This is a genomic window from Rufibacter radiotolerans (assembly GCF_001078055.1).
Lineage (GTDB): Bacteria > Bacteroidota > Bacteroidia > Cytophagales > Hymenobacteraceae > Nibribacter > Nibribacter radiotolerans.
The window spans coordinates 4,712,604-4,770,031 of the sequence record NZ_CP010777.1; the positions used below are offsets into that span (position 1 = coordinate 4,712,604).

The following is a 57,428-nucleotide window of genomic DNA, read 5'->3' on the forward strand; positions in this document are numbered from 1 at the left end:
GGTTTCCTTGGTTCTGTTCAGAAGGCGTCACTATCTGGCGGCGTCTCGGTTGGGGAGTAGTTCCCTCTGGGTACGTCTGGCTGGAAGAGCTTCTGGAACGGTTCATGTCGCCGGGGCTGGTGACCGCATTTCTTGATCTGCTGGTTCCGGTCACCACGTTGCTGCGTCCGTCGCGGGAGATGTTGGGGTTGCGCCCAGCGGTGTTAGAGCTTCTATCATCACGGCGGCCATAAGATACCCTGTTCGCGATCACGCGCTCGCCGTAATAGTTGTTGCCGTAATACCGATAAGGGCTGTAGCCGTACCCGTGTCCGCCGTAGCCATAGGCGCCATAGCCATAACCCCAGGGGTTATAGAACCGGCCAAAGCCTAAACCAATGCTAAGAGAGATGCCGGTGCGGGGCCAGAAAGGGTCATACATAGCCATGCTTGGGCCGTAGAACGGGTCATACCATGGGTCATAGAACGGATCCATGTACATGGCGCGGGAGTAATAGCGGCCCGGGGAGTAGAAAGGGGTTTGGTACGCCCAGTACGGGTTCCCGAAAGGGGCATCATAGTAGGAGTATTGGTAGGGGGTGTTGTCTCTGCGCCTGTTTTCTCTGGCGTAGGTCTCTGGGTCGCTCACGCGCTCAGAAATATCCTGAGAATCATCACGGGTTACTTCTTCTCCGTTTCTTAGCCGCTCCTCTGCCTGCACCGGTTCTACATACGTAACCTTGTCAGAGGAGGAGAAATACACATCATCCGTTTCACTGGTCTGCAAGTTGGAAGACGTGCTGCACCCTGCCGCCAGGAAACCCAGGAGCGGTAACAGGAGCAGTTTATGGGTATAATATCTCATGGGTGTAAAGTAGTTGGTTAAGGATGCTTATTCAAATTCACGAGCCAAGAAACACGAGTATCCGGTTCGCCAACGTTTCTATTCAGATATATTAACGTATTTTTGACCCGAAAAGGTATGGGTTATTGCTTGAATGAGAGCAAAATCTATGCCGTTTATAAAGATTTAGATATATTTTTCTCCTCTACCAAAGATACAAAAAATGAGCAAAGGGTTGCCTAAACGCAGTGAGGATTATTCCCTCTGGTATAATGAGTTAGTAAAGCGCGCCGGCCTGGCAGAAAACTCCGCCGTACGCGGCTGTATGGTCATCAAGCCTTACGGGTACGCCATCTGGGAAAAGATGCAGCGCGTGCTGGATGACATGTTTAAAGCTACAGGACACTCCAACGCCTACTTTCCCCTATTTGTACCAAAAAGTTTGTTTGAGGCCGAAGAGCAGAACGCTGAGGGCTTTGCCAAGGAATGCGCCGTAGTGACCCACTACCGCCTGCAAACCGACCCAGACCGGCCCGGTAAACTGCGCGTAGACCCCAATGCCCGCCTGGAAGAGGAACTGATTGTACGCCCTACCTCAGAGGCCATTATCTGGAACACCTACAAAGGCTGGATCCAGAGCTACCGTGACCTGCCCCTGCTCATTAACCAGTGGGCCAACGTGGTGCGCTGGGAAATGCGCACCCGCCTGTTCCTGCGTACCGCTGAGTTCCTGTGGCAGGAAGGACACACCGCCCACGCTACCTCTCAGGAAGCCATAGAGGAAACCGAGCGTATGCTGCATGTGTACGCTGAGTTTGCCGAGAGCTACATGGCGCTACCGGTGGTACGCGGTAAGAAATCTGCCAATGAGCGTTTTGCGGGCGCCCTGGACACGTACTGTATTGAAGGTTTGATGCAAGACGGAAAAGCCCTGCAGGCCGGTACGTCCCACTTTCTGGGGCAGAACTTCGCCAAAGCCTTTGACGTGAAATTCGCGACCAAAGAAGGCGGCCTGGAACACGTTTGGGGAACCTCCTGGGGCGTGAGTACCCGCCTGATGGGAGCCCTGGTGATGGCCCACTCAGACGACGAAGGTCTGGTGTTGCCACCCAAGCTGGCGCCTATCCAAGTAGTGATTGTGCCTATCTACAAAGGCGAGGAGCAACTGGCCCAGATCTCTGAGAAAGTGTTGGGCCTGAAAAAGCAACTGGAGGCCAAAGGCATTTCCGTGAAGTTTGACGACCGTGACACCGAGCGCCCCGGCTTCAAGTTTGCCGAATGGGAACTGAAAGGCGTGCCGGTACGCATTGCCATTGGCGGAAGAGATTTGGAGAACGGCACCGCCGAAGTAGCCCGCCGCGACACCAAAGAGAAAAGCTCGCAACAGTTTGATGACCTGGTGAACCTGATCCCGGCCCTGCTGGACGAGATTCAGGAGAACATCTACAAGAAAGCCTTTGATTTCAGGGAGGCCAATACTACCCGGGTAGATTCCTACGAAGAGTTCAAACGTCTTTTGGATGAGAAACCAGGCTTCATCTTGGCCCACTGGGATGGTACCCCGGAAACCGAGGAACGCATCAAAGAGGAAACCAAAGCCACTATCCGCTGCATCGCGCTGGACTCTCCGGAGGAAGACGGCGTGGACATGGTGACTGGTCAGCCCTCTAAGCGCCGCGTGTACTTTGCAAGGGCGTACTAATACAACTACTACCAAAAGCTGTCTTGCTTAAAAGAAATCGGGGACTGCCTTAGGGCGGTCCCCGATTTCTGTTTTAGGGCCATTTTGGCTAAAACGTGCCCTAAACGATAAGTGGCTAAGAGTTTGGGTCAATGCTCCTGATCAGGCGGGTGTCGCCCACCAGCCAGACAATGTCACCCAGGGTGAAAACGGTGGAGGGGTCTGGGTTCAGCAGGCGCTTGCCTCTGCGCTCAATGCCCACTACTAACCCGTTGGTCTTTTCCCTGATGCCAGATTCCCGGATGCTGAGGTTCTGGAAGGGAAACTTGGCGTTCACAATCAGTTGCTTTAAGGAGATATCGGGCTGCACAGACAGGGGTGGGTGCTCCGGGGCGAAGGCCTCCACGAACGGCTTGAACTGTTCCAGCTGTTCATCTGTACCAATCACCGTGATTTTGTCTGCGGGGTAGAGTCGCTCGTGGCCGCGGGGCACCGGCAGGATCAGGTTGCCCCTTTCAATGCGCGCAATATTTATCCCGAACTTCTCCCGCAGGGCCAGCTCAAAGAGAGTCTTGCCCACTACCCCAGACTCGGGGCTTATCTTAAACTCCGCTAAATGTGCATCCCAGGGCAGTAGTTTCTTTACCGGCGATTCATTTTCCTGCTCCTTAGCGTGCAGGTTGCTCAGGAAGCGGCGCTCAATACGGCTGTAGGTTTTACGCAGGCGCTGCGTGAGAAGCGGGAAGATGATACCCAGCAGAATGGCGGCTATCACCAGCGCCACCTGTATGGAGAAGACCCGGTCCAGCAGCAGGCCTACAAACAGGAGGGCCAGCAGAATACGCCCTGTTTCCAGTGCTACCAAAGGACCGCGGGCGTATTTTTTGTAGCGCCACAGCCGGGAGTAGGCCCGCAAACTCACCCTTCTAATAGCCAGGGCCCAGATAAAGGGCGCCATGAGCACCAGCGCCAGCCCTACCGTCACCAGGTTACTCCAGAACTCCACTGAGAGGGCCTCTGAAAAGGTAGGCGCCAGGTACTGGGTGGCCAGTAGGATGATGCCAATGAGCACCACGGAGTTGGAGACCACAATCTGTGCAAACCGGCGCAACACAATCTGCCAGTCGCTCCTGTTTTTGATGGATTGGGTGCTTCGGCTGTAGGTGGCAAAGGCGGCTTTGTACCTGTCAGGCAGGCGGCGTTCTATGAAAGCGTTCAGGGGGTCGGCGAGCCGGATAAGGAAGGGCGTGGTAAAGGTGGTCACCGCCGAGAGCGCCACGGCAATGGGGTACAGAAAATCACTAGTGACCTTAAGCGACATACCCAGCGTGGCAATAATAAAGGAAAACTCCCCAATCTGGGCCAGACTCAGCCCTGCCTGGATAGACTGTTTCAAGGGCTGCCCCGAGGCCAGCGCGCCAAAGGTACTGGAGAGAAATTTGCCAAGAATGGTCACCACCGTAAGCAGAAAAACCGGGCCAATGTACAGGATCAAAAGCCGAAGGTCAATGAGCATGCCCACAGACACAAAGAACACCGCCCCAAACAGATCTTTCACAGACTTGGTCAGGTGCTCAATCTTTTCGCTGAACACGGTTTCCGCCAGAATAGAGCCCATAATAAACGCACCCAGGGCAGGCGAGAACCCGGCCTGGGTGGCAATAACCACCATGAGGAGGCAAAGCGCCACAGAGACAATGAGCAGCGTCTCTTCGTTCATGAGCTTGCGGGCCCGGCGCAAAAAAGAAGGAATAAGGTAAATGCCGCCCAGAAACCAGATAGACAGGAAAAAGGCCAGCCGAAGCATGGCCCGGAGCATGGCCTCGCCGCCAAACTGCTGGCTTACCGCCAGGGTAGACAAGAACACCAGCAGTAAAATGGCCACCAGGTCTTCCACCACCAGTATACCAAACACAAAGCCCGCAAACTTCTGGGTCTTGATGCCCAGCTCGTCAAAGGCCCTAATGATAATGGTGGTGGAGGAAATAGAGAGAATGCCGCCCAGAAAGATGCTGTCAATGGAAGACCACCCCAACAACTGACCGGTCACGTAGCCTAAAAAGATCATGGCCAGCACCTCGGTCATGGCCGTTACAGAGGCTGTGCCGCCCACCTTGGCCAGCTTCTTGAAACTGAATTCCAGCCCCAGGCTGAAGAGCAGGAAAATCACCCCTATTTCGCCCCACACGCTAATGGTTTCCCGGTCAGTGACCGAGGGCAGGAATTTGAAGTTAGGGCTAACAAGTACCCCGGCAATAATATACCCCAGTACCAGCGGCTGCCGGAGCTTCTTGAAAATAAGCGTGGTAACGCCAGCGGTAGCCAGAATGAATGCCAGGTCTGAGATTAAGGCGGGAAGGTGTATTTCAGTGGCGGCTGGCATGGGTCAGGTAAGAAACAACAGGCATTCAGAACGGTAAGGGTCAGTTTTTCTCTTCTTAGTAGGCCGGGGTTACAGGGGTAAGTACTTATACGTTTGTAATTTAAAATACCTGTTTTATGACGGAAGGTTTAGAAAGGCGTTTCAGGGCCGTTTTCAGGAAAACAGGCCTAAAACAAAACCGGCCCGCGCTTTCGTGTGCTCACAGGGCTTTTGTACTTTTATAGCTTCTAGCATTTAAATATTTTCTTGTATGAAAAGCATTGCCATTTTCTGTGGGGCCAGCACTGGCCATAACCCCGTTTACCGTGAAGCGGCCCAAGCCCTGGGCACCCTTTTTGCGCGGCGCGGCATACGGCTGGTCTTTGGCGGCGGCAAGGTAGGCCTGATGGGCGTGATAGCTGATGCGGTCTTGGCCGGCGGCGGCGAAGTGATTGGCGTGATTCCGCAGAGCCTGGTAGACATGGAGGTTGCGCACCAGGGCCTCACCGAACTGCACGTGGTAGAAACCATGCACGAACGCAAAGCCTTGATGGCCGCCGAGTCTGATGCCTTTGTGGCCATGCCGGGCGGCTTCGGGACGTTTGATGAGCTGTGTGAGATTGTGACCTGGAACCAATTGCGCATCATTCAGAAACCAGCGGCTCTTTTTAACGTGAACGGCTATTTCAATTCCTTCCTGTCCATGATTGACCATGCCGTAACCGAAGGATTCATCAAAGCTGATCAACGCGCGCAATTATTGGTGGAAGACCAGGCCGAAAAACTGCTGGACCAGCTCCAGCGCCAAGCCCAAGGCGGCTCTGACTGGGTAGATTTTGACCGCATCTAGAAGCAGGATTTTCTGGATTAACTTGATTTTCAGGATTAAGCAGGAGAAAGGATCTTCGTTCCACTCTAACGGCTGAAGCTGCGGTGCGGAAGTATAAATCAGAAATGGATGAATACGGATTCATGCGAGTCTGGAGGTTCTCGTTTCTTAGAGTCACGGGTTAGACACCTGGTGCCGGCTAAAACCAAGAAGGCGTTTTGAGGCTGTTTTTACATAAACAGCCTCAAAACGCCTTCTTGGTTTTCTGCACATCTAACCAATCCTGAAAATCAAATTAATCCAGGAAATCCTGCTCAGGCTTCCTGAACCATCTCGGCCACGGTGTCTACCCACATGGGGTGCGTGTTCAGGCTTTCCACCAGCTGCCAGTGCTTGCCGCCGGCTTCCTCAAACTCCTCTTTAAATTCCTTGCCTACCTCAATGGTGGTTTCCAGGCAGTCGGCGACAAAGGCGGGGCTGAAAGCCAGTACGCTTTTGATACCCGCGGCCGCCAGGTCTTTCAAGACAAAATCTGTATACGGTTTCAGCCACGGGTCTTTGCCCAGCCGTGACTGGAACGTGACTGAGTACTTGTCTTCTGGTATATTCAACGCCTTGGCCAGTTGTCTTGAGGTCTCAAAGCATTGGGCGCGGTAACAGTAGCGGTTGCGGCTGTGGTAGGTGTTGCAGCAGACGCCCAACTGGCAATAGCCCTTGGTGCTGGCTTTCAGGATCTGCCGCTCGGGCAAACCGTGGTAGCTGAACACAAAATGGTCATAGTCACGCTTGGACATGTGCTGGCGGGCAATCTCTGCAAACGTGCCAATAAAGCCCGGGTGGTTGCAGAACGTGCTAATGAACCTGATGTCTGGAATCACCTCCCATTTGCTCACCAACTCCATCACTTTCTCCTGCACAGAGCCTGTGCTAGCCGAGGCATACTGCGGGAACAGCGGCAACACCACAATGCGGTCCACTACCTTCTCCTGCAACTCGGCTAAGGCCGCCTCAATGCTGGGGCTCTGGTAGCGCATGCCAAAGGCCACGTGATAGTCTTTGCCCAGTTTCTCCTGCACCAGCTTCTGCAGATCCAGCCCGTGGAACAGCAGCGGCGAGCCGCGTTCGGTCCAGAGTTGGGCGTAGATCTTAGCAGATTTTGGGGCCCTGAAGGGCGCAATCACGCCATTCACTAACATATATCTACTAGGCGCGGCAATGTCCAGCACCCGTTTGTCTAGTAAAAACTCGCGCAGGTACTTGCGCACGTGCGGTACGCTGGGAGAGTCCGGCGTACCCAGATTCACTAGTAATACTCCTGTTTTGCCAGTGGCTCCACTTTTCATAGGCAGTCAATTGAGGTGCAAAGATACAGATTTGATAGGTACGGCTAGCATCTGGTAAAGATGATACGCATCATGGGCCTAACAGATAAAAGGTCATTCTGTTTCAGGGCTGTTTTTGATAAAACAGGCCTAAAACACAAGGAGCAGGTAGTGAAGGCGCATCTGTAGTAAATGGCAGGTTAACGTAAGGCGGTGTTAAAAAGTAGACATAAAAAGCTACAAGCTCAAGAAAGAAGAAGCAATGAGGTCAAAGATAAATCTAAGACCATTTCATTTAACTACTATAGTCTCAAGTAGCTTAATAATCAGGAACTAACAAGCAGCAATGGATAACTCCTGCCTCAGAACTCGTTTAAAAACGTTACCTTTGCAAATTGTTTTAAAAGGAGGAGAAAAATGGCAGAGAAGCCACACAAAGCAGGGTTTGTAAGCATCATTGGCAAGCCCAACGTGGGTAAGTCTACTTTGATGAATGTGATGGTGGGCGAGAAACTTTCCATTATCACCTCCAAAGCCCAGACTACCCGCCACCGCATTATGGGTATCCTCAACTCAGAGGATTTCCAGATTGTGTATTCAGACACCCCCGGCATCATCCAGCCCCAGTATGAACTGCATGAGTCTATGATGCGGTTCGTGCACGCCTCTTTAGAGGATGCAGACGTGATTCTGTTCGTGACAGATATCTATGAGAAGCATGATGAGAGCGAAGTGGTAGAGCGTCTGCGCAAAGCCAAGGCACCTATTCTGCTGCTCATCAACAAGATTGACCAGGCCACCCAGGAAGAAGTGGTAGCCAAAGTAGAGTACTGGAAAGAGCAGTTGCCGGCCCAGGAATACATGGCCATCTCGGCGCTGCACAGCCAGGGCACGCCCGGGGTTTTCCAGAAGATTCTGGACCTGCTGCCGGAGCACCCGCCCTATTATCCAAAAGATGAACTAACTGACAAGCCCGAGCGTTTCTTTGCGGCCGAGATGATACGGGAGAAGATTTTCCTGAACTACAAAAAAGAGATTCCTTACAGCTGTGAAGTGGTGGTGGAAGAGTTCAAGGAAGACGAGACCATCATTAGAATCCGCGCCGAGATAAGCGTGGAACGCAAAAGCCAGAAAGGCATTGTGATAGGAGACAAAGGCGCCGCCCTTAAGAAAGTAGGCACCCAGGCCCGTCTGGACATGGAGGAGTTCTTCCAGAAAAAAGTGTTCCTGGATCTCTACGTACGCGTGAACGAAAACTGGCGCACTGACAAGCGCCTGCTGGACCGGTTCGGATATAATAGCATTTAGAAAGAGACACAAGATATAAGACATAGGATACAAGACTGAGAGAAGAAAAAGTCTTATGTCATGCGTCTTACATCTTGTATCTGAAAGATAGTACCCTTTTAGCGGCGCCACGGAGGCGACACCGCAGGGCTTCACCCGCGTTTTGGGAGTGATTCTTAAAAAAGAGCCTCAAAACGCACATTTCAATTGATATGGCACAAAATACAATCGCCATTGTAGGACGCCCCAACGTGGGCAAATCAACCTTGTTCAACCGCTTGGTAGGGGAGCGCAAAGCCATCATGGACAATGAGAGCGGCGTGACCCGTGACCGGCACTACGGCCATGGCAACTGGACAGGTAAATACTTCACCGTTATTGACACCGGCGGCTACGTACGCGGGTCTGATGATATCTTTGAAGGCGAAATCAGGAAGCAGGTAGACCTGGCTATCAATGAGGCAGACGTGATTCTGTTCATGGTAGACGTAGATGCCGGCGTAACGGGCCTGGATCAGGAGTTTGCCGATGTGCTGCGCCGCAGCAAAAAGCCTATTTACATTGTTGCCAACAAGGCAGACACCCACGCCCGCGGTCACCTGGCCGGTGAGTTTTACGCGCTGGGTTTTGAAGGCGAAATCTTCCCGGTTTCCAGCCAGAACGGTTCTGGTACCGGTGAGTTGCTAGACGCGGTGGTTTCCCACTTTAAGGAAGAAGGCATTGAGAACCCAGAGGCCGGTATTCCGCGCATTGCCGTGATTGGCCGCCCTAACGTGGGCAAGTCCTCTTTCGTGAACCTGCTGTTGGGCGAGGATAGAAACATTGTGACCGATATTGCCGGTACCACCCGTGACTCTATCCACTCACACTACAAAGCCTTCGGGAAGGAGTTTATCATCATTGACACCGCCGGCCTTAGAAAGAAAAGCAAGGTGCATGAAGACATTGAGTTCTACTCGGTGCTACGCTCTATCAGAGCCCTGGAGGACAGTGATATCTGCGTGATGATGCTGGACGCCACCCGCGGCATTGAGGCCCAGGATATGAATATCATCGGCTTAGCCGATAAGAACCGGAAGGGCCTGGTGATTCTGGTGAATAAATGGGATCTGGTGGAGAAGGAAACCAACACCGTGCGTGACATGGAGAAGGCTATTCTGGAGCGCATTGCCCCCATTGCGTATCCGCCTATCGTCTTCATTTCCGTGGAGAACAAGCAGCGGGTGCACAAGGCCATTGAGACCATTATTCAGGTGCATGAGAACCGGTCTATGAAAATCCCTACCTCCAAGCTGAATGATGCCATGCTCAAGGAGATTGAGCGCTATCCGCCGCCGTCCATTAAAGGGAAATTCGTCAAAATTAAATACGTGACCCAATTACCTACCAACACGCCTACATTCGCCTTTTTCTGCAACTTACCGCAGTACATAAAAGAGTCGTACGCGCGCTTTTTGGAGAATAGGTTACGGGAACATTTTGGTTTTGAAGGAGTGCCTGTTAACTTAGTGTTCAGAAAAAAATAGGTTCGGCCTGGTTTTTTCTTTTCCAAGACCTTACACGCTCCACCCTTTACCCCTTTATTAACATCATGAGGACTATTTTAACGTTAATTGCAGCGGCGGGCTTTATGGCTTTTACTGCCTGTGATTCTAAGAAAGCAGATGAGGCGTCTGCTTCCACTACCACAGAGGAAGCTATTAACGCCACAGACATAGCTGAAACAACTGCTTCTCCCATTGATACCCAAGGGGTTTTGGTAGATACACTTGCTACAGATTCTATTAAGTAGTTACCAAGCCGGCAGAATGTGCCGGTGTTATTCTTAAAAGCGCGGAATAGGCTTGCCTAAGGTGAGTTTGTTCTGCGCTTTTGTGTGAATTAAAGGAACTTGTTGCATAATTTGTATATCTATGGAAGAAAATATATCCATTCTTCCATGCTTGCGTACAAGACTCCATAAACCTTAAAAAGCCATATTTACTCTGGGCCTTTTAGGGAAGTTGAATAAAATGCTTGAAAAAATAACCATGAAAAAGACGCTGTTTCTCTCTGCTTTGCTTGCCGGTGTTCTGGGCTTTACCGCCTGTGACTCCAAGACTGAAAACAAAATGGAAGAGCAAGCTGAGATTGTGGAAACCCACGCTGAAATGGCCGGTGACACTGCGTTAGCGCGGGAAGCCAGACAAGTCAAAGATAGCATTGACGAAGTGGACCCAAAATAAGTGCGGTGTTCTATATAATAGAATGCTATTTTTTGAGTATCTTAAATTGTTTTTAAATCCCTACAAAATAAAACTATGAAAAAGACATTGTTTGTAATGGCCTTAGCTGCCGGTATGATGAGTTTCGCTTCTTGTGATTCTGCCAAAGAAAACCAACAAGAAGAAAAAGCAGAGCAAATGGAAGATGTAGCTGATGATGCTGACAACCCTGCTGCTGAAGAAGCTGCTGAAGAACTGGAAGACAGCGTTGATGCTGTTGATCCTAAATAAGCCAACTACAAGTTTAAAAAAGAAGGGGCGTCCAATTGGGCGCCCCTTCTTTTTTTGCTTAACCGGGTAGCCTGGGAGCGCCTGCCGGGAATTGGGGTGATACGTTTTGAGGCTATTTTAAGGAAAACAGCCTCAAAACGCAGACTAAGCGCCTAGCCGCCGCTGTATGAGCCGGTCTACCAGCATGTAAAGCTGGGGCGGGGCAAGCGTGCGCCACGGGATCTTGTCCAGGTCACCCCCGAAGTTGATGTAATAATCCAGGTTGAACTGCTGCATCTCCTGCACCACAAAGTCCTGGAACCCAATGGCGGCAATCCAGCCTTCTTCCACGTCTTCAAACCATTCCTCATAGTAAGAATCATCTGAGCCGTGAAAGTTGAAGACATTCTCTCCTATGAGAATATAGTGGTTAATGCCCTCGCCCACCATCAGATCCAGGATATTGCGCTTCAGGCTCATGATGTCATTGTGGAGCGTGTCATTCCACTCGCCAATGAATTCAATGATGGCGTAGCCCTCGTTATAGTCTGCGTACAGAATCTTAAGGAACAGCGTCTCAGAGTCCATGTCATCCCACTGCGGATGGATGTAGTAGCCGTAAATGGTATTCATGTACTCCAATTCATTGTACTCCGCGCCGTACAGCGGCGAGCGCTCATCCTCAGAGGCAGAATAGGCTTCAATCCAGTTATAAAAGGGTTCTATGGTATGCATGGTAAAATAAAATAGCTGGAAAAGAAGTAACGGAGAAACTGGCCGGCGGGATGAGGGAACGGCATAAAAAAAGATCCGCCCGTTAGAGGCGAATCTTTTTTTATGCGCGTTTCGAGCCTGTTTTCCGGAAAACGGCCCCGAAACGGGAAATCTATTGATTGTAATACGAGGTGATGGCGGCGCGCACGCTGCCGTGCAGGTCCAGCAGTTCACGGGCTTTCTCTTCAGAGATGTTCAGCTCGTCCATGATCATGCGGGTACCGCGGTCCACCAGTTTGTAGTTGGTGAGCTGCATGTCTATCATCTTGTTGCCTTTCACCTTGCCCAGTTGAATCATAACCGAGGTGGTGAGCATATTCAACGCCAACTTCTGGCCGGTGCCGGCTTTCATGCGGGTGCTGCCGGTCAAGAACTCAGGGCCGGTAACTACCTCAACTGGGAACTTGGCCACGGCCGCTACTTTGCTGTCTGCGTTGCAGACTACGCAGCCGGTGGTGATGCCCCGGTCATTGCAGGCCTGCAGGCCGCCAATCACATAGGGTGTACGGCCCGAGGCGGCAATGCCTACCACCACGTCTTTCTCGTTTACGCCATAGGCATCCAGGTCTCTGATGGCTTGCTGGTCATCGTCTTCGGCAAACTCCACGGCCCTTCTAATGGCGGTATCGCCACCGGCCATAATGCCAATGACCATGTCAAAGGGCACGCCAAAGGTAGGGGGGCACTCAGAGGCATCTAACACGCCCAGCCTACCGCTGGTGCCGGCGCCAATGTAAAACAGGCGGCCGCCTTCGCGCATTTTGGCTACTACCGCGGCTACCAGCTTCTCTAACTGCGGAATGGCTTTTTCCACGGCCAGGGGCACCGTTTTGTCTTCTTTGTTGATGTTGGTAAGGAGTTCATGCACGCTCATCTTTTCCAGATGGTCATAGTGCGAGGCGGTTTCAGTTGTACTCATAGGGTAAGTTTTTGCTGATGATACTGGCTAAGCCCCTCAATGGGACTTTCTAAGATAGTGCATACGGTGACGCCGTATTGTTTGGCTACCGTACGCAGAATGTCTCTGAAATAATAGGCAATGGAGCCTACAAAGTGGGTTTCTTTCTTCTGATAGTCTGGGTATTTGATCACGGCCTTCTCAAAGAAATCGCCCAGACATTTGCAGATCATCTGGTAGATGAAGGGGTGGTCGCGGTGGTCTGAGAGGAAACGGGCAAAACCCGCCATGTACCGGTTGGGGTAAGGCTTGCGGTACACGTTGTCTACTATCTCATCACGGTTAGTATGGTAGCGCTCCTCAAAGGCCTGGTGCAGGTCTGGGGGTAACTCCTGGTTCAGGAACGCCTGCACAATGTGCTTGCCCATGTACCCGCCGCTGCCCTCATCACCCAAGATAAAGCCCAGATTGGGGAGGTTCTGCACAATCTTTTCGCCATCATACAGGCAGGAGTTGGAGCCGGTGCCCAGGATACAGGCAATGCCCTCTTTGTGGCCACAAAGCGCCCGGGCGGCGGCTTCCAGGTCATGGTGTACGTGTGCCTGGGCGGAAGGGAACACCTCCAGCAGCGCGGCCGCTACAATGTCCTGCTTGTCTTTGGCACTACAGCCCGCGCCGTAGAAGTAAACCTCCTGGGGAGTAGCACCGGGCAATTGCGGCAGCAGGCTGTCTTTGAGGGTTTGGGCAATCTCAGGGGTATTCTGGTAGTAGGGGTTGAACCCCACGGTGAGGGCCTGGGCCACTTCGCCCTGGGCGTTTAAGAGGCGCCAGGCGGTTTTCGTTGAGCCACTGTCGGCAATAAGGATCATAAGCGGGCGGGGAAAGAAACGGCCTCAAATCTCTGAAAATCTGCCCAAAGAAGCCCTATTTTTTTAAGATTCCTATTACGGTGAACTTGTCAAACACATATTCAGTGTGCGGTGCGTCCTTCAGTTCCTCCGTTAGGTCCTGGCCGGCCCAGTGCTCATAGTGGTTTCCCCGGCGCCACAACCGTGATTTGGTCACATCATAAATCTCCCCCTTGTAGGCGACCCAAATCTCATCACGGTCCTGTCCGTTACGGAGGGCTAGCTGGGAGCGGGTGTATTCTGGTAGCATTGAGTGAATGAGAGATTGAGTGATTGAGAGAATGAAGAACGGGAAAAATTATTTTGAAGTGTTTTTTCTGGCTTTGTCGTCTTATACCCCTCCTTTGACATCCTGGAAGGATCTCGGTGGCGAACGGTAGTTCAGTCGACTACCTTCAGGAACAGCATCCTAGGGTTCAAGCTTTTAATCAAGGCCACTTTCTCCTCCTTACTCATCAGCTTCAGCTCCTTTTCGGTGTCAATGGCGTGCTGTACGTAAGTGAAGCGTTCATAGTACAACAGTTTGTAACAGTAATACCTCCCGGCGAACGTCTCGGGCTTTCCGCGGTTCTCCCGGTGCTCAACCAACCTGCGTTGCAGGTCATTGGTGATTCCCACGTAGAAAACGGTCTTCGTCGGGTTCGACGTGATGTAGACGAAGTAGTTATGCTGTTTCACCGCTGCTGCCTGTCTAGTTCGCCACCGAGATCCTTCCAGGATGACAAAAGAGGAAGGATGCTTGACAGAAAAGCAGTGGGAGTTGGAAAGGCCTTAAAAGATGTTTTCCTAATAACAGCCCCATTGCCCTGTAGACCTTTTTACCCATATTTCATTAAGAATTCTTCTTAAAAATAGCACATCAGCACATTTCCAAATTAGCACATTCAATTACAACCGCGTCTGCATCAATATCCACCTATTAGGCACTTCGCCGTCGGCGGCGGTGAGGTAGTCCTGGTAGCTGCAGGGCACAATGAGGGGAGGGCGCTGGCCCGAAAGGTCGTCTACCTGCATCCACCATTTCTGGGTGTGGCGGTTTTTGTAGAAGAACATCTTGTTGGGGTTGTCATGGAAACCCACCGAGAACTTAAGGAAGTGGTTGCTGTGGAAATCAAGGGTGCCCTGGCGCTGGTAGAAACCTTCTATGGTATACCAGATCATGGTGGCCAGCGTGGTGGCCGTGAGGGCACGGTGGTCCAGTTCGGGGCGGTAGCCGTAGAAACCGATGGAACTGAGCTGGTCGTTCTGGCCAGCGTACCAGCACAGTTGGCAGGCCTCTTCGCCGGTAAGCCCGAAGGGGTTGGCCTGGAGCTGGCCGGGGGCGTCCTGGTGCCGGATAGCCGAGACGTCAAAACTGATCAGATCGGCTTGCCGTAACACAGGTTCCATTTCCTGCATCTGCTGCCGTACCTGGCCAATGCGGAAAAGCTCAAAGTGGAGCTTTTCCAGCACGCCCAGCATAGAGGCATCGGTGAGGTAAGCTTGGTGGGCCAGGTGCGTAAAGCCTAACAGGTAATTGGGCTCATGCAACAAAATGCGTTGCAGGTGGTTCGCTTCGGGGAGGGCGTCATCTTCAATGGCCACGTCCAGCTGGCTGTCAATGAGGGTGAGGTTTACGCTTTTGGATAAATGCTCATAGCCCAGAAACTGCCCGTACGTAAGGTCATGCGACCCGCCCAGCAGAATAGGGAATTTACCGGAGTCCACTACCATCTCCACCACTTCCTTCAGGCGCAGGTAGGTGTCTTCCAGATGAATGCCCGGCAGCAGGTTGCCCAGGTCCATGACCAACCATTGCCCCGTGCCTTTAATCAGGCGGTACAGCTCTTTGCGTATGCGGTTAGGGCCTTCATAGGTCAGGTTGCTGGCATCAACGGTGCCGCGGTATTCCGGCAAGCCAATCAAAACCACCTCGGCAGACCGCCAGTCCGGGAACGAATGGATGAACGGCGCCAGGTAGGCTCCCACCGTTTTGGGGTTGGTTACCTGCCCGAAAAGCTCTTCTGGAAGGGGCTCGAAAAAGATGGCTAAATTCATGTGGTGCGTAAGGCAAAAATCAAATTTAGGCAATTATTGGGCACCAGAAGATATGATTTTTAGCAATTATGAGGGGATAGGCCCCTTGGCTTAATTTTTTTTAACCGGATTTTGCTTTATCTTAACCGAACGAACTACACAGACAACACTATGAAAGTGACACGCGTTTTTGACCTTCTTACGCAACAGGTGCAGGAATTTCCCCAACCCGATTGCCTGGCCGCCAAAATCAATGGAGAATGGGTGAAATATAGCACCCAGCAGGTAATTGACACGGCAAATACGCTAAGTCTGGCCTTGATCAAATCTGGCATCAAAAAAGATGATAAGGTGGCGCTCATTTCCATGAACCGCCCGGAGTGGGTGTTCGCCGATTACGGTATCCAGCAGACCGGGGCGGTGAGCGTGCCCATGTACCCCACCATTACCGTGGAGGACTACCGCTTTATCTTACAAGACTCTGAGACCAAACTTATTCTGGTTTCCACCGAGGACCTCTACAACAAAGTAAAAGAAGCCGCTGAAGGCCTGACCGGCATACAGGGTATTTACACCTTTGACCAGGTGCCCGGGGCCAAGCACTGGTCTGAGCTCCTGAAGTTGGCTGAGGGCGAAGACGCGGCAACCCTGGAGCCTTACAAGGCCGCCGTGACCCCGCAAGACCTTCTCTCCATTATCTATACCTCTGGTACCACCGGCGCGCCCAAGGGCGTGATGCTGTCGCACAACAACCTGGTGAGTAATTTCACGGCCGTGAAGCCGTTTGTGCCGGTAAGCGCGGAACACCGGGCATTGAGCTTCCTGCCGCTGTGCCACATCTATGAGCGCATGGTGTCTTGTATCTACCTGTCTGTGGGGGTATCGATTTACTTTGCCGAGAGCATTGACAAGGTAGGCGATAACCTCAAGGAAGTGAAGCCGCACATTTTTGTGACCGTGCCGCGCCTGCTGGAGAAAGTCTACGACAAGATTGTGGCCAAAGGCTCTGAGTTGACCGGTATCAAAAAAGGACTGTTCTTCTGGGCATTGAACCTGGGGCAGAAATATGATACCCGCAAATCGCCGGGCGCGTTCTATGACATGCAGTTGAAGCTGGCCCGCAAGCTTATCTTCTCCAAATGGAAAGATGCGTTGGGCGGTAACATCAAAGTGATTGTGTCTGGCGGGGCTGCCCTGCAACCGCGTCTGGCCCGGGTTTTCTGGGGAGCCGACATCCGGATTATGGAAGGCTACGGCCTAACAGAAACCTCGCCGGTAATTGCCGTGAACCGCTATGAGCCCGAAGACAATGCCATTGGAACCGTAGGCCCCGTGATAGACGGCGTGGAAGTGAAGATTGCCGCAGACGGCGAGATCCTTACCCGCAGCCCAAGCGTGATGGTAGGTTACTACAAACACCCCGAACTCACCGCTGAGGTCATTGACCCGGACGGCTGGTTCCACACCGGGGACATTGGCGAACTGGTAGAAGGCCGCTTCCTGAAGATCACCGACCGCAAAAAGGAGATGTTTAAGACTTCCGGCGGTAAGTACGTGGCCCCGCAGCTCATTGAAAACAAACTCAAAGAGTCGCTGGTGATTGAGCAGGTGATGGTCGTAGGTGAAGGCGAGAAATTCCCGGGTGCCCTCATTGTGCCGGCCTTTGAGGGCCTGCAGGAATGGTGCAAGATTCACCACATTCCCTACACCACCAATGAGGAAATGATCCAAAAGCCCGAGGTGCTGGAGAAGTTCCAGAAGGAGATAGACAAAGCCAATGAAACCCTGGCCCAGTATGAGCGCATTAAGAAGTTTGTGGTGCTGCCCAAGGCCTGGAGCATTGAAAGCGGCGAAATGACCCCTAAGCTCAGCATCAAGCGCAAGGTGATCACTGCCAACAACAAAGACCTGATAGAGGGTCTGTACCGCACCGCCTAGAATAGGATGAAACAGAAGAGGAGACGCAGGAAAGCGTCTCCTCTTCTGTTTTTAGGGCTCTCCAACTTTAAGGTACAGTTTTAAATCAGGCCTAAGGCCGATACTAGGAAAATGGTCAGAGTAATGAATAGGACTCACCGGCGCTTGTTTTTTCTGTCACCCTGTTTTGGCGGAAAGGTTTTGCGCAGCAGGCGTAGCGGCTTACTAGAGAAAACCGTTTTGAGGCCGTTTTCCGGAAAATAGGCTTAAAACGGTTTTTCGCTTTTGGCAGTACGTACTACAGCGGCTGGATTGGATATTATAGGAAGCTTCGCAAAATAACCTGTCTCCCTTTCCCAAAAACGCAAGGCAGGGCCCTTCTTTGAGGGAAAGAATAAAAAATCTCAAATAATAGTATGCAAGCATAACATATTTTTCTAAATTTGGTAAGAGACACCTATACCAACCCATGAAAGCAGAGGAAACCGTTGACTTTAACATTAAGGTGTGTTGGCATGCCATAGCGCGTATGTATAATACCCAGGCCGCCAAAAATGACATTACCACTTCCATTGGGTTTGTGCTCCTGAACATTGACCGCGAGAAAGGTACCCCGGCCACTAAAATTGCCCCTTTGCTGGGCTTGGAGGCCCGAAGCCTTACCCGCATTCTCAAGAGCATGGAAGAGAAAGGCCTTATTTATAAGGTAGCTGATGCCCAGGACAAACGGTCGGTGCGCATCCATCTCACCGACCTGGGTCTGGAAAAACGGGAGGTAAGCCGCATTACCGTAAAGCAGTTCAACCAGAAGGTGCGGGAGGTGATCCCGGAGAAACAGCTGGACGTGTTCTTCAAGGTGATTGGCCAGATCAACCACCTGATTGAGGCCAAGGAAGTGTTTGCCGAAGAAGGCAAGCCAGCTAAATAATACCTGTTTTACGCCTGTTTTCCTGGAAACTGCCCTAAAACGGAAAGTGCTAAAGAGAAAAAATCGTGCGTACCTGGTACGCACATCTTGATACATAAAAAGAGTAATTATGAAGAGAATCATTAAGAAAGTGGCGGTGCTGGGCTCGGGCATAATGGGTTCGCGCATTGCCTGCCACTTTGCCAATATTGGCGTGCAGGTGCTGTTGCTGGACATGGTGCCCCGCGAGCTGCTCCCCGAGGAAGAAGCCAAAGGCCTCACCCTGGAAAGTAAGCCCGTGCGTAACCGCATTGTGAACACCGCCCTGCAAACGGCCGTTACCTCCAACCCGGCCCCACTCTACAAAAAAGAAGACGTACGGTTAATCCAGACGGGTAACTTTGATGATGACCTCAAAGACATTGCCGGTTGTGACTGGACCATTGAGGTGGTAGTAGAAAACCTCAAGATCAAGCAATCTGTGTTTGAGCGCGTGGAGCAGTTCCGCAAGCCGGGCACTTTGATCACCTCCAATACCTCGGGCATTCCCATTCACCTTATGTTGGAAGGACGCTCAGATGATTTCAAAAAGCATTTCTGCGGTACCCACTTTTTCAACCCGCCGCGGTACCTCAAGCTGTTGGAGATCATCCCCACCCCAGAAACTGATCCTGAGGTAACCCAATTCCTGCTTAAGTACGGCGACCTGTTTCTGGGTAAGACCACCGTGCTGGCCAAAGACACGCCGGCCTTCATTGCCAACCGTGTGGGTATCTACGGCATCATGCAGGTGCTGCACGTCATGGAGAAACTAGGCTTGAACGTGGACGAGGTAGACCGCCTCACCGGACCGGTAGTGGGCCGCCCCAAGTCAGCCACATTTAGAACCTCAGATGTGGTAGGTCTGGATACCCTGGCCAAAGTAGCGCAGGGCTTGTACCAGACCGGCGAAGCCGATGAAAGACGCGAGCTGTTCCAGTTGCCGGGCTACATTGAGCAAATGCTGGAGAAGAAATGGCTGGGTGATAAAACCAGGCAGGGCTTCTACAAGAAAACCAAAAACGCCGAGGGCGCCACCGAGATCCTGACCCTGGACCTGAAAACCATGGAATACGGACCTAAGCAAAAGGTGCGGTTCCAGAGTATGGAAATGCTCAAGCCCATTGATGACCTGCGCAAGCGCCTGAAGGTGTTCAGCCAGGCGCAGGACAAAGCCGGTGAGTTCTTCCGGGAGACTTCCTTTGGGCTGTTCCAGTACGTGACCAACCGCATTCCGGAGATCTCAGATGAGTTGTACCGCATAGATGACGCCATGCGCGCCGGCTTTGGCTGGGAACTGGGTCCGTTTGAGACCTGGGACGCTTTTGGCGTACGCGAAACCGTGAGCGCCATGGAAGCCGCCGGCTACAAACCCGCCGACTGGGTATATGAAATGCTGGAGGCAGGGCACGAGACCTTCTACCGCAGCCAGAACAACCAGCGCCAGTACTATGACCTCATCACCAAAGACTACCGCCAGATTCCGGGCACCGAGAACTTTGTGCTCCTGGATGTGTTGCGCGGGACCAACGTGGTCTGGAAGAACGCCGGCTGCTCTATCATTGATCTCGGTGACGGCATCCTGAACGTGGAGTTCCACTCCAAGATGAACGCCATTGGCAGTGAGATCATCCAGGGCCTGAACAAAGGCATTGACCTGGCGGAGCAGAATTTCCGGGGTGTGGTAGTAGGCAACGAAGCCGCCAATTTCTCGGCGGGAGCCAACTTAGGGTTGGTGTTCATGTATGCCCTGGACCAGGAGTATGATGAGCTCAACCTCATGATCAAGCAATTCCAGAACACCATGATGCGCATGCGCTACTCGGCCATCCCGGTAGTGGCCGCCCCGCATGGCTTGACCCTGGGCGGGGGTTGCGAACTCTGCCTGCACGCAGACCGCGTACAGGCGGCCGCCGAAACCTACATTGGCTTGGTGGAATTTGGCGTAGGCCTGATCCCGGGCGGCGGAGGTACCAAGGAAATGACCTTGCGCACCTCGGCGGCCTATGAAGAAGGCGACACCGAGTACAATGCTTTGCGCAACGTGTTCCTGACCATTGGTACGGCCAAAGTCTCTACCTCGGCCGCAGAGGCCTACGCCCTGGGCTTCATGCGCCACGGCGATGGCATCACGCTCAACAACAACCGCCAACTGGCAGAGGCCAAGGCCGAAGCCATTCTCTTAGCTGAGGCGGGTTACACAAGACCCATTCCCAAGACCAACATCAAGGTACAAGGCAAAGGCGGGTTAGGCATGTTCATTACCGGCGCCCACGCCATGCACGCCGCCGGGTTTATCTCTGAGCATGACCGCAAGATCTCTGAGAAACTGGCCTACGTGATGTGCGGCGGTGACTTGTCTATGCCATCTGAAGTGTCTGAGCAATACCTGCTGGATCTGGAGCGCGAAGCCTTCCTGAGCCTCTGCGGGGAACGCAAGACCCTGGAGCGCATCAAGAGCATCTTAACCACCGGTAATCCGCTAAGGAATTAGACGTAAATAATTATTGTTCAGGAAGATAAGAGGGGATGTGTTTTAAGCCTCTTTTCCCTGAAACACCTCAAAAACAGAAAAGAAAATGCAAACTGCCTATATAGTTGCCGGATTCAGAACAGCCGTGGGGAAAGCGCCCCGTGGGGTCTTCCGTTTTACCCGGCCCGATGACCTGGCCGCCGATGTGATCAAGCATTTGCTTGCCTCGGTGCCGCAACTGGACCCCGCCCGCGTAGATGACCTGTTGGTGGGTAACGCGGTGCCTGAGGCCGAGCAAGGCCTGCAGATGGGCCGCATGATTTCCCTGCTGGCCCTGCCTATTAACGTGCCCGGCGCCATTATGAACCGCTACTGCGGCTCCGGTATTGAGACCATCGCTACCGCCGCCTTTAAGATTCAGGCCGGCATGGCCGATTGTATCATCGCCGGAGGCACCGAGTCTATGAGCATGGTGCCGGTAGTTGGCTGGAAAACCGCCCCTAACTACAAAATAGCCAAGGAGCACCCAGAATACTACCTGAGCATGGGCCTGACCGCCGAAGCCGTGGCCAATGACTTTAAAGTAAGCCGCGAAGACCAGGATGCCTTTGCCTTCGCCTCGCACCAGAAAGCCATCAGGGCCATTGAAGAAGGCCGGTTCAAGGACCAGATTGTGCCCATTAACGTGGAGGAAACCTACCTGGACGAGAACGGCAAAAAGAAAACCCGCTCATACGTGGTAGACACCGATGAAGGCCCCCGCGCCGACACCTCTCTGGAGAAACTGGCTAAACTTCGGCCGGTATTTGCCGCCAACGGAAGCGTGACCGCCGGTAACTCGTCCCAGACCTCAGACGGGGCTGCCTTTACCATTGTCATGAGCGAGCGCATGGTGAAAGAACTGAACCTGGAGCCTATCGCCCGCCTGGTGTCTTACGCCACCGAAGGCATTGACCCGCGCATTATGGGCATGGGACCCATTAAAGCCATTCCGAAGGCCTTGAAAAATGCCGGCATGAGTCTGCAAGACATTGACCTTTTTGAATTGAACGAAGCCTTCGCCTCCCAATCCATTGCCGTGCAGCGCGAACTAGGCATTGACCCGGAGAAACTGAACCCTAATGGCGGCGCCATCGCTTTAGGCCACCCACTGGGCTGCTCCGGCGCCAAACTCAGCGTGCAACTTTTTAGCGAACTCCGCCGCCAGAACAAGAAGTTTGGTATGGTGACCGCCTGCGTAGGCGGCGGCCAGGGTGTGGCAGGTATTTATGAACTGTTGCGCTAGGCGCTTTCGCGCCTGACACAAGATGTAAGACATAAGACGCAAGACTCTTCATGCATAATTTTAAAGAGCTTAAGATTTGGCAGGAGGCAATGAAGTTGGCCAAGCAGGTATATGAGGTGTCAGCTACCTTTCCAGCCAATGAAAGATATGGTCTTACATCACAAATTAATAGGGCCGCTGTTTCTGTTCCCTCAAATATTTCGGAAGGAGCAGGGAGAGGCAGTAATAAAGAATTTATTCAGTTCCTAAATATTGCAAGAGGCTCAGCCTTTGAAATAGAAACACAATTGCTACTTGCCCAAAGCCTTGGCTTTGTAAGTGAAGAACAATTACAGCCATTGCTTCAGCAAGTAAGCATGGTGCAACGAATGATAAATAGGTTTAAAGACAAATTGCTCAGTGATTTAAAATAGAGTCCTGAGTCTTATGTCCTGTGTCTTATGTCTAAACAGATAAAATAGTAGCAAAATGGCAAATACAGAATCAGCATCTAGAACGCTCAAAGGCGGTGAGTTCATCATCAAACAAACCAACGCCCAGGACATATTCATCCCGGAGGATTTCTCTGAGGAGCAGCGCATGATGGCCGAGACGGCCCAGCAGTTTGTACAGTCTGAGGTAATGCCCCTGGTGGAGCGCCTGGATAACCATGAGGAAGGCCTCATGGAGAACCTCATGAAGAAGGCCGGGGAACTAGGTCTGTTCGGGGTGGCCATTCCTGAGGAATATGGTGGGCTGGACATGGACTTCAACTCGTCCTTGCTGGTGACCGAGTCCGTGGGCTCCGGGCACTCGTTTCCGGTGGCGTTTGCGGCGCATACGGGTATTGGTATGCTCCCTATCCTGTACTTCGGTACGGAGGAGCAGAAAGCCAAATACCTTCCTAAGTTGACCACTGGGGAGTGGACCGCTTCTTACTGCCTAACCGAGCCAGGCTCGGGGTCAGATGCGCTGGCCGCCAAGACCAAAGCCATTCTGGATGTGGAAGGCGAGAACTTTGTGCTGAATGGCCAGAAGATGTGGATCACCAACGCCGGCTTCGCCGATGTCTTCATTGTGTTCGCGCAGGTAGACGGCGACAAGTTCACGGGCTTTATTGTGGAGAAAGGCTATGAAGGCCTGAGCTTGGGTCCCGAGGAACACAAGATGGGTATCAAAGGCTCCTCTACCCGCCAGGTCTTCCTCACCGACTGCAAAGTACCCATGAGTAATGTGCTGGGCGAGATTGGCAAAGGCCACCTGATTGCTTTCAACATCTTGAACATCGGGCGTATTAAGCTGGCCGCTGCCTGTCTGGGCGCCTGTAAAGCAGTCACAGATTTGTCAGTGAAGTATGCCAATGAGCGTATTCAGTTCAAGATTCCAATCTCCAAGTTTGGCGCCATCCGTCATAAACTAGCCGAGCAGGCCATCCGGATTTTCGCCGTGGAGTCTGCTTTGTACCGTTGCGGACATGACATTCATAACAAAGAGCAGGAGCTGCTGGCCGCTGGTAAAAACTACAATGAAGCTGTTCTGGAAGCCGCCCGTGAGTTTGCCGTAGAAGCCGCTATCCTGAAAGTAGACAGCTCTGAAACCCTGGATTATGTGGTAGACGAAGGTGTGCAGATTTACGGAGGCTACGGCTTCTCCGCTGATTACCCCATGGACCGCGCATACCGCGATGCCCGTATCAACCGCATCTTTGAAGGCACCAATGAGATCAACCGCATGCTTATTGTGGACATGATTCTGAAGAAAGGCCTCAAAGGCGAACTGGACCTGATGGGCCCGGCCGCCGCCGTGCAGCAGGAACTCATGGAAATCCCTGACTTCGGTGACGAGGACACCACGCTGTTTGCCGCAGAGAAAAAAGCCGTGGAGAAATTCAAGAAAGCCACCTTGCTCACCGCCGGTACCGCCGTGCAAAAGTTCATGATGACCCTAGAAAAAGAGCAGGAAGTCTTGATGTACATAGCTGATATGGCCATCCAGACCTACTTAGCAGAGTCTGCTTTGCTACGGGTAGAGAAACTTGTAGGCCAAGGCGGTGAAGAAGCCCACGCTCGCCAACTGGACATGGTACGCGTGATCATCAATGACGCCGCCGACCGCATCAACAAAGCCGGCAAAGAAGCCATCGCTGCCATGAGCGAGCCTGGTGACGAGCAGAAACTGTTACTCATTGGCCTGAAGCGCTTTACTAAACTGGAGCCGTTCAACACCAAGGAAGCCCGCCGCCGTATTGCCGCTGAGATGATTAAGGAAAACGAGTTTGTGTACTAATGTTTAGACACAGGATTCAGGACATAAGACGCAAGACTTTTCTTAAATGGTAGAACGAGCGTTTTAGGCCTGTTTTTGCCAAAACGACCTTAAAACAGAAAACCCCGCTGATTCAGCGGGGTTTTCTGTTTTAATTAGAATCTGTAGGGGCAATCCCTTGTGGTTGCCCTTTTGCGTTTGCCACCGTGGTAGGGCAACCACAAGGGATTGCCCCTACTTTTAAACTTGTTCCATTTGGCGAAAACCAGAGGAGGCTTTCAACTGCTAATAAGCATGAGTCTGTTTCGGGCCTGTTTTCTCAAAAACAGGCCCGAAACAGACTGACTAATCCTTGAATGTGATCCGGCTCAGGCGCAGGCCGGCCGAGGCTTTGTTGGGTCGGTTCACGGCGGTGATGGTGCGTTCGTCCAGCCAGGTGGTGAAGTCTTTTACGTAAGACACCCGCTGGTCATTGGCTACGTTGAGGCCTACTGCCTTGGGAGGCTCGGCACCGCCGGTCAAAAGATGGATAGACCGGGAGTAAAGGTCGGTTTTGCCTTTGATAGTTTCCAGGGTGAGCAGTTGCAGGCGGTTGCCAATGAGGTGGGCGCTGTAAGAGATTCCGGCGAAGCCTTCAGAGGCAGGGGCTTTCTGGTTTTTGATGATAACAGAGTTCCAGGTAGGTTGCAGGTACTCATTGTAGGCGAACAGGAGCAATTCCTGGGCGTGGAAGTCGCTGTTCTCACCGCCGTCTGTGTATTTCTTTTCGGCCATGACCAGAATCTGGCCTTCATGGCTTACCAGAATATCTGAGAGGTAAATGTCTGCCAGGCGGGTAGAGCCGGTAGATTGGGCCAGGGTTTTGGTGAAGTCTGGGGTGAACTTGAACTCCTCGGCAAAGCGCATGTTGCCGGCCTTGTAATCAAACCTAACCATTTTAAGGCTACGGTAGTCGCCGGTTTTTTCCTCGGCCACCAACACGGCGGCGTACAGGCTGCTGTCTTGGTGAATTTTGAAATGCGTGTCCAGCACGTACATTTTCTCGCCGTCAAACACCCCACCCAGCATCACTTCCATGACCTTAATCTCATTGTCACGGTTGTTGTAGCGGCGTACGCTCAGGCGCATAGACCGGTTGGTAAGCACGCTCACAAATTGGTTGCCGTGGTTGTCTATCTGCACATGGGCGCTTACCTGGTTGCCTAGGCCGTTAAAATCATAAAGTCTGTCTTTGATCTTGGTGAGCGAGCCGTCATAGACGTTGGCCTGCATAGACTGCAGCTGCTCATTGCGGGTGTTGGCGTGATAGGTCACCAGTTTGGAGCCATCGGCGGAGATGGCCACGGCAGGGCGGCGGCCACGGCTGGGGGCTTCCTGCAGTTTGGTTCGTTTCAATTCCTTGCCGGTAGCCACGTCAAATAGCCTTCCAAAAAGGGCCTGGCTGCCTTGGTCTGGTAACACCTGGTGGGTAATGAGCAGGGCGGTGCCTTTGTTCTGGGAAAAAGCCTCTACGGTTTCCTGGCTTAGCATGGGCACCGGGGTAGACCAAACGGCTTTGAGGTCTGCGCCGTAGCGCTCAATGGCGTACGTACTGTCAGACTTGCGGCTCAGGATCACAAAGTCTGTGGGGCTTACCGCGAAGGCCTTTTTAGGAATGCGTTGGTTGTATTGGTCCCCGTTGGCCTCTGGCGCATAGGCAAAGGCGGAAGACTTAATTTTTTGGGCCTGGCTTACACGGGGCTGAAAGAGTAAGGCCAACAGAAAGAAGCAGGAAAGAAAAAGAGTAGTAAGACGCATAATAGTAAGAGTATAGACCCCACAAATATACCGTTAAACCGGCAGGAAGCCATCACCTGACCATGGTTTGGTTTGGGCGCTATTGATTAAATATTTCATAGTAAGCTAATTGCCATTTTTATCACTATCTTTGCATCCGCTTAGATAGATATAAAAAATAAGATATATATTTTATTTATTTCACATTTAAGGTCACCTAAACGATTTACAACCGGCCTGTGGATAACTTTTTATAGATAAAGCTTGAACTAAGGCCCCCAGCGCTCGTAAACACCTAGGCTTGCCCAATGTGTTAGTGAGTTGTGAAGGAGGGTTCTGCGGTGAATAGCTTTATCATTCCTTAACAGTAATATCACTATCTGTTAATGACTTAAGAAAGTTGATCCTGTACTTTTGCTAGGAAGTAAATGACGCACAAATAATTGTTTATCTATGAAATTTATTTTTAAGATGTTCCTTTTAGTGGGAATGATTGTGGTAGGAAAGCTCTACAAAGAAGAAGCAGCTGATGCCAGTACCGTTGGAAAGAAAGAGAATATTACAACCGGGGATATTTACTCCCTAAACTCAGAAGCAAATTCCCCCCTGACCCAGCCGGTACATAATGTACATGACACAGAAAACGTAGAAGAGAAAACTGAAAGAACCTTTACTTACTCCCTCAACTAATTTAGTTTACCAGAAAGACCCAGACTTAAGTCTAGCTGATCCTGCTCCAGTTAACGGCGTTGGCACTCAGCGACCGGATGTGCCGCAACAGGTTGGCATGCTCCGGAAGACTTAAGTCCGGGTCTTTTTCTATTATCTCCAGCGCAGCCGCCCGGCTCGCCTTCAGGATAGTGGCATCTTTGGCCAGATCCGCAATCAACAGATCCAATACCCCACTCTGCTGGGTTCCCATCAAATCTCCCGGTCCGCGTAACTTCAAGTCAATATCAGCTATCTCAAAGCCGTTGTTGGTGCGCACCATAGTCTCAATACGTGTCTTGCCTTCTTTGCTGATTTTGTAGCCCGTCATTAAGATGCAATAGCTCTGGTCGGCGCCCCGGCCTACGCGGCCCCGCAGCTGGTGCAGCTGCGATAAACCGAACCGCTCGGCATTCTCAATCACCATGACGCTGGCATTGGGCACGTTCACGCCTACCTCAATCACGGTGGTGGCCACCATGATGTGGGTCTCATGCTTCACAAACCGCTGCATCTCAAAATCTTTGTCCTGGGGCTTCATCTTGCCGTGCACCATGCTCACGCGGTACTCTGGGAAAGCGCGGCTCACACTTTCAAAGCCGTCCATGAGGTCTTTGTAGTCCAGGCCCTCAGATTCTTCAATGAGCGGGTACACCATGTAGATCTGGCGGCCCAGCTTTATCTGCTCACGTATGAACCCAAACACCCGCAGGCGGTTGCTGTCATAGCGGTGCACGGTGATAATCTCCTTCCGGCCGGCCGGTAGCTCATCAATCACCGAAACTTCCAGGTCGCCGTACAGGGTCATGGCCAGCGTGCGAGGGATTGGCGTGGCCGTCATGACCAGCACGTGCGGAATGATACGTGGGTTCTTCTGCCAGAGCTTAGAGCGCTGAGCCACGCCAAAACGGTGCTGCTCGTCCACAATGCAGAGGCCCAGGTTCTGAAACTGTACTTCATCTTCTAAAAGCGCGTGCGTACCCACCAGCATTTGCATTTCTCCAGAGCGTAGTTGTTCGTGCAGCACCCGGCGGTCTGCCTTTTTGGTAGAGCCGGTGAGTTTGCCCAGCAAGATGCCCAGTTTATCGGCGTACTGTTTCAGGCCTTGGTAATGCTGGTCGGCCAGGATCTCGGTGGGCGCCATGATGCAGGCCTGGGCACCGTTGTCGGTGGCCAGGAGCATAGTCACGAAGGCCACAATGGTCTTGCCGCTGCCCACATCGCCTTGTAACAGGCGGTTCATCTGTTTGCCCGCAATCACGTCCTGGTAAATCTCGCGCACCACGCGCTTTTGGGCGCCGGTGAGGTCAAAGGGCAGGTGGTTCTTGTAGAATTCGGTAAGGGTAGGGGTTTTGCTGAAGATCTGCCCGGCCAGCTCGGCCTTACGTTTGGTGCGGGTGCGCAGGAGCTTGAGCTGGGTGTAGAACAGTTCTTCAAACTTGAGCCTGAAGCGCGCCGCCTGCAGGGTGTCCCAGTTCTTGGGAAAGTGCACCTGCAGCATAGCCTCACGCTTGGAGACCAGCCGGTATTGGTCTACCAGTTCAGGGGTGAGCGTCTCGGGCAGGTGCGTGGGCGCCTGCTTGAGCAGTTCGGCCATCATCTTGCTAATGGCCTTACTGTCTACGCGGTGGTTCTTGAGTTTCTCTGAGGTATGGTAGACGGGCTGCAGGAAGCTCTGGTCCTGCTTCACCTCGGTGGCCTCTTCCAGTTCGGGGTGGGCCATGTTGAACTTGCCGTTGAACAGGCTGGGCTTCCCGAAGACAATATATTCCTGGTTCACCTTGAGCTGCACGTTCAGCCACTTCACGCCTTTGAACCAGACCAGCTCAATCTCGCCGGAGGCATCCCTGATCACAGCCGACAGGCGCTGCTTACGGCCCTCGCCTATCAGGTTCTTCTCCACCATGCGGCCCTTGATCTGCACGTATTGCATGTCCTCGGTGAGGTCTGCCACGGCATGGAACTGCGTGCGGTCCATGTACCGGAACGGGTAGTGCTGGATCAGGTCGCCGTAGGTGAATATGCCCAGCTCGGTCTGCAGCAACGTGGCCCGCTGGGGCCCTACGCCCTTGAGAAACTCTATCTTGGTATGGAAGAAACCGGATGACACGTAAAAAGGGAAGCAACCGTGTTTTAGGCCTGTTTTTGGGAAAATAGCCCCAAAACGCCAGCCAAGCCGCTCTGCAAAATTACAGAAAAGAAAGGAGGGAGGCTAATAGGGATAGCAGGTTTGGGAGGGGCATGGAGTAATAGGTTTATCCTTGCGCAAGCCCAACGGGAAGATTTTCTTTGGAATGTGGTGTTGGGAAGCCCAAGCCTGGTGGGCAACCTGTTTTGATATTGATTTCTTGAAAACTGGTCATTTTCACGTCGCCTCCTTCCTCCTACCATGAAAATAAGAAAGAGGACTACTTCAGGGTAGCCCTCCTTCTTTTAATTGCCTCGGTAGGTAGAGTATCCGTACGGCGACAGCGTGATGGGCACATGGTAATGGTTCTTGTCCTTGATCTGGAAGACTACCTCAATAAAGGGGTAGAAACTTTCGGTCTTGTGTTTTTTGAAATAATCGGCTACCAGAAAGGTGAGTTTGTAGATACCCGGCTGGGCACTGGCGTAGGGCAGAAAGTCTTTGATCCGGCCGTTCTCATCAGTCACTTTTGAGTCTACAGTGATCCAGGTTTTGGTCTTTTCGTTCTGTTTCTCCAGCCTGACGGTGACGCCGGGGGCAGGGAGTCCGGTAGAGATATCCAGAATGTGGCTGGACAATTGGTGGGTGTTGGTTTGCGCGTAGGCCATTGTCGTGAAGACGAATAGCACCAGGCTAAGCAGTAATTTTTTCATGTGGTTTTTAGTTAAGCTGAATTTTGGTGGTAGTGATGCCGGCTTCGGATAACTGGCCGGCAGCGGCAATGGTATCATCGTTTTCGGGGCCGCCGCCACCCGCTACACCTATGGCTCCTATTACCTTGCCTTGGTGCCATAAAGGAGTCCCGCCGCCCAGGAGCAGCAACTCTGGCAGGTGGGCCAGGTTCTCTGTGTCTGGGTTGGTTCTGGCGTTTCGGCCCAGCAGCAGGGTAGTGGTTTTGGTAGAGAGCGAGGTATAGGCTTTGCGTCTGGCCGCTTCGGTGTTATGCGGACCCACGCCGTCGCCGCGGCTCAGTAGAATAACTTCGCCGGAGGCGTCTACTATGGCAATGGAAACCTCTTTTTGTAAGGCCGCGGCTTTTAGGCGGGCCCGCGCGGCTATTTCCTGGGCGGTTTTAAGGGGAAGTTGGTAAGCCTCAGAAACCCAGGCTTGCGCCACCGGAGCAGTTGGTGGCTTGCTGGCCTGTGCCCAGCCAAAGCCGGGAAGGAAGAATATGATAAGGAAAAGCGCGTGTCTCATGTTTTTTTAGCAAAGGTACCCGCGGGTTTCCTGCCAAACATTGACCTGGGGCAACGTTTTCAAAGGCGGGCTTTTAGCCGGCTGAGCGTGGAGGGCGAAATGCCCAGGTAAGAGGCGGCCATTTTGTTGGAGACCCTGGCCAGGAAATCGGGTTGCTGTTGGAGGGCCCACTGGAGCTTTTCCAGGGCATCAAACCCCTGAAACCCATAGATTCTTTTCTGGGCCGTGATAAAGCCCGTCTCAATTATCTGCCGGTAAATAGCCGCGAAGGCTGGAATGGTGTCTACCAGCAGGAAAAAGTCTTTCCTGGAGATCTGGAGCAGTTGGGAGGGCGCAATGGTCTGCATGTATTCCAGAGCGGGCTTCTGCTCTATAAAGCTGGGCAAAGCTGTACCAAACTGACCCTCAAACGCGAAATACCGCGAAGCTTCCTGCCCTTCTTTGTTAAGCGTGAACAACCGAATAGCCCCCTTGTTGACAAAATAATAATGCTGACAGGTGTCGCCGTACTGTAGTAAAAGTTGGTTGCGCCTGGTCTTTACAAGACTGAAATGGGAGCAGATATAGTCCAGCATGGCGGGCTCTACGGATGCACGGTCCTTGATATATTTTTCTAAAAGCTGGAACATGGGGCTTTAGCAGTAAGAGCGGGTTTGATGGCAGGTGCTATTATACAGGTTAACAGCGTTCGCCGGGATTGTGTTTTCCAGGAGGGTTCTGCTTCTCTGCAGCCAGGTCTTTTATTTTGGTACAGAAAAGCCTCGGAGCCGGGTTTGGCAGGTTTTTCTGTTCTCCTGCCTGGCCTTGTAAGCGCCGCAGCCGTATGCTATTGGAAACTTTTCAGGAAACAATCTTACCCTTCGGCCTGGCCATGAAAATAGCGACCTACAATGTGAACGGCATCAATGCCCGACTGCCCATCTTACTCCGTTGGCTCAAAGAAACGGCACCAGATGTGGTGTGCCTGCAGGAATTGAAAACCCCGCAGGAGAAGTTTCCGGAGGAGGCGTTGCTGGAGGCGGGCTACCACGCCGTGTGGCATGGGCAGAAGAGTTATAACGGGGTGGCTATTCTGGCGCGGGGTGTACAGCCCCAGGAAGTAGGCCGCGGCCTGGGCGGCGATCCTGAAGATGAGCAAAGCCGTTACCTGGAAGCCATGGTGAACGGCGTGCTGGTGGTGTGTCTCTACCTGCCCAACGGGAATCCGGCCCCCGGCCCTAAGTTTGACTACAAGCTGGCCTGGTTTAAGCGGTTTGCCACCCGCGCCGCCGAATTGCTGGCCGCCGGAACGCCGGTGGTGCTGGCCGGCGACTACAACGTGATACCCACGGAACTGGATGCCTACAAGCCCGAGCGCTGGGTGGAAGACGCGCTGTTCCGCCCCGAAACCCGCGCCGCTTTTCAAGACCTGCTAGGCCAGGGCTGGACAGATGCCCTGCGCCATCTTCATCCTACAGAAACCATCTACACTTATTGGGACTACTTTAGAAATGCCTATGGCCGCAACGCCGGTCTGCGCATTGACCACTTACTGCTGAGCCCTGATTTGAAAAAGCGGTTAGTGGCGGCTGGGGTAGACCATGAAGTGCGAGGCTGGGAAAAGTCCAGTGACCATGGCCCGGTGTGGGTGGAGGTGAAGGATGGGGAGAAGTAGGGAAGAGTGCTGTGAGAAAGCTTTTGACAGCTTAGTTTAAGAAGCTTGTATGTTCAGTTGAAGCATGAAATGCATTCTGAAGAATTATTCTGCTTTAAATGCATTCCAGCCTTTGTTGTAGTATTTAGGGTTAGCTGAGAATTCCCCAGCTCCTATATCCAAATCGCCTGAAAAGGGTATTCTGTATTCTCCCCAGTTGCAAGTTTTGGGAGTAGATTTTCTGTATTCAGACCATGAGCCAACATATTGGTTATTTCTGTAGCTGTCAGAATGAGCCTCTATGGCATCGTATTTTATTTCCCCTGTCTTATCCAAGTACCACCATAAAGTCATGATGCCTTTGAAAACCCCGGAATGGTTTTGCTTGGGATTCTCTTTCAATACATAGCGCCCAATCAAAATACCTTGTTTCACCAATCCAGAATCTTGATACATCTCATCTACTCCATAATGGAGTCTCTTGAATTCACGTATCTGCTCAATGACAATCTCACCTTCAAAGGAACATGTGGTAGTACCAACTGTTGAGGTGCCCTTTACTTTATATGTACCCTGATCTCCAATCTGCTTTACGGAGTTGAAATCAATTTTGAGTCTTCTGTATTGGGGGCCAATAAAACCAAGGAACTCGGTTTTAGGCCTAAGAGCACGAGAAAAGTCGTATTTTAGGTAATTGTCCTTTACGTTTTGAGGTTTAAGTGCCCATACTGGATATTCTGGGTTCTCAAGCTTCTTGATCCACGCAGTTTCTTGTTGTGCAAAGAGCTTAAGAGGAAGGAATAGAAGGAGAATGATAAATGGCTTCATTTATTAAATTGACAAAACAGCCCAATGTAAGTGGGGCAAAGTTGCTGGGTAGAGGATTATGCTTTGTTAGTAGAAGAGGCCTTTATTTTTGCTTATAAAATTTTGGCCTTAAGCATACGTATGACAAAGCAAGGACGGCACAAGGAACCAGGACTAATGCCCAATTGATTAGGTTCATGTTTTGTATAAAGGGAATGTTATTGATTTTAGAAAACATGATTAAAGTGGTGAGGGCATAGATTGCCGCTAAAATTCCTTTCCCTTTTATGTTCAGTCTGACCAGAAAAAGGACAATTATAAAAGCGAAGAAGACGATTACCTCAATGAGCAAGGTATAGATGATTTCTTCCCCATGCGCAAAGGAGAGCGTTGGTATTATAAGAAGAAGTGCTAATAAAACAGCTTTTCGACTTTTCAATGCTGGCTAACCTTAAAGATCTACTTGAAGTCTTATGAATCCATTCTCAATCCTATGCAGGGTTGCCACCTCAATAGGTTTTTCGCCCGGAGGAGTGTTGCCTGAGGCATCATATGAATACAAATTCACGGAAAACTTGGCTTCCATTAAGAAATTGCCATTCCGTAATCTTTGTAGCCTGGTTATTTCAAAACTTGAATTGCTCTGGCAGTCATACCCAATAGTGGTTAACCAATTCTTGCTCCAAGGAAGGTGAGATGTCAGGTAGGGATAGCCTGGATTCCATACTTCAATAGCAATACCATTCTGGGTATTAAACCGCGTGTAATCCACAGCATAAGGATGTTGTCCTTTTGCATACAAGTCTGATTTATTTCCTGGATGCATGAGAAACATATCAGGTTTTGTCATTTGGTTTTTACCATACTTTTTGATAAACCTGATATCAAGATACTCACGGCGCGGGCTGCCTAGACTAAATAGAGTAGAATATAAAACTGAGTCAGGGTGCCCCTTATGCGTTATACTATCTAATTTCACTTCTGCATTTTGAAAGCCCTCCCCAATTCTTTTGTTGAGAGTATACAGCTTTCCATTTAACCGGTAAGAGCAGGAATCACTTAAACTTTCCAGGTTAGCTGGGCGCGCTTTTACCTCCAGGTCGTCAAGGTCCTCCTGGCAGGAAGTAAAAAGAAATAGAAAGGCGAAAAAGGAGAGGAGGGGGAAGGGAAACTTCATTATGGTATAAATGATTAAATAGTATATTTTATATATTTAAATATTCTCTAAGGTAAAAGATTTTTCTTTTGCTATCCCTAAGGGGGCGTAAGTTATTCTTGTTGTTGGTGTTCAATACAAAACGCAAAAAGCTAAACAGCTTTCAACACTGTTCGGCTTTTCAGCACTTATCGTTCTAGGCCTGTTTTACAGAAAACAGGCCTAGAACAGAAGAAAGGCTAGTTCAACAACACTGGTTTGCCAAACCCAAGGTCTTCCAGTTTTTTGAGTTGGGTGGCGGCATCGCCTACAATGAGGTAGTGCATCTTATTGGGGTTTACGTACTGGTTGGCCAGGGTTTTTATCTTGTCCACGGTCATGCCATTGACCAGGTTCACGCGTTGCTTGGCGTAGTCATAGGGCCAGCCGTAGGCACTGATGTTCTGCAGCATGCCCAGTTTGGCGCCCATGGTCTCAAAAGACCGGGCGGTGCTTTTCACCAGGAAGCCCTTGGTCACATCCAGGTCCTGGGCCGAGAAGGTAGGACCGTAGTTCTGCAGAATCTCTTTCACCAGGCTGGCAGATTCATAGGTCACGTTGGTACGCACCCCGCTTTGGATGGTGAACGGCCCTGGCAGGGCGGTGCCCGAAAAAGAGGAACCGATGCCGTATGTGTAGCCTTTGCCTTCGCGCAGTTGCTGGGTCAGTTGAGATGCAAAACCACCGCCGCCCAGCACGTAGTTCATCACCTGCAGTGAGTAATAGTCTGGATGCGTAGCCGGCAAAGCCAGATACCCGAACCGCAGCACACTCTGCTTGGCGCCCGGTACGTCATAGAAATACACCTTAGAGGCCGTAGGCGCGGCTGGGGTGTCAAATGTAGGCATAAACACTTCTTTCGCCTTCCAGTTTTGGGCCAGGCCATTCAAAGCGGCCACCGCCTGGTCTTTTTCAATGGCACCCACCACGTGGAACGCCGCCAAAGATGGCGATAGGTTGGCGGTGTAGTAGTTCTGCAGGTCTTGCAACGTAATGGCTTTTAAAGAAGCCTCGGTGCCCAGAATGTTATTGGACAGGATATGGTCTTTGCCGTAAAGAATAACCTTGAACTGGTTGGCGGCAATAGAGTTGGGGTTGGCTTTTTGGCCTTTGATCTGGCTTTCCACGCGCTGCTTGCTCAGTTCAAACTCTTTGGTATCCCAACGGGGCTCCAAAAGGATTTCCTGCACCAGGGCCATGGTGGCGGCGTAGTTACGGGCCAGGGTTCTGCCGTTCACGGTAATGTCCTCGTCATCGGCGTTTACGCTAATAGAAGCGCCCAAGGCATCAATGGCTTCCTCTAGTTGGGCTGTGGTTTTGTTTTTGGTGCCCTTGGTGAGGCTTTCGGCCAGTAGGTTAGCCACACCCACCTTGGCGGGGTTGTCCAGCAGCAAGCCGCCTTTTATGCGAAGACTGAACTGCACCAGCGGCACCTCGCGGTTCTCAATGCCCAGTACCTTCATGCCGTTGTCCAATTTAGTTTCCCAAACTTCCGGCACGGTAATCTCGGGGCTTTTGCCGTAGACTGGCTCTTTGTTTCTGTCAAAGCTGGAGGGCGTACGCTCATAGGCAGTCTTGGTGCTGAGGTCAATCTTGCCTTCGGCGCCTTCCACAATTTTCTCTTCTACCACGCTGGCTTTCTTAGAACCGGTCAGTACCAGGTTGGTCTGACCTTTGGGCACGAAGCTGGTCACTACATAATTCTTACCTTTAATATATTGGTTGTACACCCGCTTCACATCGTCAATAGAAACGGCCATCATGTTGGCAATATCTTTGGTCACGAAGCCCGGGTCACCGGCGAAAATCTGGTACTGGGCCAACTGGAACCCTTTGCCCTGTACACTGGCCAGACCGTTATAAAAGGCTACTTCCTGTCCGGCTTTGATTCGGTTCAAATCGTCTTCAGACAAACCTTCCTTCTCAAATTTCAGGAAGGCTTCAGAAATAGCGCTGTGGACTTTATTCAGGTCTACTTTGTCATAGCCCCGCACGCTAAGCATAAACTGACCGGCAATCTCTGAGTTATTGTTGTACATGTTCACGCGGGGCGCCAACTGCTTCTCATCAATAATCACCTGGTTGAACGGTGCTTTTTTGCCATCTGCTAAATAGATGGAAAGCACCCGCAGGGCGTAGGAGTCCGGGTGGTACAGGTGCACCGTAGGCCAGGCCATGGTCAGTTCTGGTAAGCGCGCGAAGTTATCTTCGTGGTACAGTTTCTTGGTCTCCGTTAGCACCACCGTTTTCTTCTCCATGCGCGGAATCTCGGCGCCTTTCTTAATCTCGCCAAAATACTTCTCTACCCAAGCCTTGGCCTGACCCGGCTCAAAGTCGCCGGTCACTACCAGCGTCACGTTATTGGGCACGTACCACCGGTTGTAGAATTCCTTCACATCGGCCAGGGTGGCGTTCTGCAAATCTTCCAGTGAGCCAATTACCTGCCAATGGTACGGGTGACCCGCCGGATACAGATTCTGGTCAATTACGTAAGAGGTGTGGCCGTAAGGCGCATTGTCATAACTCTGGCGCTTCTCGTTTTTCACCACCTGCTTTTCCTTGTTCACCACTTCCTCGGTCACAGTATTGATGAAGAAACCCAGTTTGTCGGCCTCGGCCCAGAGCATTTTCTCCAGGGCATCATTGGGTACGGTCTGGTAGTAGTTGGTTCGGTCACGGGAGGTAGAGCCGTTGGCGCCGGAACCCCCAATGCGGGCGCTCATTTTGTCCAGTCCGCCCTTGCCCAGGTTTTCAGACTCCAGGAACAGCAGGTGCTCAAATAAGTGCGCAAAACCCGTACGGCCTTCTTTCTCCCTAGCTGAGCCCACGTGGCTGGTCAACGCCACGGCCACCACCGGGTCAGATTTATCCACGTGGAAAACCACCTGCAGGCCATTAGCCAGCGTGAATTTCTCATAGTCTACTTTGAAGGCCGTCTTCTCCTGGTTTGACTTGCTCAGTTTCTGGCAGGCAAACAGCCCGCCCGTAAAGAGCAGCAGAAAGGTAAGTTGTTTTATAAATTTCATGTGTGGTTAAGTTGCGTGTTAGTAGCAGGTAAAGATAACAGGGTTTGCCTATTCTTCAGTGTTGATTTATGAGCGTAACTAATGGCTTTGCGCTGCCAATACCACGTCTTCCAGCATATGGCTCAGGATAGGCGCGCATTTCTCCCGGCAGGCCGGATAAAACTGGCCGTGTTTCCAATAAGCAGACTTTGGCGACTTGCCCCACCAGAACTCGGCCAAGGCCAAAGGCTCTAGTTTATTCTGAAAGGCGTACTGCAGCAATTTCGGCGCCGCGCACTCACCCGCCCCGGCTGGTGGGTTCCCATTGGCAGCGTGTCTAAAGATCTGGCGAAGGCTTTTCTGCTTTCCCGCTTTGTTATGGAAATGGAACTGGTCAAACAGTTGGCCCTGCAGGGCGATAGAGTGGTTTTTTCGCCGTTCTTTTAAGGCTTCAATTTGGGGTTGGTGACCGAGTTTTTCCTGCGCTTGCAATGATTTTATCTCGGCGTTAAGGTGGGAGAGTTCTTGCATGCCCCGGTTCAAAAAGCTGCCTTGGGTAAGGCTGTCAAATACCGGCGGCACAAACCGTTTATGATGAAAACCTCCTGCCAACTTCCCTGAGAAAGCGGACAGATACCCAATTTCCTGCAGCTGGTTTCTCACCACCAACACACCAAACATCTTTCCAATCACTGCGCCTTCCTGCTCTGGTTGTAACCCGAAATTATGCTCCCAGTCTTGCTGCGTCTGTAGGTGATGCTGCAGTTCTTCCGCGGCCAAAAGGCTAAGCGGGTGCGGCTCCTCATTGAAAGGGTTGGTGAACTCTTCAGGCAGCGAGTAAGCAGCAATACAGGCGGTGAAAGGCGTGAAAAGGGTAGGCTGGGGAGAAGAAGAAGAGATCAAGCGAAAGGGGTAAGCGGGAAATTTGGTAAGGCTATTATAAATATTGATTAGGCAAGCAGAATAATTGGGGAGAATCTTAAATAGACCCCATGGTTTACCTTATATACCCAGCTAAACTAAGAAATTCCTTTATGAGAGTAGAAAAGAGTAGAAAGTTTACTTCTTCTTCCAGTTTTGGTAAGTCTTGGATGACAATGGCCCAGATTATGTCTTTAGATACCGTATCATAGCCATGGATGATCCTGTTTCTGGTATTTATAATTCGGCGAGCGTTGGTAATGGCAATATCGGGTTCCGGTTTTATGATTCTGTTTAAAGCTTCACCTATTATTTCTAAGTTGCGCTCAATCGCTTTCTTAGATTTTAAATCCTTTTGGAAGGAAGGAAAGCCCCTCTCCTCTGGTAGAAAGTCATAAATTTCCAGAATAGCCCCCCTTATATCTGTAAGCCACAACCTTCTGTTATCTGCCATAGACAAGAAGTTTGGTGCGGTCAATCTCTTCTTTTAGAACAGGGTTTCTGATGGCTTTCTGTTCTAGCAGATCAATATTTCTTTTAAGGATTTTCTCCAATTGAAACTTCAGCTCGAAGTAATGGTCTGTATACTCTAAAGGATTTGGCGAATCAATATCTACCACCAAATCTATATCGCTCTCCAGCTTAAATTTATCATTCGTAACAGAGCCAAAAGCAAAAAGGCTTCTCACGCTATGTTGATCGCAGAGCTTTCTTATTTGCTTGATATGGTCACTAATGATTTTCATAAGCGGTTTAAATTACGATTCTCGCAGTAAACCTGTTTTAAGCACGTTTTTCCAAAAACAGGCCTGAAACAGAAAGTCTTTACTTCACCTGATCAGTCCAGTGCAGCGTATTCAACAAATGCACAGCGTCTTTTTTAAGGTACTCAATCACGGGCGCCAAAGAGTCATTAGAGGTAGCGGTTCTGAAGTAGAGAGCACCCCTAAAGAAGTGCTTGGTGCTGTCAGTGAGGTAGAACTGGAACTGGCTGGGTACCTCGCCTTGAAGCTCAAAGACGCTGGCGGTAATGCCGGTAGGCGTCTTGATCTGGCTTTCCTCAATGGCGTAGGCCTTGATCTGGTGGCGGCTGGTAAGCTTGCGGGCATCTTCTACTAGGTCATTGAACTTCTTGGGGTCCTGGTTAAAATTCTTGTACGTGATCTGGATATTGGCCTTGAACTGTGGGTAATACAGGTCTATCCAATGTGGCTCTGCTATGCGCGAAGAGTCTTTCAGGACTTTGGCATAGACCGAATGTTCAAAGGTGTAAGGGTGCCGCTCCTGCAGGGGCTGGTATTTGGCAACAGGTAAGTCAATGCGGTTAAAGCCTTTGGGTTTGGGCGTGTACTCTTCGGCGCAGCCGGTGAACAGAAGAAGTCCGCAAAGGGCGGTAAAAAGGAGAAGCGGGTTATTCTTTTTCATTCTGCGGATGGGTCACAATTTCATGCACCCGTATTTTCTTTATTTTCTTACTGTCTGCGGACTCAATATGGAAAAGATAGGGCCCAAACTGGATCTCCTCCCCGGTATGTGGAATGCGGGAAAACAGCCGTAACATCAATCCTGCCACCGATTCCACCTCGTTCTTTACGTCTTTCATGAGGTCGGTGGGCGGGTCTACTATCTTGCTGAAATCATGCAACGAGGTGCGGCCCTCAAACAGGAACGTGTGCTCGTCCAGTTGCGTGTAGTAGCGGTCTTCCTCCTCGTCCAGTTCATCATGAATCTCGCCCACAATCTCTTCAATTACGTCTTCCAGGGTAAGCAGGCCGGTGGTGTCACCGTACTCGTTCACCACAATGGCCATGTGCACGCGGCGCTCCTGAAACTCGCGCAGCAGCTCATCTATCTTCTTGGTTTCCGGTACAAAGTACGGGGTTCTGATCAGGTTTTGCCAGACAAAATCAGCGGGGGCATTTAAATAAGGCAGAATATCTTTTACGTATAAAATGCCGTCAATCTTGTCCAGCCCTTCAGAATAGACCGGCACCCGGGAATAGCCCCACTGCTGAATCTGCTTGAGCAGCGCCGGGAAAGGCATGCGTCTCTGGAACGCAATCATGTCTGCCCGGGCGCGCATGATCTGCCGTACGGTAATAGAACTGAAGTTCACAATGGCTTTCAATAACCCCTTTTCCTGAGGAGAGGCAGGTTCAGTCGGTGTCTGTTCCAGAGAAAGCGAAAGCTCCTCTGTAGGGGAAGGCGCACCAAAAGCGGCCCGGGTACGCCAGGCCATTTTCTGCAATGGTAAAATGAGCCATACAAACGGGCTGCCCACCGCATAAATGCCAGAAAGCAGAGAAAGCAGGACAGGGGTAGCCGAGGCTTGCTGTCTGCGCTTGCCCCAGTCAGAGAAATATAAGCGGCCAGCCAGCAAGAGCACTGTCATCACCACTGTAGTGCCGGCATAAGCAAACCATTTGTCAATTCTGGCAAAGGTAAAGAACCGCGTCATGAGCACGTAGCCCAAGATGCCCAGCAGCAAATGAAGGGTGGTGGTTAAAAAAGCCCCGGCTAATAATAGCCGCTCAGGTTTCCTGAAAAAAGAAAAGGAAGCAAAAGCGGCGTCTGGCCTGGAGGCTTCAGCAGGATGGGTAGTGATAAAGGTCTGGAATGCGGATAAGGCCGCGGCAATGGCCAGGCTGCCCACGAAAGCGAGCAGAAAAAGGGCAGAAGGGGGAGCCCATTCTGCCGGAGGCAATGTTACAAGAGAGAGGTTTAAAAGAGAGCCCCAACTGGAGGGCTCTCCTAAAGATGGTATACTTCGCAAAACGCTACGTTTGGTTCAACAATTAATTAGAAGGGCAGATCATCTGGCTCTTCTTCATACACCGGTGGCTTTGAGCTGGCACCTTTGCTGGCTCCGGCGCTGCTTGCACTGGCGCCAGCGTTTGCGGTGTTAGAAGCTGCCTCATTGGCATAGCTTCCGCCACCCTGGTTTCCGCCGCCTTCCGGCTTGCCGCCCAGCATGGTCATGTTGTCGGCTACAATCTCGGTGCTGTACCGTTGCACGCCGTCTTTGTCCTGGTAGCTGTTAGTGCGTATTCTGCCTTCAATGTAGACAGACTGGCCTTTTTTTACATATTTCTCGGCTACTTCGGCCAGGCCGCGCCATACCACAATGTTGTGCCACTCGGTACGTTCCTGGCGTTCGCCGTTTTTGTCTTTGAACGTTTCTGAGGTAGCCAACGGGAAACGGGCCACAGCCACGCCGCCTTCTAAGTGACGCACTTCCGGGTCTTTGCCCAAGTTGCCAATTAAGATAACTTTATTAATGCTTGCCATAGAATATAATCTGGTGGTTCAATGTTGCTTTAGCTTATAAATATACTAAAAAAAGTGCTCTTCTAAAAAAGAAAGTATCAAAACCGGTTTAGGAATTTCTTCGGCCTGCGCCAGGGTATATAAGCCAAGCCCCAGAGACTCCTCGGTTTCCTCCCTTAAACGGTCATGGAGGGAAATCAGATAAAACTGCGCGAAAATTTTCTGGTGGCTCAGAATGTGCTTATACACCTTGCCGGTGCTGGAAAGGGTGATTTCCGGGAGGCCCAGTTGTTGCGCGGCCGCTTGCTGCAAGAGTTGCGGGTCTGGCTGCCGCGTGTCGGTCTCCACAGAAAAGAAGTCATAGAGCCCTTGCCAGATGTCATTGCCGGGGCGCTTTCTCAGGTACAACTGGCCGTTGTACTGCAGCACCAGGTAGTGCAGGAAACGCTCGCGCGAGCTTTTTGCTTTCTCTTTCACCGGCAATACATTCACCAGCCCATGCTGAAACGCAAAGCACTCCTGCTGCAGCGGGCAGAACAGGCAGTCAGGCGCCACCGGGGTGCACTGGATAGCCCCAAACTCCATAATGGCCTGGTTAAACGTGTCGGGTTGGTCTGCCGGAATAAGGGAATTGGCCAGTTCCTCAAAGACTTTCTTGCTGGCCGGGGCAGCAATGTTCTCATGCCGGCCAAACACCCGGGCCAGCACCCGGTACACGTTTCCGTCTAGCACGGCCACGCGCTCGCGGTAGGCAAAAGAGGCAATAGCGGCGGCCGTGTAACTGCCCACTCCCTTTAATTGTAACAAGCCCTGGTAACTTTCAGGAAACCGGCCTCCAAACGCAGAAGCCACCTGTTTGGCGGTTAAGTGCAGGTTTCTGGCCCGGGAGTAATAGCCCAAACCTTGCCAGAGACGCAATACTTCGTCTTCGGGGGCGTTTGCTAAGTCATGCACCGTAGGGAACCGCTCTATGAACTTAAGGTAGTAGGGGAGGCCCTGGCGCACGCGGGTTTGCTGGAGAATAATCTCAGAAAGCCAGATGGCGTAGGGGTCTGTGGTCTCACGCCAGGGCAAAGGCCGGTGGTGGCGGTGGTACCAGTCAATAAGGGTATTGCTAAAGAATAAGGGAGGATTAGTGGCCATGAAAAGGCTTTAACGTGTTGGTTTGCTGCTGTTACGCTGCCGTGAAACCAACAGATTTTTAAATAAATAGTTTTACTTTCCGAAAAGCCCGGTTACCTTTGTGCCCCGATTTCAGGGTGCTGTAGCAATACGGTAAACGTTTGTACAAACATATTCATCTTTACTTAATTACTTAAATCGTTTAATCAAGTGACTAAAGCAGAAGTTATATCAGAAATTGCGGATAAGACAGGGATTGAGAAATCTGATGTTGCGGCCACAGTAGAAGCATTTTTCAAAGTGGTGAAGGATTCAATGGCCGATGGTAATAACATTTACGTGCGTGGCTTTGGCAGCTTTGTGAATAAGAAGCGCGCTAAGAAAGTAGCCCGTAACATTTCCAAGAACACGTCTATCATCATTGATGAGCATTTTATCCCTTCCTTCAAACCGTCTAAGACGTTTGTAGCGAAGATTAAAAACAGCAAAAAGATCAAAGAAGCCGTAGTTTCTTAGTTTTTTGTACCTTTGCAGTCTTAACGTATTGTGTTTTAATTATTTCGGGTTATAAATTTTATGTCTAAAGGAAGGATAGCGCTTATTGTCTCTGCCGTGGTGCTGGCTGTTCTGATGGCTTTATTGCCCAAAGTAATCATAAACAAAGACAAAGGCGGACTTGCCACTGACGGAGTTGCCGCCAACCGCGACCAACCGGCGCATGACCCTAATCACCCGGGCCATGAAGACCACGCCGAGGAACCGGCTGCTCCAAAAGATGCTCACGCGGCGGCTTCGCCGGCCCAGTTGAAAAAGATCGCAGAGCTGCGGGTCAAATTCAACCAGGAGAGCAACCCCCAGGCAAAAGTGAAGGTAGCTGATGACCTGGCCAAAGAGTACATTGCCCTGGCCAGACATGACAGTGCCGGTTATTACTATGAGCAGGCTGCCCAGGTAAGACCCGGTGAGAAAAGCTTCCAGAAAGCCGCCGACCAATACTTTGAGGCGTTCACCTTTGCCGCCACCCAGGAGCGTTCTCAGGCGTTAGGCAACAAGGCGCAGGTGTTGTATGAGCAGGTGCTCAAGAACAACCCAGCCAACCTGGATGCCAAGACCAACCTGGCCATGACGTTTATTTCCAGCAGTAATCCCATGAAAGGCATTACCTTGCTGCGCGAAGTGATTGCCACGGACCCTAAAAACGAGAAAGCCCTGTTTAACCTGGGGGTACTGTCAATGCAGTCTAACCAGTATGACAAGGCGGTTGACCGGTTCAGGGAACTACTGGTAGTAAACCCGGCGCACGTAGACGGTACTTTCTATCTTGGGGTGGCCCTGGCAGAAACCGGCAAAAAGCAGGAGGCTCAAAAGGCGTTTCTGCGGGTAAAAGAACTCAGCAAAGAGCCTGAAGTGCAGGCCTCTGTAGACAGTTACCTGGAGAAACTCAAGAGCGCCAACTAAAAGAGAGTTAAAACATTATTCACTTATAAAAAATCAACACTATGCCTTGCGGTAAAAAAAGAAAAAGACATAAGATCTCTACTCACAAAAGAAAGAAGCGTCTTAGAAAGAATAGACATAAGAAAAAATAAGGCCTAGCCTTTGATTCTATAAGCCCACATTACCTCTTTTGGTAATGCTGGGCTTTGGTATATTCTTCCACTTAAGCATCTAAGACATTGAGTAACGAATTAATTATTAATTCTACTCAAGATGGAGAACGAATAGCCCTTCTTCAGGACAAGCGCTTGGTAGAGTATCATTTTGAGAAAGATGATGCCAACTACTCAGTAGGGGATATTTTTCTGGGAACCGTTAAAAAGGTGATGCCCGGTCTGAACGCAGCGTTCATAGACATTGGCTACACCAAAGACGCGTTCCTGCACTATCATGATTTAGGAGAGAACATCAAGACTCTCAATAAATACGTGAAGCTGGTGCAGACCCAGAAGAACACCACCTCTAAACTTGGCCCGATAAAATTTGAGCCCGAAATAGACAAACTGGGTAAGATGGCTGATGTCCTCAAAAAAGGACAGCAGCTCTTGGTACAGATTGTAAAAGAGCCAATTTCAACCAAGGGGCCCCGGCTTTCTTGCGAGATTTCCCTGGCGGGCCGTTACCTGGTGCTCGTGCCTTTCTCTAACACGGTAAGCGTGTCAAAGAAAATTGTGAGCAAAGAGGAACGTACGCGTCTAAAGCGCCTGATTACTTCCATTAAACCGGAAAACTTTGGCGTGATCATCCGTACTGTGGCCGAAGGCCGCGAAGTGGCGGAGTTAGACAAAGACCTCCGCACCATGGTGGCCACTTGGGAAGAAGGTATTGCCACTTTGCGTACCGCCAAAGAGCGGGATAAAGTGATAGGGGAGCTAGGACGCTCCTCCTCCATGTTGAGAGACATCTTAAATGAAAGCTTTGACAGCATTGTAGTAGACGACGAGAAGTTGTACAATGAGATCAAGACTTACATTGAGACCATAGCCCCGGATAAGCTGAAGATTCTGAAGCATTACACGGGCAAGGTGAAAACCTTTGAGCATTTTAACATTGAAAAGCAGCTGAAGTCCCTGTTTGGGAAGACAGTGAGCATACCGGGCGGCGGTTATCTGGTCATTGAGCACACAGAGGCCCTGCACGTAGTAGATGTGAACAGCGGTAACAAATCCAACACCGAGACGGACCAGGAAGCTACCGCGTTGAATGTGAATCTTACCGCGGCAAAAGAGGTAGCGCGTCAGCTACGCCTCCGGGACCTGGGCGGAATCATTGTAGTAGACTTTATTGACATGAAGTCTGCCGAGAACCGGCAAAAAGTGCAGGATGTGGTGAAAGAGGAGATGAAGAAAGACCGGTCTAAGTACACGGTGCTGCCTATCTCCAAATTCGGGCTCATGCAGATTACCCGCCAGCGCGTACGGCCTGAGCAAAACATTGTCACCGGAGAAGTATGCCCTACCTGCGGAGGCAGCGGCAAAATATCCGCCAGCATTCTGGTAACCGATGAGATAGATCAGACCATTGAAGATCTGCTCACCCGCCAGAACCAGAAAAACATTACGCTGTACGTGCATCCGTTCCTGCACGCGTACTACACCAAGGGCTTTATTTCCAAACAGCGGAAATGGTTCCTGAAACACTTTAAGTGGGTGCACGTGATGAAAGATACGGCCCTTGCCCTCACAGATTTCAAAGTGATGGATGAGCACGGCGACGAGATTGAGCTGAAATCAGCGTACACAGAAGTAAACGGGTTGCAAGACCGCGCCGTTGAAACTGAGTAAGACCTTATTCTAACCTGAAAATAAAAAGCCCCCGTTGTGAAACGGGGGCTTTTTCATGTAAAAGGCTTTCTGCTGTTTTGGGCCTGTTTTGGCCAAAACAAGCCCGAAACAGGTTTAGAACTTAAGGCCCAGGTCTACAGAGAACGTATTGTTTTTCAACTCCACTTTGTTGTCCTCAAAAATACCGGAGTAGAAATCATCATCCACATCGGTAAGGCCGCGCTGGTAAGAAAGACCGCCAAACACTTTGGTGCTTTCGCCTAACTGCCACTCTACGCCGGCGCCCAATAAGGCCCCAATCTCAAAGGTGTTAAAGCGCTTGGTGAATTTGTCACCGGAGTCATTGTCTACTTTCTTGTCGTTTACCTTAGCTGCCAGCAAGGTATTCAACGAGCCACCTGCCAGAAAATACACGCGGGTATCGGTGGCTACCTCATTGGTGAATAGCTTCAACGCTACGGGTATTTCTATGTACTGCAGGTTAATGTCATCGGAGTAAGGCTTTTTATCAAGGTCATTCGGCCCTTTGTATGAATAAGATACCTCGCCGCCTTTCACGTTGTAAAGCAAGCCAGTGCTGAACGCATAATTGGTCCCGAAGAAATAGTCAGCGATCACGCCCAAGCCAAACCCAACGCCGGCGCCTTCATTCTTGAAATTGTATTGGTCTTTGGCAATGGTGCGGGTAGAGGTAACCGAGGGGGATACTTTTACTCCAATCTCTACCTGAGCAGCGGCTTCCTGGGAGCAGAATAGGACGGTGGCCATGACCACGATCATGGAACTAATGCGAATCATCTTCATGAGGAAAGAAGGAATTAATGAATGTTACGTTAAATTTGTCCTAAAGATAAAGGAAGAAAAGGATGCGAGGCTACTTATTGCTGCTAACAGTATTGTTATTTTTTGGTTGTAAAAAAGAAGGCTGTCAGATTCCGGAGGAAATAGCAAAAATTCCAGTTGAGATTCAGGTGGAGCGGCTTGAAAAACCTTTCTTCCAGGTAAAGACCGTTCCTGAAATGCAGACCTTTCTGCGCCAGCAACCGCTGTTTGCCAATAAGTTTTTGCTCAAAGACAGGTACCCTTCTGAAGAGCTCATGGCCCAGAGCCTGCTGCGTCTGGCAACAGACACCAGCATTCATAAACTGGTAAAGGAGAGCGACCAGCGCTTTGGCGATTTCAAAGACGTGGAGCAGGAACTGGAGACCGGTTTCAAGCACGTGAAACATTACTACCCCGCCTTTCAGATTCCCAAAGTACAGACCTTTGTCTCCGGCCTTAGCCGTGATCTTCTGGTGAGCGACAGCCTGATAGTGCTGGGTCTGGACTTTTTCATCGGTAAAAAAGCCTCCTTCCGGCCGCAGGCCCCGCAGTACATTCTCAACCGTTACGAGAAAGAGAATCTGGTGCCGTCTGTCATGCTGCTGGTGTCCAACAAATTCAACAAAACTGATTTTGTGAACAAGGAGATGCTGGATGAGATGATTGACTACGGCAAGTCTTACTACTTTGTGGAGAAGGTGCTTCCCTGCACGCCAGATTCCTTGATTATGTGGTACTCCAGCAATGAACTGGCCGATGTGCAGTACAATGAGGGCAAGATCTGGGCGCACTTTATTGAGAAGGGCCTGTTGTATGAAACCAGTCAGTTTACCATCAGGAAATATATTGGCGAACGGCCTAACGTGCCCGAGATAAGTGAGCGCTGCCCGGGTAGGGTAGGAGCCTGGGTTGGCTGGCAGATTGTGCGCAAGTACATGGAGAACAACCCTGAAGTCACACTGCAGCAACTCATGCGGGAAAAGAACGCCCGCAAGATCCTTGAGCAGTCTAAATACAAGCCGCAGAAGAAGTAAGAGCGTAGCAGGTAGCACGTATCGAGTAGCACGATATCTATCAACGCTCCTCTTTTTTTCTTGGGTAATGCTTATTTCTTGCGGTCTCCGGAAATGGGCTTTAGAGTCAAATTTTCCGTTTTGGGCCTGTTTTTCTGAAAACAGGCCCAAAACACCTTTCTTTTTCCTGTTAGCTAATCCATGCACATCGCGCTGTTTCACCAGTACCACCATAACCCAGACTGCCCCGCTACGTGCCGGCATTATACGTTTATGGCCGAACTGGCGAAAAGGCACCAGATCACGCTCATCACCTCCAACGCCTGGGAAAGTAAACGCCTCACGCACTTGTATGATTGGGTGCCGCCGGGCGTGGAGTTAATTTCTATTGATGGGCCCTACCATAACAAAATGGGCGTGGTGCAGCGGCTGCAGTCGTTCGGGTCTTTTGCGGCGCAGGCGCTGGTGAAAGGACTCAAAATGCCCAAGCCCGATGTGATCTGGGGCGTCTCTACGCCCTTGACTACGGCCTGGGCGGCTGGTAAAGTGGCAGCCCTAAGACGGGTGCCTTGGGTATTTGAGGTGCAGGACCTATGGCCATCTTTCCCTATCCAAATGGGAGCCGTTCCTTCCAAATTAGCGCAGCGGCAGTTATACCAGATGGAAGCCTCTTTGTACAGGCAAGCAGCCCATATCATTCCGCTTTCCCCGGATATGGAGCAGTATATAGTAGACAAAGGTATCCCACGCGATAAGCTTACCATCCTGGTAAACGGCACGGATATTCCGGCCCAGCCTATGGCCCCATTAGAACAGGAAGCCCTGCGCAGGCAATGGGGGCTGGAAGACAAGCAGGTGGTGTTGTATGCCGGTACCTACGGGCGGGCCAATGATATTCCTATGCTGGTACAAACTGCCAAACTCCTGCAAGACCACCCCCATATCTGCTTCGTGTTTACCGGACAGGGGTATGATGCGCCTTTGCTAGAGGAAGCGGCCCGGCAGCAGCAGAACATCGTTCTCCTTCCGCCGCAACCGCGTCATGCCGTGTTCAACCTCTTTTCTATAGCGGCGGTGTCTGTGGTGTCGTTTATTGACCTACCCGTGCTGGAGGCCAATTCGCCGGGCAAGCTTTTTGATAGCCTGGCCGTGGGCACGCCCGTGGTGGTGACCAACCCGGGCTGGACCAAAAAGTTGGTGGAAGAGCACCACTGTGGCTGGTACGTTCCGGCTGGCGGCGCTGAGACCCTGGCTACTTCTTTGGTGCAACACCTGGGTAATGGGGAGAAGATGGCGGCCATGCGGGTGCAGGCTGCGCAGGTAGCAAAAGACCAGTTTGATCGGCTACAGATGGTGCCTCAGCTGGAAGACATCTTTGAGAAAGTAGTGCGGCAGCAGTAAAGTGTGCGGCCACAGGCTCGCCCTTGGTTTTTTGGTTTGGCTACGTCAGCAACCGGTAAACTAAGATGGCGCAGGCCACCAGGAAAATAGTGGTGTAAATTTCTTTGTTGTACCTGGCTAGCCAATTAGGAAGGTAAATATCAAAGTTGTCTTGTTGGGAATCTGAATATTTCCTGGCTATTAAAGTAATAGGGCAGAAACGGTTAAAAATCAATAACACCACCCCCTCCAAAATTACCAGCCCTACGCAAATCCAAACCCACTTGTCTATTTTATCTGCTATAACCGCGTATAGCAAGTAAAAGATGACTACATTAAAAAACACCCATATGAGCGTATGGATGATTTTTAGTAGGATAAGCTTTGGATTAGAAGCCATGCCTTTAACTAATTTGGGTTGCCACTAACGAACACGTGTAAATGGCGGTAAGTCCTTGAGCCGAGGCTGGCGTTAGTGCAATGCTGGCAAAAGTTGTTCTTTTGTACCGCCACTAATTTTAATTGATGATTTCCTGTTTTTGGCCACTTTTACAAAAAACAGGTCAAAAACGTACTCTAATTAATTTTAGCGAAAGATCTCTTCAATTTACTTCGCCTTTAACCTTGTAAATTTATCCGACGAAAATGATGTCAGCCGGATTTGTGTGACCTTTTCTTCTTGTTTTCCGAAATTCCTCGCATAAAGCTCCTGACACTGCCGAATGGCGAGAGAGAATGGAAAGCTACATAAAGGAAAGCTAAACCAACCAGAACTATTAGCCAGCCCCCAACTATATTAAGGCTTGAATCCCTATGAAGACCAATTATTGCTTTGTCCTTGATGATGAAGATTATTCCTTCTAATATCCATAGGGTAGAGAAGGTTAGCCAGCCAATAGCAGCCCAATTGAACTTGCCTTTTTCTTTATTCAATTCTGTTTTTTAATTACCAATGTACTTGTGTAACCGCCGGTGACAGCCGTAGGATGGATCTGACGGCTAGGTGTTATAATTCTACTTTTTCTTAACTACATAAAGAGTAGTGTAAGCTTCCTTGCTTAATGAGCCTTTCCAAGTGTCACTTACCAAAAGACCTTTTTCATCATAGGCATAATCTATAACCATAGAAACGCCATTTGATGATTTATCCTTTAGCTGTTTTAGCTTTCCTTCATTATTGTACTCGTAACTTTGTGTTATGGTAGTACCGCTAAAGTAGTCCTTGGTTTTCTTCTCAATAAGCTGTCTTCTGTCATTATACTTGTAGTTGACTTTCTCTTCTTTTCCAATTGTATTATTGGACTTGTCCTCTTGAGTTAAGTAAGAATTGCTGTCATACTGGTACACTGTGACAGAATTGCCAGAGGTGCCTGATTTTGTTGTTTCTTTTATCCTGTTCCCAGCAGTATCATAAGTATATGTCCAGGTAATATCAACTTCAGCACCATCAAAAAGCTCGGCTTTTATCAGTTGTCCCTGTGCGTTGTATTGGTGTTTTTTTGTTGAGTGAACTCCGTCTTCAGTATTATATCTAATGACTTCATCTAGTTGGCCTGAAGCATTGTATAGGTATTCTTCATTAAGGATAAAAGTACCATCTTTCTCTATTTCGCCTGCTTTGACTTTTACACCCTTCTCATTGAAAAACTCGATTAGTCTCTTGCCATCTGCGTCTACCACAGTTATAGTTTCAATTCCATGCTTCAGAATTTCCTCCTTAGATATTTCTTGTGAATAGGCTATTTGAAATATTAAAAGACCCAAGATGAGGATTAGTGTTGTTTTCATTAAGAATTTTATAATACCACTCAACTAGCTGCTAAACAGAATTGTATTCGGTTTGCCTGCCATAATCTACAGATAAACTGAATAAAACCCTTTATCCCTTGAGAGAAAAGGTTATTCCTGTTTTGAGCATGATTTACCAAAAACAGGCCTAAAACAGCTACAGCTTGTTCTCTGGGTCATCTGGTTTGTTGGGCCAGTTCTTTTGGTAGTAGGAGCAGAAGTGGGTGAGGGGGCAGCGTTCGCATTGTGGGGTGCGGGCCAAGCAGATGTAGCGGCCGTGCAAAATAAGCCAGTGGTGGGCTTTGGGCACCAGGTCTACGGGTATGTGCTGGAGCAGCTCTTTCTCTACTTCCAGCGGGGTGCGGGCTTTGGCGCTCACCAGGCCCAACCGTTTAGAGACCCTGAACACGTGCGTGTCTACGGCCATGGCAGGCATGTTAAAGATCACCGACGAGATGACGTTGGCGGTTTTGCGGCCCACGCCCGGCAGCTGCTGGAGTTCTTCCATAGTGCTGGGCACCTCGCCGCCGAAGCGCTCTACCAGCATCTTACCCAGGCCGGCCAGGTGCTTGGCCTTGTTGTTAGGGTAAGAGATGCTTTTAATAAAAGGGAAGATTTCGTCAGAAGTAGCGGAGGCCAATACTTCGGCCGAGGGGTAGGCTTCAAACAGCGCCGGCGTGACCAGGTTCACCCGTTTGTCGGTGCACTGGGCGCTTAAGACTACGGCCAGGAGCAATTCATAGGGCGTGCGGTAGTCCAGTTCCGTTTCTGGTTCTGGAAAATGCTCTGTGAAATAGGAGATGAGGTGCCGGTACCGTTCTGGCTTTCGCATATAAAAAAATTTATCCTTTACGTATTCAGATCATCTTTAAAACCTGCCTAAGTGGTATCTAAAGCGTGTTGATGAATACTATGTTTGATTAATATCCTGTCTTTATTTCCCTGTAAACGGATAGTAAGTATTTCTAATCTTATAAAGAGAAGCTATTCCTTTACAGCGCTCCTACAGAAGCCGGTCCAAAAAGGTAATGATAAGCGCTATACGCGTTAGCCCAAACACCAAAGGGTTTAACGCAAAGATAGGCGCAAAAAAGGTCTGGTCCTTACCAGGTAAAAGGCGCTCTTGACCTAACCCAACAGCGTTACATATACCAATGTCGCAAACACTCCATTCAGCTACAAATGGCTTATAAGAATAAGCTTTGTAACCGCATTACCGTCAAAGTTTTAAAAACGTTTAATAACCCATGCAACCAAATTTGAGTTGAACTCGAATACGGGAACCTTGGCAGTAGTAGGGCCTACAAGGAGCCACACCTATAATCAGATACATATCCAGGATCACCCATGGGGAAACCAGCCAAGAATACGGAGGCACATAATAAGATAATCGTGTTGAATGATGAGTTGGAGAACTATTTCAGCAACACCATCATCCCGCAACTTTTCGTGGATGGCAATATGATCCTCCGGAAGTTCACCCCAGCCGCCATGACCCATTTTAGCCTCTCAGACAGCGATGTAGGCAGGCACATAAATGAGGTAGCGAACAATATCCGCTTCCCTACCATCATTGAGAACATAGAGGAGGTGATAGCCAGCAGCAAAAGCCTGGAAAAGGACATCCAGACCACTGACAGGAAATGGTACCAGATGAACATCCTGCCTTACCTCATCAGGAAAGAGAACCGGGCGAATGGCGTCATCATCACCTTTGTAGACATAGACGACCGTGTCCAGGTCTTAACCGGGTATGAAAAGCTGAACAAGAGTTACCAGACCATTATCTTTTCTGTCTCACATGATGTAAGGGGGCCGCTGGTAAGTATGGGCAACCTGGTAAGCCTCCTCAAAGACCCTTCCTGTAGCAAGGAAGACTCCCGGGAGATACTGGACCTGTTGAGCCGGTCGGCAGAGAATGTCCTGAAAACGGTAACGGAGCTAACGGACATCAGGGAAAGCGACACTGATTTTGCCAATGCCGCTGAGCGCGTGAATATTGAGAACCTGATAGAAGAAGCGCAGCTTGCCCTCAAAGACAAGATCCACGACTCCGGTGCCAAGGTCAGTACCGACATCCACAAATCAGAGGTAAACCTTTCCCGCAAGAACGTAAGAAGTATTGTCTACAACCTGCTGAGCAATGCCATCAAGTACAAGGCACCAGGCAGGCCGCCAGAGGTGTGCATTAAAACGGAGAGTGCCGGTGAATACACCGTGCTTTCCGTAACCGACAACGGGCGTGGCTTTGCCGAAGACAAGAAAGGATTGATCTTTGAACGCCACACCAGGCTGGAAGAGGACGAGGACGGCAGCGGGTTGGGGTTGTATATAGTAAAGAACATGGTGGAAGAGGAAGGCGGTAAGATTGAGGTGGAGACTGCCTTAGGTCAAGGCTCCACCTTTAAAGTATATTTCAAGGCATAGCAGTGCCCAGACTGGCGGTTACCGGTTCAGGCCCACCTATTCAAATCCTGTTACCTTACCTCAGCGGGAAACCGTACCCAGAACAGACTAAAAGCAAAGAAGCCCTGCCTACAGTTGTAGACAGGGCTTCTTTGATAAGAAGGGTACAATTACGGATGCAAACTCACAGATTTGGAGTAACTAATGATAGCGTTGGTGACCCGGTCACTAGGTTGGGTCAGGGCGTCCTCCAGGCGTAGCTGGGTGAGGAGCAGGTCGGCACAGCACTCGGCCAGATCCTGGTCCACCATTAAGGCTTCTTCCAGGGCTAGACGCTGCTTTTTGGGCAGTTCGTTGTAAAGGTACTGTACAAGATCATGTTGAGTAAAGGTTTTGGTCATAGGCTGTTTTATCAATGGACATTTTTTTCCGCAAATTGATTAATGCGTATCTCATTCTGCCCAATGCGGTGTTAATACTAACACCAGTAGCCTCTGCAATCTCCTGGAAGCTCATGTCTGCATAGTGGCGCATAATCAGCACCTCTTTCTGTGCCGGCGGTAACTGTTGAATCAGTTCACGCAGGTGGGCATGGGTTTCCTCTTTGATCCTCACAGATTCCACAGACTCCTCAGAGAAGCTCAACGTGTTAAACACATTGCTGCCATCTTCCAGGGTAATCAACGGACTCCGTTTCTCCCGGCGGAAATAATCAATTGCCAAGTTATGGGCGATACGGCAGATCCAGGATGAAAATTTTCCTTCTTCGTTGTAACGGCCGCCTTTCATGGTATGGATCGCCTTCACAAACGTTTCCTGTAGCAGGTCTTCGGCTGTGTAGGTATCCTTTACTATAAGCAGGACGGTAGTATAAACTTTGCTTTTGTGGCGGCTAACCAATTCCTCAAATGCGCTCTCGTTACCAGCGATATACGACGATACTAATGCCGAATCGTTAAGCTGTACTGTATTCATCTAAATCTACAAATAAGGTAACGTAGAGGTCTAGGCCATATTGTGAGGTTAGCGTTATTAGATAGGTTTTATTATGATCAAATATAGAAAACGAGCCTTTCAAAAGCAAAGGGTGGAAAGCTCTTTGACTGTTAAATTTTTTCTGGTTTCGGGTTACTTTCTCAAAATCAGGCTTAAAACAGAAGCCTGCGGTAGAAAATAATCCTCAAATACTGCACCAAAAAAGTTTTTAAACTGTTGGTGGTCGGCAAAAATAGGGACATGTGGATAAAAAAGTAGTGAAAGGCAAAAAATTAATGAGACAGGGGCCGCTTCTTGATCATCCCGCCCGAGGTGTCATTGATGCTGTGCATGATCAAAAAGGCCGAAGGGTCCAGTTCTGAGATCAACACCTTTAGCCGCTGTACCTCCAGACGAGTCACCACGCAGTACAGAATGTCTACCTCATCGCCTGAAAACCCCCGCTGACCTTTGTAGATGGTCACGGCCCGGCCCAGCTGGGTAAGAATGGCCTGCCTGATGGTTTGGCTATGCACCGAGACAATGGTCACGCCGGTATATTCCTCAATACCGTGTATAATAAAGTCAATGGTTTTAGAGGCGGTAAGGTAGGTAAGCACCGAGTACATGGCCGGTTCCACGCCTAAAAGAAAGGCCGCGCCCATGAAAAGAATCAGGTTGATGAGCAGAATCACGTCGCCAATGGTGAGGCTGGTACGCTTGCTCAGGAGCAGGGCCATCACCTCGGTGCCGTCCAGCACGCCGCCACCCCTAATGGAAAGACCAATGCCCGCCCCCAGAAAGAAGCCCCCAAACACCGCCGTGAGCAGCTTGTCATCTGTAATAGACGGGAAATCCAGGAAAATGAGTAGCGTGGCCAGTCCCAACACTGCAAAAAGGCTTTTGATGGCAAACGATTTGGCCACCTGCTTATACCCCGCCAGCAGAAAGGGCAAGTTGATTACCAGGATAAGGAGCGGCAGCGGGATGCCCGTGCTGCGGGAGAGCAGCATAGACAAGCCCGTCACGCCCCCGTCTATGAAATGGTTAGGAATGAGAAAGCCTTTCAGGCCCACCGCGGCAGAACCAATGCCAATAAGAATAAGGACTATATCTCTGAATCTGCCCCAGGGGCGCTTTACTTTCAAAGAAGACGGAAGGGAAGGCAGCGAAGGATTCAAAGGGCTGTAAGCTTTAAGGGGTCACTTATTTGACTTGGGCGGGCAGTGCCTGGAGTTTCTGGTCTAGGGCCGTCAGCTGTTTGTTGAGGCCATTATAATATGCTTCAATGCTTTTGCGCTCCTGAGCGGTCAGGTTTTTCTCCAGCAGGGCAGCACGTTCCTCCAGCAGTTTCACCCGTTGCTCTAACAGTTGCGTGCGTTTAACCTGGCCTAAAGGATAGGTGGTCCTGCCTTTGTTGTTCCCTACGGATACTATCTTGCCGTCTACCGTGGTAATGCGGGTTTCCGTGTCGCCTACCACTTTCTTCTCCTGCTCTATAATAGTGTTGTAGGTGAAAATATCATCGGCTACCAGCACCACGCGCCCCTGCGGGCTTACTGCATTCTTTTGTTTAAGGGTATAGGTTTTGCCATCTGGCATACGCACCTGCCCGTCTGGCGACACCGTGGTGCCGTTGCTGTACTGGATAGGGGCCTCTACGGCGTAAAGCTTTCCGCCTTTATGTTGTACCAGCTTGCCTTGTTGCCAGAAGATGGTGTTGTCTTTGATAGTGGACCGCGTAATCATAGTGTCCTGGCCTTGCTGGGCCCAGCTAGCGGTTGGCAAACAAACCCAGGTACCCAGGAGCAGGCAAACAAAAAGGAAAAGGCTTTTCATAGTAGTGCAAAATAGTTGTGAGCCTGTTTATACGCATTTGTCCTTTCTATGATGGAGGCTTATTCCTGAATTAATAGGCCCAGAGACTCAGGGAATTATTAAGATACAGACACCTTCTTTTAATAGTGCAATTAATGGCACATCTTTCAGAAAAGGAGGGCGTATATACAAGGGTAGCCTGAAGGAAACAGAAAGGCTACTAAAACCAGGAAAAGTAAGCGATTGAATAAGAGGAACGTTGAAATAAAGGGGTTAAGGCTATAAAAAGGCCCTCCTTCAAATGAAAACAAATCTCTTGACTTTCTTGAGAACTGCTAATTACCCAATTGGGTTGCAGGTTTTCTCCTGAACCAGGCTTAAAGGCAAATAGCAATAGTGCTAATTCAGCTGGTTCTTTTGATTGAAGGGGCAGGACGTGAAAATAAAGTGATAGGCGGTTTTCCTTTATAGAAGGAACAAGCTTACGCGTCGGCGAAGAAGCTTGATAGCGCTGCAAGGTGCATCAATGACTAGCCGCATAAATGATTTTAATAGGGAGTTACTATTAGTAGTAAGCAGTAGAAAGCTGCTTATAAAGGCAAAAAGAAGTGAGGCGGCGGATAGGAGTCGTGCTGTTGGAATGCAGAGCCCCTCATTTCTTTTCCCCCTCCTCCAGAATGGAAGTTGCTTCAACCGGTTGTAGTACAAAACGACTTCCATCTTAATTATATATAGAACCAGAAGCGGCAGCCCTAAAAGGCTGCCGCTTCTGGTTTTTACCCATTTCTTCTGTATCTACTGCAAAGTAGAAGGCGTGAACTTAGATCTCCAGCGCAGCGCCACATTCACCAGGCTTATAAGCACCGGCACTTCTACCAAGGGGCCGATCACGGTGGCAAATGCTACCCCAGAGTCAATCCCGAACACGGCAATGGCCACGGCAATGCCCAGCTCAAAGTTGTTACTGGCGGCGGTAAAGGCCAGAGAAACCGTTTTGCCATAATCGGCGCCGGCTTTGCGGCCCATCCAGAATGCAATAAAGAACATGATGATAAAGTAGATGAACAACGGAATGGCTACCCGTACCACATCCAGCGGCAAGCGCACAATCAAATCTCCCTTCAGGCTGAACATCACGGCAATGGTAAACAGTAGCGCTACCAACGTCATGGGACTAATAGCCGGAATGAATTTTTTCTCATACCATTCTTTTCCTTTTAGGGGCAACAGCACCAGCCGGGTAAGGGCCCCGGCCGCGAACGGAATGCCCAGGTAAATCAAGACACTCTTGGTTACCTCACTAATACTAATTTCCACTAAACTGCCTTCCAACCCGAACAGCGGAGGCAGCACCGTAATAAACAAATAAGCGTAGGCGCTGTAGAACACAATCTGGAAGATGCTGTTAAACGCCACCAGCCCCGCCACATAATCAGGGTCGCCTTTGGCCAGGTCGTTCCAGACCAGCACCATGGCTATACAGCGCGCCAACCCGATCAAAATCAGACCCACCATAAACTCCGGCTTGTCGGGCAGCAGGGTAATGGCCAGGAAAAACATAAGTAACGGACCCAGCAGCCAGTTCTGGACCAATGACAGCATCAGAATCTTCACGTCTTTGAAAACCCGGCCTAGCTGCTCATAGCGCACCTTCGCCAGCGGCGGATACATCATGAGAATCAAGCCCGCGGCAATGAGCCAGTTGGTGCTTCCGCTCTGGAACCGGTCCAGGCCCTTAGTGGCGGTAGGATAAAAATACCCGATGCCCACGCCCACGCCCATGGCCAGAAAGATCCAGAGGGTAAGGTAACGGTCCAGGAAAGAAAGCCGGGGAGTAGCGGTTTGAGCCATTTTTTATTGAATGATTGAATGATTGAGAGATTGAAT

Annotated in this window: 54 protein-coding genes (1 of these 54 only partly in view); 21 read left to right on the forward strand and 33 right to left on the reverse strand. The window is 50.5% G+C overall.

The annotated features are described in order from the left end of the window. A protein-coding gene (locus TH63_RS19230; protein ID WP_048922385.1) for a hypothetical protein crosses the window boundary here: on the reverse strand, positions 1-844 show its 5' portion. It extends 233 nt beyond the left edge of the window; the window shows 844 of its 1,077 coding nt (coding positions 1-844); its start codon is at positions 842-844; its stop codon lies off the left edge, out of view. Between the two features lie 202 nt (positions 845-1,046). Here TH63_RS19230 and proS point away from each other — a divergent pair, with 202 nt between their 5' ends. Then, on the forward strand, positions 1,047-2,525 hold the full coding sequence (gene proS, locus TH63_RS19235; protein WP_048922386.1) for a proline--tRNA ligase: 1,479 nt from the start codon (positions 1,047-1,049) through the stop codon (positions 2,523-2,525). 115 nt (positions 2,526-2,640) lie between these two features. Here proS and TH63_RS19240 read toward each other — a convergent pair whose 3' ends face one another. Beyond that, positions 2,641-4,887 (reverse strand): cation:proton antiporter domain-containing protein, encoded by a 2,247-nt coding sequence (locus TH63_RS19240; RefSeq protein WP_048922387.1) that lies wholly within the window; start codon positions 4,885-4,887, stop codon positions 2,641-2,643. A gap of 250 nt (positions 4,888-5,137) precedes the next feature. Here TH63_RS19240 and TH63_RS19245 point away from each other — a divergent pair, with 250 nt between their 5' ends. Further along, positions 5,138-5,716 carry an LOG family protein gene (locus TH63_RS19245; protein ID WP_048922388.1) on the forward strand — a complete coding sequence of 193 codons (579 nt, stop codon included), beginning with the start codon at positions 5,138-5,140 and terminating at the stop codon, positions 5,714-5,716. A 293-nt stretch (positions 5,717-6,009) separates the two neighbouring features. On the opposite strand, the gene hemH is transcribed toward TH63_RS19245, so the two are convergent. Beyond that, a complete protein-coding gene (gene hemH, locus TH63_RS19250) occupies positions 6,010-7,038 on the reverse strand; it encodes a ferrochelatase (protein ID WP_048922389.1) in 1,029 nt (342 codons plus the stop codon). A gap of 396 nt (positions 7,039-7,434) precedes the next feature. Between hemH and era the strand changes: the two genes are divergently transcribed. The 5 genes from era to TH63_RS19275 all read left to right on the forward strand — a co-directional run bounded on the left by era (position 7,435) and on the right by TH63_RS19275 (position 10,799). Further along, the gene (gene era, locus TH63_RS19255) at positions 7,435-8,325 is read left to right on the forward strand and encodes a GTPase Era (RefSeq protein ID WP_048922390.1); all 891 of its coding nucleotides are present in this window, start codon (positions 7,435-7,437) and stop codon (positions 8,323-8,325) included. Positions 8,326-8,516: 191 nt separating this feature from the next. Next, positions 8,517-9,830 carry a ribosome biogenesis GTPase Der gene (gene der / locus TH63_RS19260; RefSeq protein WP_048922391.1) on the forward strand — a complete coding sequence of 438 codons (1,314 nt, stop codon included), beginning with the start codon at positions 8,517-8,519 and terminating at the stop codon, positions 9,828-9,830. Positions 9,831-9,895: 65 nt separating this feature from the next. Then, positions 9,896-10,096: a hypothetical protein gene (locus tag TH63_RS19265; RefSeq protein ID WP_048922392.1), complete on the forward strand. Its 201-nt coding sequence runs from the start codon at positions 9,896-9,898 to the stop codon at positions 10,094-10,096. A 238-nt stretch (positions 10,097-10,334) separates the two neighbouring features. Then, positions 10,335-10,529: a hypothetical protein gene (locus tag TH63_RS19270; protein ID WP_156180742.1), complete on the forward strand. Its 195-nt coding sequence runs from the start codon at positions 10,335-10,337 to the stop codon at positions 10,527-10,529. Between the two features lie 75 nt (positions 10,530-10,604). Then, positions 10,605-10,799 carry a hypothetical protein gene (locus TH63_RS19275; RefSeq protein WP_048922394.1) on the forward strand — a complete coding sequence of 65 codons (195 nt, stop codon included), beginning with the start codon at positions 10,605-10,607 and terminating at the stop codon, positions 10,797-10,799. A gap of 144 nt (positions 10,800-10,943) precedes the next feature. On the opposite strand, the gene TH63_RS19280 is transcribed toward TH63_RS19275, so the two are convergent. The 6 genes from TH63_RS19280 to TH63_RS19305 form a co-directional block, all read right to left on the reverse strand. Continuing rightward, positions 10,944-11,513, reverse strand: coding sequence for a hypothetical protein (locus TH63_RS19280; RefSeq protein ID WP_048922395.1), 570 nt, complete (start codon positions 11,511-11,513; stop codon positions 10,944-10,946). 151 nt (positions 11,514-11,664) lie between these two features. Continuing rightward, positions 11,665-12,471 (reverse strand): N-acetylmuramic acid 6-phosphate etherase, encoded by an 807-nt coding sequence (gene murQ, locus TH63_RS19285; RefSeq protein WP_048922396.1) that lies wholly within the window; start codon positions 12,469-12,471, stop codon positions 11,665-11,667. Beyond that, the gene (locus tag TH63_RS19290; RefSeq protein WP_048922397.1) at positions 12,468-13,319 is read right to left on the reverse strand and encodes a BadF/BadG/BcrA/BcrD ATPase family protein; all 852 of its coding nucleotides are present in this window, start codon (positions 13,317-13,319) and stop codon (positions 12,468-12,470) included. The genes murQ and TH63_RS19290 overlap by 4 nt, the downstream gene beginning before the upstream one ends. Before the next feature lie 55 nt (positions 13,320-13,374). Next, on the reverse strand, positions 13,375-13,608 hold the full coding sequence (locus TH63_RS19295) for a cytochrome b5 domain-containing protein (protein ID WP_048922398.1): 234 nt from the start codon (positions 13,606-13,608) through the stop codon (positions 13,375-13,377). 131 nt (positions 13,609-13,739) lie between these two features. Beyond that, positions 13,740-14,036, reverse strand: coding sequence for a GIY-YIG nuclease family protein (locus tag TH63_RS19300; RefSeq protein WP_048922399.1), 297 nt, complete (start codon positions 14,034-14,036; stop codon positions 13,740-13,742). 210 nt (positions 14,037-14,246) lie between these two features. Then, positions 14,247-15,395 carry a formimidoylglutamase gene (locus TH63_RS19305; RefSeq protein WP_048922400.1) on the reverse strand — a complete coding sequence of 383 codons (1,149 nt, stop codon included), beginning with the start codon at positions 15,393-15,395 and terminating at the stop codon, positions 14,247-14,249. A 150-nt stretch (positions 15,396-15,545) separates the two neighbouring features. Here TH63_RS19305 and TH63_RS19310 point away from each other — a divergent pair, with 150 nt between their 5' ends. From TH63_RS19310 to TH63_RS19335, 6 genes are all read left to right on the forward strand, one after another. Next, positions 15,546-17,312, forward strand: coding sequence for an AMP-dependent synthetase/ligase (locus tag TH63_RS19310; RefSeq protein WP_048922401.1), 1,767 nt, complete (start codon positions 15,546-15,548; stop codon positions 17,310-17,312). 448 nt (positions 17,313-17,760) lie between these two features. Further along, on the forward strand, positions 17,761-18,219 hold the full coding sequence (locus tag TH63_RS19315; RefSeq protein ID WP_048922402.1) for a MarR family winged helix-turn-helix transcriptional regulator: 459 nt from the start codon (positions 17,761-17,763) through the stop codon (positions 18,217-18,219). Positions 18,220-18,328: 109 nt separating this feature from the next. Beyond that, a complete protein-coding gene (locus TH63_RS19320; protein ID WP_048922403.1) occupies positions 18,329-20,731 on the forward strand; it encodes a 3-hydroxyacyl-CoA dehydrogenase/enoyl-CoA hydratase family protein in 2,403 nt (800 codons plus the stop codon). A gap of 85 nt (positions 20,732-20,816) precedes the next feature. Further along, positions 20,817-21,995, forward strand: a complete 1,179-nt coding sequence (locus tag TH63_RS19325; RefSeq protein WP_048922404.1) for an acetyl-CoA C-acyltransferase — start codon at positions 20,817-20,819, stop codon at positions 21,993-21,995. A gap of 50 nt (positions 21,996-22,045) precedes the next feature. After that, positions 22,046-22,408, forward strand: coding sequence for a four helix bundle protein (locus tag TH63_RS19330; protein ID WP_048922405.1), 363 nt, complete (start codon positions 22,046-22,048; stop codon positions 22,406-22,408). A gap of 55 nt (positions 22,409-22,463) precedes the next feature. Then, a complete protein-coding gene (locus TH63_RS19335) occupies positions 22,464-24,260 on the forward strand; it encodes an acyl-CoA dehydrogenase family protein (protein WP_048922406.1) in 1,797 nt (598 codons plus the stop codon). Positions 24,261-24,584: 324 nt separating this feature from the next. Here TH63_RS19335 and TH63_RS19340 read toward each other — a convergent pair whose 3' ends face one another. Next, complete coding sequence (locus tag TH63_RS19340; protein ID WP_156180746.1) at positions 24,585-26,036, reverse strand: hypothetical protein; 1,452 nt, start codon at positions 26,034-26,036, stop codon at positions 24,585-24,587. Between the two features lie 432 nt (positions 26,037-26,468). On the opposite strand from TH63_RS19340, the gene TH63_RS19345 reads away from it, so the two are divergent. Continuing rightward, positions 26,469-26,705, forward strand: coding sequence for a hypothetical protein (locus tag TH63_RS19345; protein ID WP_156180748.1), 237 nt, complete (start codon positions 26,469-26,471; stop codon positions 26,703-26,705). 31 nt (positions 26,706-26,736) lie between these two features. On the opposite strand, the gene recG is transcribed toward TH63_RS19345, so the two are convergent. The 4 genes from recG to TH63_RS19365 form a co-directional block, all read right to left on the reverse strand. Further along, a complete protein-coding gene (gene recG, locus TH63_RS19350) occupies positions 26,737-28,833 on the reverse strand; it encodes an ATP-dependent DNA helicase RecG (RefSeq protein ID WP_048922409.1) in 2,097 nt (698 codons plus the stop codon). 323 nt (positions 28,834-29,156) lie between these two features. Then, positions 29,157-29,564, reverse strand: coding sequence for a hydroxyisourate hydrolase (gene uraH / locus TH63_RS19355; RefSeq protein ID WP_048922410.1), 408 nt, complete (start codon positions 29,562-29,564; stop codon positions 29,157-29,159). A gap of 7 nt (positions 29,565-29,571) precedes the next feature. Further along, positions 29,572-30,108: a heme-binding protein gene (locus TH63_RS19360; RefSeq protein ID WP_053093853.1), complete on the reverse strand. Its 537-nt coding sequence runs from the start codon at positions 30,106-30,108 to the stop codon at positions 29,572-29,574. A 59-nt stretch (positions 30,109-30,167) separates the two neighbouring features. After that, entirely contained in the window at positions 30,168-30,737 is a 570-nt protein-coding gene (locus TH63_RS19365) for a Crp/Fnr family transcriptional regulator (protein ID WP_048922411.1), read from the reverse strand. Between the two features lie 242 nt (positions 30,738-30,979). Here TH63_RS19365 and xth point away from each other — a divergent pair, with 242 nt between their 5' ends. Beyond that, positions 30,980-31,762, forward strand: a complete 783-nt coding sequence (xth, locus tag TH63_RS19370) for an exodeoxyribonuclease III (protein WP_048922989.1) — start codon at positions 30,980-30,982, stop codon at positions 31,760-31,762. Positions 31,763-31,846: 84 nt separating this feature from the next. Here the strand turns inward: xth and TH63_RS19375 are convergent, their stop codons facing one another. From TH63_RS19375 to mutY, 10 genes are all read right to left on the reverse strand, one after another. Further along, positions 31,847-32,569, reverse strand: coding sequence for a hypothetical protein (locus tag TH63_RS19375; RefSeq protein WP_048922412.1), 723 nt, complete (start codon positions 32,567-32,569; stop codon positions 31,847-31,849). Between the two features lie 430 nt (positions 32,570-32,999). Then, a complete protein-coding gene (locus tag TH63_RS19385) occupies positions 33,000-33,725 on the reverse strand; it encodes a hypothetical protein (RefSeq protein WP_048922414.1) in 726 nt (241 codons plus the stop codon). 218 nt (positions 33,726-33,943) lie between these two features. Then, a complete protein-coding gene (locus TH63_RS19390; protein ID WP_048922415.1) occupies positions 33,944-36,769 on the reverse strand; it encodes a M16 family metallopeptidase in 2,826 nt (941 codons plus the stop codon). A gap of 78 nt (positions 36,770-36,847) precedes the next feature. Beyond that, positions 36,848-37,651 carry a pseudouridylate synthase gene (locus TH63_RS19395; RefSeq protein ID WP_231583513.1) on the reverse strand — a complete coding sequence of 268 codons (804 nt, stop codon included), beginning with the start codon at positions 37,649-37,651 and terminating at the stop codon, positions 36,848-36,850. A 94-nt stretch (positions 37,652-37,745) separates the two neighbouring features. Continuing rightward, on the reverse strand, positions 37,746-38,123 hold the full coding sequence (locus tag TH63_RS19400) for a HepT-like ribonuclease domain-containing protein (RefSeq protein WP_048922416.1): 378 nt from the start codon (positions 38,121-38,123) through the stop codon (positions 37,746-37,748). Beyond that, positions 38,113-38,415, reverse strand: a complete 303-nt coding sequence (locus tag TH63_RS19405) for a nucleotidyltransferase family protein (protein ID WP_048922417.1) — start codon at positions 38,413-38,415, stop codon at positions 38,113-38,115. Before TH63_RS19405 ends, TH63_RS19400 begins: the two co-directional genes overlap by 11 nt. A gap of 79 nt (positions 38,416-38,494) precedes the next feature. Then, positions 38,495-39,094, reverse strand: a complete 600-nt coding sequence (gene gldD / locus TH63_RS19410; RefSeq protein WP_048922418.1) for a gliding motility lipoprotein GldD — start codon at positions 39,092-39,094, stop codon at positions 38,495-38,497. Then, the gene (locus TH63_RS19880; protein WP_076606549.1) at positions 39,081-40,373 is read right to left on the reverse strand and encodes a transporter associated domain-containing protein; all 1,293 of its coding nucleotides are present in this window, start codon (positions 40,371-40,373) and stop codon (positions 39,081-39,083) included. Before TH63_RS19880 ends, gldD begins: the two co-directional genes overlap by 14 nt. Positions 40,374-40,468: 95 nt before the next feature. Next, complete coding sequence (locus tag TH63_RS19420; RefSeq protein ID WP_048922419.1) at positions 40,469-40,957, reverse strand: single-stranded DNA-binding protein; 489 nt, start codon at positions 40,955-40,957, stop codon at positions 40,469-40,471. 45 nt (positions 40,958-41,002) lie between these two features. Next, positions 41,003-42,079, reverse strand: a complete 1,077-nt coding sequence (gene mutY, locus TH63_RS19425) for an A/G-specific adenine glycosylase (RefSeq protein ID WP_048922420.1) — start codon at positions 42,077-42,079, stop codon at positions 41,003-41,005. A gap of 189 nt (positions 42,080-42,268) precedes the next feature. On the opposite strand from mutY, the gene TH63_RS19430 reads away from it, so the two are divergent. The 3 genes from TH63_RS19430 (at position 42,269) to TH63_RS19440 (ending at position 45,339) form a co-directional block, all read left to right on the forward strand. Further along, positions 42,269-42,574, forward strand: coding sequence for an HU family DNA-binding protein (locus TH63_RS19430; protein ID WP_048922421.1), 306 nt, complete (start codon positions 42,269-42,271; stop codon positions 42,572-42,574). 60 nt (positions 42,575-42,634) lie between these two features. Continuing rightward, on the forward strand, positions 42,635-43,516 hold the full coding sequence (locus tag TH63_RS19435) for a tetratricopeptide repeat protein (protein ID WP_048922422.1): 882 nt from the start codon (positions 42,635-42,637) through the stop codon (positions 43,514-43,516). Positions 43,517-43,734: 218 nt separating this feature from the next. Next, positions 43,735-45,339 (forward strand): Rne/Rng family ribonuclease, encoded by a 1,605-nt coding sequence (locus tag TH63_RS19440; protein WP_048922423.1) that lies wholly within the window; start codon positions 43,735-43,737, stop codon positions 45,337-45,339. 114 nt (positions 45,340-45,453) lie between these two features. On the opposite strand, the gene TH63_RS19445 is transcribed toward TH63_RS19440, so the two are convergent. Continuing rightward, positions 45,454-46,137 (reverse strand): porin family protein, encoded by a 684-nt coding sequence (locus tag TH63_RS19445; RefSeq protein WP_197088600.1) that lies wholly within the window; start codon positions 46,135-46,137, stop codon positions 45,454-45,456. 68 nt (positions 46,138-46,205) lie between these two features. Between TH63_RS19445 and gldB the strand changes: the two genes are divergently transcribed. Next, positions 46,206-47,195: a gliding motility lipoprotein GldB gene (gene gldB, locus TH63_RS19450; RefSeq protein WP_048922425.1), complete on the forward strand. Its 990-nt coding sequence runs from the start codon at positions 46,206-46,208 to the stop codon at positions 47,193-47,195. A gap of 180 nt (positions 47,196-47,375) precedes the next feature. Next, positions 47,376-48,575, forward strand: coding sequence for a glycosyltransferase family 4 protein (locus TH63_RS19455; protein WP_048922426.1), 1,200 nt, complete (start codon positions 47,376-47,378; stop codon positions 48,573-48,575). A gap of 40 nt (positions 48,576-48,615) precedes the next feature. Here TH63_RS19455 and TH63_RS19460 read toward each other — a convergent pair whose 3' ends face one another. The 3 genes from TH63_RS19460 to nth all read right to left on the reverse strand — a co-directional run bounded on the left by TH63_RS19460 (position 48,616) and on the right by nth (position 51,174). After that, complete coding sequence (locus TH63_RS19460) at positions 48,616-48,954, reverse strand: hypothetical protein (protein ID WP_048922427.1); 339 nt, start codon at positions 48,952-48,954, stop codon at positions 48,616-48,618. A gap of 614 nt (positions 48,955-49,568) precedes the next feature. Continuing rightward, positions 49,569-50,342 carry an RHS repeat domain-containing protein gene (locus tag TH63_RS19470; protein WP_048922429.1) on the reverse strand — a complete coding sequence of 258 codons (774 nt, stop codon included), beginning with the start codon at positions 50,340-50,342 and terminating at the stop codon, positions 49,569-49,571. A gap of 157 nt (positions 50,343-50,499) precedes the next feature. After that, positions 50,500-51,174 (reverse strand): endonuclease III, encoded by a 675-nt coding sequence (gene nth / locus TH63_RS19475; protein WP_048922430.1) that lies wholly within the window; start codon positions 51,172-51,174, stop codon positions 50,500-50,502. Positions 51,175-51,689: 515 nt separating this feature from the next. Here nth and TH63_RS19480 point away from each other — a divergent pair. Next, positions 51,690-52,769 carry a sensor histidine kinase gene (locus tag TH63_RS19480; protein WP_048922431.1) on the forward strand — a complete coding sequence of 360 codons (1,080 nt, stop codon included), beginning with the start codon at positions 51,690-51,692 and terminating at the stop codon, positions 52,767-52,769. Positions 52,770-52,918: 149 nt separating this feature from the next. Here the strand turns inward: TH63_RS19480 and TH63_RS19485 are convergent, their stop codons facing one another. From TH63_RS19485 to arsB, 5 genes are all read right to left on the reverse strand, one after another. Next, on the reverse strand, positions 52,919-53,149 hold the full coding sequence (locus tag TH63_RS19485; RefSeq protein WP_048922432.1) for an anti-sigma factor: 231 nt from the start codon (positions 53,147-53,149) through the stop codon (positions 52,919-52,921). After that, positions 53,124-53,723 carry an RNA polymerase sigma factor gene (locus TH63_RS19490; RefSeq protein ID WP_048922433.1) on the reverse strand — a complete coding sequence of 200 codons (600 nt, stop codon included), beginning with the start codon at positions 53,721-53,723 and terminating at the stop codon, positions 53,124-53,126. The genes TH63_RS19485 and TH63_RS19490 overlap by 26 nt, the downstream gene beginning before the upstream one ends. A gap of 293 nt (positions 53,724-54,016) precedes the next feature. After that, a complete protein-coding gene (locus TH63_RS19495; RefSeq protein ID WP_231583514.1) occupies positions 54,017-54,904 on the reverse strand; it encodes a YitT family protein in 888 nt (295 codons plus the stop codon). Between the two features lie 25 nt (positions 54,905-54,929). Next, positions 54,930-55,562 (reverse strand): DUF6799 domain-containing protein, encoded by a 633-nt coding sequence (locus tag TH63_RS19500; RefSeq protein WP_197088601.1) that lies wholly within the window; start codon positions 55,560-55,562, stop codon positions 54,930-54,932. Between the two features lie 774 nt (positions 55,563-56,336). Continuing rightward, a complete protein-coding gene (gene arsB, locus TH63_RS19505) occupies positions 56,337-57,392 on the reverse strand; it encodes an ACR3 family arsenite efflux transporter (protein WP_048922435.1) in 1,056 nt (351 codons plus the stop codon). Between the last annotated feature and the right edge of the window lie 36 nt (positions 57,393-57,428).

What these genes read in the sequence shown, in the direction of transcription:
- proS (WP_048922386.1), top strand. Translation starts at nt 1,047, where the DNA reads ATGAGCAAAGGGTTGCCTAAACGCAGTGAGGATTATTCCCTCTGGTAT.
- TH63_RS19240 (WP_048922387.1), bottom strand. Translation starts at nt 4,887, where the DNA reads ATGCCAGCCGCCACTGAAATACACCTTCCCGCCTTAATCTCAGACCTG.
- TH63_RS19245 (WP_048922388.1), top strand. Translation starts at nt 5,138, where the DNA reads ATGAAAAGCATTGCCATTTTCTGTGGGGCCAGCACTGGCCATAACCCC.
- hemH (WP_048922389.1), bottom strand. Translation starts at nt 7,038, where the DNA reads ATGAAAAGTGGAGCCACTGGCAAAACAGGAGTATTACTAGTGAATCTG.
- era (WP_048922390.1), top strand. Translation starts at nt 7,435, where the DNA reads ATGGCAGAGAAGCCACACAAAGCAGGGTTTGTAAGCATCATTGGCAAG.
- der (WP_048922391.1), top strand. Translation starts at nt 8,517, where the DNA reads ATGGCACAAAATACAATCGCCATTGTAGGACGCCCCAACGTGGGCAAA.
- TH63_RS19265 (WP_048922392.1), top strand. Translation starts at nt 9,896, where the DNA reads ATGAGGACTATTTTAACGTTAATTGCAGCGGCGGGCTTTATGGCTTTT.
- TH63_RS19270 (WP_156180742.1), top strand. Translation starts at nt 10,335, where the DNA reads ATGAAAAAGACGCTGTTTCTCTCTGCTTTGCTTGCCGGTGTTCTGGGC.
- TH63_RS19275 (WP_048922394.1), top strand. Translation starts at nt 10,605, where the DNA reads ATGAAAAAGACATTGTTTGTAATGGCCTTAGCTGCCGGTATGATGAGT.
- TH63_RS19280 (WP_048922395.1), bottom strand. Translation starts at nt 11,513, where the DNA reads ATGCATACCATAGAACCCTTTTATAACTGGATTGAAGCCTATTCTGCC.
- murQ (WP_048922396.1), bottom strand. Translation starts at nt 12,471, where the DNA reads ATGAGTACAACTGAAACCGCCTCGCACTATGACCATCTGGAAAAGATG.
- TH63_RS19290 (WP_048922397.1), bottom strand. Translation starts at nt 13,319, where the DNA reads ATGATCCTTATTGCCGACAGTGGCTCAACGAAAACCGCCTGGCGCCTC.
- TH63_RS19295 (WP_048922398.1), bottom strand. Translation starts at nt 13,608, where the DNA reads ATGCTACCAGAATACACCCGCTCCCAGCTAGCCCTCCGTAACGGACAG.
- TH63_RS19305 (WP_048922400.1), bottom strand. Translation starts at nt 15,395, where the DNA reads ATGAATTTAGCCATCTTTTTCGAGCCCCTTCCAGAAGAGCTTTTCGGG.
- TH63_RS19310 (WP_048922401.1), top strand. Translation starts at nt 15,546, where the DNA reads ATGAAAGTGACACGCGTTTTTGACCTTCTTACGCAACAGGTGCAGGAA.
- TH63_RS19315 (WP_048922402.1), top strand. Translation starts at nt 17,761, where the DNA reads ATGAAAGCAGAGGAAACCGTTGACTTTAACATTAAGGTGTGTTGGCAT.
- TH63_RS19320 (WP_048922403.1), top strand. Translation starts at nt 18,329, where the DNA reads ATGAAGAGAATCATTAAGAAAGTGGCGGTGCTGGGCTCGGGCATAATG.
- TH63_RS19325 (WP_048922404.1), top strand. Translation starts at nt 20,817, where the DNA reads ATGCAAACTGCCTATATAGTTGCCGGATTCAGAACAGCCGTGGGGAAA.
- TH63_RS19330 (WP_048922405.1), top strand. Translation starts at nt 22,046, where the DNA reads ATGCATAATTTTAAAGAGCTTAAGATTTGGCAGGAGGCAATGAAGTTG.
- TH63_RS19335 (WP_048922406.1), top strand. Translation starts at nt 22,464, where the DNA reads ATGGCAAATACAGAATCAGCATCTAGAACGCTCAAAGGCGGTGAGTTC.
- TH63_RS19340 (WP_156180746.1), bottom strand. Translation starts at nt 26,036, where the DNA reads ATGCGTCTTACTACTCTTTTTCTTTCCTGCTTCTTTCTGTTGGCCTTA.
- TH63_RS19345 (WP_156180748.1), top strand. Translation starts at nt 26,469, where the DNA reads ATGAAATTTATTTTTAAGATGTTCCTTTTAGTGGGAATGATTGTGGTA.
- uraH (WP_048922410.1), bottom strand. Translation starts at nt 29,564, where the DNA reads ATGAAAAAATTACTGCTTAGCCTGGTGCTATTCGTCTTCACGACAATG.
- TH63_RS19360 (WP_053093853.1), bottom strand. Translation starts at nt 30,108, where the DNA reads ATGAGACACGCGCTTTTCCTTATCATATTCTTCCTTCCCGGCTTTGGC.
- TH63_RS19365 (WP_048922411.1), bottom strand. Translation starts at nt 30,737, where the DNA reads ATGTTCCAGCTTTTAGAAAAATATATCAAGGACCGTGCATCCGTAGAG.
- xth (WP_048922989.1), top strand. Translation starts at nt 30,980, where the DNA reads ATGAAAATAGCGACCTACAATGTGAACGGCATCAATGCCCGACTGCCC.
- TH63_RS19375 (WP_048922412.1), bottom strand. Translation starts at nt 32,569, where the DNA reads ATGAAGCCATTTATCATTCTCCTTCTATTCCTTCCTCTTAAGCTCTTT.
- TH63_RS19385 (WP_048922414.1), bottom strand. Translation starts at nt 33,725, where the DNA reads ATGAAGTTTCCCTTCCCCCTCCTCTCCTTTTTCGCCTTTCTATTTCTT.
- TH63_RS19390 (WP_048922415.1), bottom strand. Translation starts at nt 36,769, where the DNA reads ATGAAATTTATAAAACAACTTACCTTTCTGCTGCTCTTTACGGGCGGG.
- TH63_RS19400 (WP_048922416.1), bottom strand. Translation starts at nt 38,123, where the DNA reads ATGGCAGATAACAGAAGGTTGTGGCTTACAGATATAAGGGGGGCTATT.
- TH63_RS19405 (WP_048922417.1), bottom strand. Translation starts at nt 38,415, where the DNA reads ATGAAAATCATTAGTGACCATATCAAGCAAATAAGAAAGCTCTGCGAT.
- gldD (WP_048922418.1), bottom strand. Translation starts at nt 39,094, where the DNA reads ATGAAAAAGAATAACCCGCTTCTCCTTTTTACCGCCCTTTGCGGACTT.
- TH63_RS19420 (WP_048922419.1), bottom strand. Translation starts at nt 40,957, where the DNA reads ATGGCAAGCATTAATAAAGTTATCTTAATTGGCAACTTGGGCAAAGAC.
- mutY (WP_048922420.1), bottom strand. Translation starts at nt 42,079, where the DNA reads ATGGCCACTAATCCTCCCTTATTCTTTAGCAATACCCTTATTGACTGG.
- TH63_RS19435 (WP_048922422.1), top strand. Translation starts at nt 42,635, where the DNA reads ATGTCTAAAGGAAGGATAGCGCTTATTGTCTCTGCCGTGGTGCTGGCT.
- TH63_RS19445 (WP_197088600.1), bottom strand. Translation starts at nt 46,137, where the DNA reads ATGATTCGCATTAGTTCCATGATCGTGGTCATGGCCACCGTCCTATTC.
- gldB (WP_048922425.1), top strand. Translation starts at nt 46,206, where the DNA reads ATGCGAGGCTACTTATTGCTGCTAACAGTATTGTTATTTTTTGGTTGT.
- TH63_RS19455 (WP_048922426.1), top strand. Translation starts at nt 47,376, where the DNA reads ATGCACATCGCGCTGTTTCACCAGTACCACCATAACCCAGACTGCCCC.
- TH63_RS19460 (WP_048922427.1), bottom strand. Translation starts at nt 48,954, where the DNA reads ATGGCTTCTAATCCAAAGCTTATCCTACTAAAAATCATCCATACGCTC.
- TH63_RS19470 (WP_048922429.1), bottom strand. Translation starts at nt 50,342, where the DNA reads ATGAAAACAACACTAATCCTCATCTTGGGTCTTTTAATATTTCAAATA.
- nth (WP_048922430.1), bottom strand. Translation starts at nt 51,174, where the DNA reads ATGCGAAAGCCAGAACGGTACCGGCACCTCATCTCCTATTTCACAGAG.
- TH63_RS19480 (WP_048922431.1), top strand. Translation starts at nt 51,690, where the DNA reads ATGGGGAAACCAGCCAAGAATACGGAGGCACATAATAAGATAATCGTG.
- TH63_RS19485 (WP_048922432.1), bottom strand. Translation starts at nt 53,149, where the DNA reads ATGACCAAAACCTTTACTCAACATGATCTTGTACAGTACCTTTACAAC.
- TH63_RS19490 (WP_048922433.1), bottom strand. Translation starts at nt 53,723, where the DNA reads ATGAATACAGTACAGCTTAACGATTCGGCATTAGTATCGTCGTATATC.
- TH63_RS19500 (WP_197088601.1), bottom strand. Translation starts at nt 55,562, where the DNA reads ATGAAAAGCCTTTTCCTTTTTGTTTGCCTGCTCCTGGGTACCTGGGTT.
- arsB (WP_048922435.1), bottom strand. Translation starts at nt 57,392, where the DNA reads ATGGCTCAAACCGCTACTCCCCGGCTTTCTTTCCTGGACCGTTACCTT.